We start from the raw sequence: 57671 nt of genomic DNA on the forward strand, positions 1-57671 counted from the left end.
GTCGTCCTCAGCGCAGTCGCCGCCGAATGCATGTACGTGGCGCTCCGCCGGTGCCGGGTCACTAACCTGACAGCTCAGGCGATTGCCATTCTTTACCCGTTTACTTATCAAATTATTATGTGGAATATCCGTCAGTCCTTCATGAGCTGGGGCGCGGCGTTGATGCCTTTAGGCGTGATCGTTGGGGTACGGATGATTGAAAATCGCGAGCACCCGGTCAACGTTTGGCAGATGGCGGTTGTGATGGCCTTGTTGACGCAGACCCATTTGATCTCAGCCGCGCAAATTGCGCTGATGCTGTTTGTTTACGCGATTATTGCCCTGTTTCGTCTGCCGAACCGGCGTGACTTTCTCTTGAAAATCGGGCAGGCCATCCTGCTGTACCTGGTTCTATGTGCCAACGTGATTGCCGGCATGGTAGAAGTCTTTATGGGCAACCGAATCTTGGGCGTCGGTCAGGTCAAAGACCCCAGTAGAAAGGCGTTTAACGTCCTGGTTCTGCATCGCTCACGCTATCTGATTCTGGTAGTGCTAGTCGCCAGCCTGATTATTCTCTTGATTGGTTGGCGCAAGTTAAGTTTCTCGACCAAGGTGACGGCGAGTCTCGGTGCTGGTTTCTATGTAATCTCGTCGGTGCTCTTGCCCTGGAATGCCATTTTCCACTTACTGCCAGCCATCAGTTTTATTCAGTTTCCCTCGCGGTTTATGGCGGTGGGGACGGTGCTATTGCTGGTCGCTGACGGTCAGTTGCTATCAACGACAATCTTGGGTCGTGGGTGGAATGGCCTGCTGCGACTGGGGATTGCCGGGTTGGGCGTTCTCCTAATTGCCGTCAATGGCTACTCAACCCTGCGGCATACGCAGCAACTCTTTGCGGTTCCGCGTGCCATTTATCCAGCACGGACGTACTCCGCTAAGGAACTGGAAAACCTGCGAACAGCCTTTAATAGCTCTAATCTCGCTAAGCCATTAACGCTCGCGACTAAATCAACGCCGGACTATTTGCCCCTTCAGCCGAACTACAAGCCGACTGATAATGTTTTCGCGGCGTATGAGGAACTGGACCACGTGCTTTACCACCGTACCGGTCCGCACCTGCACCAGACAATTGGGCGGCACACCACAACGCTTCGGTGGACGGGAACGAAAGCCCAATCACTGACGTTGCCGGTTGCCATGTACCGCAACACGCAAGCGACGCTGAATGGTCACGCCTTTCAGTACCGCAACAATCCCAAGCAGACGTTGCGGTTGGCAACGGTTCAGAGTCGTGCTGGTCAGAATACGTTTACCTTTCAGTATCAACCGCGATTGCTTTCACGGTTGCTGTTGTGGGTTGCGACAGTCGGCTGGCTAGGGACTCTGGTTTGGTGGTGGCGGTCGCGATTGACCAACAGCAAAAAGTTCTGACCTTTTAACCAACTATTTGACCTTTAATCAAATTAATTGACCTTTCTGCTGATGAGAACTATTATATTTTCAATATAAAAGCCGGTATTAAAGCGATAAGACGAACAAATTAGCACTCTAGCATCTAGAGTGCTAATTACTTGCAATACTGACCAATCCTGACTATTATAGATAATGTAATCAAGCAAAGCAGAAAGGGGTTATTGATTATGACTAACGATGTTATGAACCGGAACTTTGATTTCTTTGATCCAATGAATTTCTTTAACGAAGTGGGGAACCTGGGTCGCGACATGTTTAGCGGCGATGGCTCTATGAAGACGGATGTTGTGGAACATGACAAGGACTACGTGGTTACGGCCGAGATGCCTGGCTTCAAGAAGGAAGACATTCACGTCGATTACCGTGACGACACCCTGAGAATTTCTGGAAAGTCCGAGGTCAACCAGTCAGCTAAGGATGACGATGGCCGGATTCTCCGTCAAGAACGTAGCAGTCAAAATGTTGCGCGTTCCTTCTACCTGCCAAGCATTGACTTGGATAACGTTCAAGCCAAGTATGTTGAAGGCGTTCTGACCTTGACGTTGCCAAAGCAAACCAAGGTTGAAGATAATCATAAGATCAGCATCGACTGATTAAATCGATATTAACGAAGCCCACTGGCCACGATTGACGTGGTTGGTGGGCTTTTTGCTGGGTAGCCAATTTCTATGAGAAAAAGCCAACTTATCACACGAAAAATTTAGCCTCCTGTTAGGAAATTACCACGGGAATGTATTGTCTCTCATCTAAAATAAATAAAGCGCCTACAAGTGGGCAGTCTATAATAATTGGGGAGACAATAATGGCTGATAATAATAACACTAAAATCACCTTAATGGCCTTAGTCATGATGATCTTTACGACCGTCTTCGGCTTTGCCAACAGTACGGTGGCCTATTTCTTAATGGGTTACTCGTCGATTCTATTCTACTTAGCAGCAGCAATCCTATTCTTTATTCCATTTGCCTTAATGATGGCAGAATATGGGGCCGCTATCAAATCCGACGAAGGGAGTGGGATGTACCAGTGGTTGGACCGCAGTGTGAACTCAGAGTTCGCCTTCATTGGGACCTTCATGTGGTTCGCATCCTACATCATCTGGCTGGTTTCCACCTCTGCGAAGGTTTGGATTCCCTTTACCACGACCTTCTTCGGGCGTGATCAAACGCAGAACTTCGCCTTCGCTGGCTTAAATGCCACGCAGGTCATCGGGATTCTGTCCTGTCTGTGGATGGTGCTGGTAACCTGGGTCTCCATCAAAGGGGTCAAGGGAATCGTGCGGATCACCAGCCTCGGTGGATTGGCCGTCATGAGCTTAAACGCCATCCTGCTGGTCGTTTCTGGTATTGTTTTGGCGTTGCAGCACGGTAAATTTGCACAACCGCTGAGCACCTTCTTACACTCGCCACATCCCAGCTACCAACAACCAATGGGAATCATGAGTTTCGCCGTATTTGCTATCTTCGCTTATGGGGGCCTGGAAGTCTTGGGGGGCATGGTTGATAAGACCAAGAACCCAGAAAAGACGTTCCCGAAGGCCATTGTTATCTCGGCCGTCGTGATTACGTTGGGCTATGCGATTGGGATTCTTTGCTGGGGAATTAGCACGAACTGGCAAAAGGTGCTGTCCGACCCAACCACGAACATGGGAAACATCAGTTACGTCATGATGCGGAATCTGGGGGATACCTTGGGTGAAGCCATGGGGTTGAGCGCCGCCACGAGTACCACGATTGGGTTATGGTTCGCCCGTTACACCGGTTTGGGCATGTTCTTAGCCTACTCTGGGGCCTTCTTCACGTTGACCTACTCACCACTGAAGACGCTGATCATGGGGACGCCAAAGTCCATGTGGCCAAAGAAGTTTACCAAATTAAACGACAACGATATGCCAAGCTACGCCATGATGTTGCAATGTGCCGTCGTCATCGTTATCATTCTGGTGGCTTCATTTGCCTCGAGCGATGCCTCAGCCTTCTATAACATTTTGACGCTGATGGCGAACGTTTCTATGACGTTGCCATACCTGTTCCTGGTCTACGCCTTTCCAAAATTCAAGCACAACCGCGACATCGTCAAACCGTTCGAAGTCTACAAATCACCGGCCTGGACGACTGTCATCAGTTGGGTCGTCTTCCTCGTGGTCTTGGGGGCCAACGTCTTCACGCTGCTCCAACCAATCTTGGAAAATGGCGACGTTCAAAGTACGATTTGGATGTTGGTTGGGCCAATCCTGTTCGGCCTAATGGGTGTCATCTGGTACCAAGTCCGCAAGCACAAACAAGCGGAGAACTAGTTCTTTGATTGCGCCTTACCGGGCGATACAGAACTAATTCTGCCAGTTTGTGGTTAATGGTTTTTACCTGAAAATTGGGTGCAATTAATCAATTTAGATAAATATGCGTAAAAGAAAATGCAATCAACGTCCTCATCAATTGAGAACGCTGATTGCATTTTTAGCATACATGATTAAGTCGCCACCGAAGCGGTACTGGGGTTAAACAAGTGTGAGCCGCAGGGCTGGTGAAAATAGGCTCAGCCGTAGGAATTCCCTTAGTAGCGGTCTTGGCTACTTAGGGAATTGGTATCTTTGAAACGCGTATCTCAGCGGTTCAAAGTAAGCACGGAGACCGCTCTTTGGCTCCGGGCGTCCGCCTACAGCGCCACGGCCTATTTTCGCCAGCCCGGAGGCGCAATCTCCACGCAGTTTAAATCCTAGTACTGCTTGCCGGTTTCGTAGACGATTTCGGGCTCGTTCCCTGTCCGCTCATTCTTATTCAAAATGTCGATCATGGTCATCTCGTCAACGTCTAAACTAAAGTCAAAGATATCGGCGTTTTCCTTGATGCGGTCGGAATGGGTGGACTTAGGAATCGTCACCAATTCGTGTTGGAGTTCCCAACGCAAAACGATTTGAGCGACGGACTTGTTGTGATGCTTGGCCATCTTGGTCAGCATCGGGTTGTCTAAAACCACGCGCCGGCCTAATGGACTCCAGGCTTCCGTGACGATTTTCTTTTCTTGATCGTAGTTGAACAGCGCCTGTTGGTTCAGGTAGGGATGGTATTCCACCTGGTTAACGACGGGCATTTCCTTGGCCTGGGTGGCGAGCAGCTCCAGGTGGGCAATGGTGTAGTTGGAGACCCCGATGGATTTGACCTTGCCGTCAGCCTTCAGTTGTTCCATGGCCTTCCAGGTGTCAAAGAAGTGTTCACGAACGGGCCAGTGAACCAGTAAGAGGTCCAAGTAATCAGTCTGTAAACGTTTGAGTGAGCCTTCCACGGCCTTCATCGTCCGGTCGTAACCCTGAACGACTTCGGCGACCTTGCTGGTCAGGAAGAAGCCTTCTCGAGGCAATCCGAGTTGGTGCAGGGTGGGACCAAGGATATCCTCGTTGCGGTAGAGCATGGCCGTGTCAAACATGCGGTAGCCGGCGTTCCAGGCTGCGTCAATCGACTGGTTCATGGTTTCTTGATCGCCGATTTTGTAGGTCCCAAACCCCATGACCGGCATGCGGTTGCCATCGGCCAGTTTGAGTGTATCCGTAATCTTGGTGGGTGGTGTCATAAAATAGTTCCTCCTTGACGGCAGATACCGTCAGTCATTGTTGGTGCGAGGCGCTGGGCCAGACACGCGTATACCTTCCATTTTAGGCTATCTAGTGCTAAATGACAACGCTTACTTCTGGCGGTGAAAGACGTCGTACAGATTGATGCTGGCTTCCAACAACATCCCAAAAGTCATGAGCCACATGGCCAGCATATCTTGGTGGGCTAACATACAGCCAAGCAGGATAATGTAGAGAATAAATAGAATAACCGCTGATGATTTGTGATTCAAAATATTACTCCCTTTGAAGAATTTAAGTAAAAATGCGTTAATCAATGCTACCAATTCCATTGTAGTCTTCGCCGGCACAAAAGGTTACTATCGTTCCCATTAGAAATGCTTGCGTTTCTCTAAAAGATTGCGTAGAACTGAACGAATTAGGCGCCTGAACTCCCTAATTTCTAGTACAATGAAGGTGTGTTCTCACAGACGTTGGTTGGTCGTCCCGGCAATAGGCACAGCTGTCCTGCTATGGGACCGATTGACCTCGACTTAGAGTCCGAAATGCAGTCTCAGAGGCCATTGACACTAGCGCAATAGACACAAATATAATGATAAAAAACATCGTGGGTTAAACGTCTGTGAGTCGGAAGGTCGGTGAAAATAGACTCAGCCGTGGGAGTTTCCTTAGTGGCTTTGCCACTTAGAAAACTGATATTTTTGAGACGTGAACTTCGGCTCAAAATAAGTCTGGAGACCGTTCTGTGGCTCCGGACGTGCGCCCACAGCGTTCCGGTCTATTTTCACCGACCTGGAGACGCAAGCAAACGAGTAATCTAACGAGTAACCCAAAGAAAGGGAGGTTGCGGGGAAATGACCACAACAGAACGTTATGAAACGCCGTTAAATCAAGGATTAACGGCGGATGAAGTTGCGCAGCGGGTGGCTGCTGGCCAGCAGAATGACCCCTTACCCCCGCTGACCCGAAGTGTGAAACAAATCTTTCGGGATAATCTATTAACCCTCTTTAATTTAATCAACGTGTTGCTGGGAGCCTTAGTTTTGGTCACCGGCAGCTATAAAAATCTCCTCTTCTTGGGCGTTGTCGTGGTCAACACCGGGATCGGTATTTTCCAAGAAATCCGGTCCAAACGGCAGGTCGACAAGCTGGCACTCCTGTCTGAAGGCACGATTGACGTGCTACGGGACGGACAGCTGACGGCGCGACACCAGGATGATATCGTGAGTGACGACCTGCTCGAACTCCACCGCGGGGACCAGATTCCCGTCGATGGCCTGATCCGAGAGACCGCCGGACTAGAGGTCGATGAATCCCAAATCACTGGGGAGTCCACGCCAATTTTAAAGGCGACGGGTGACTCGCTAATTTCCGGCAGTGTCCTTCTCGGGGGCCGCGCCCTGGTGCAGGCCACCACGGTCGGTCACGGCAGCTTTGTGAAACAGTTGGCGCATTCAGCCAAGCAAAAGCGGCGGAGTGCCAGTCAGTTGCTCATCATTATTAATCGTATTATTAAAGTGTTGACGTTTGCTATTATCCCTTTGGGTGCGGCCTTATTCGTGTCCGCCATGTTGCGGGGACAGAGCCAGGACCGCGCCATCCTGGGAACCGTCGCCTCAATGGTCGGTATGATTCCGGAGGGTTTGGTCTTACTGACCTCGGTAGCACTCGCGGCCGGCGCCTTCACCCTGGGGCGCCACAACGTGTTGGTACGGGAGTTACCTGCCATCGAAGCGTTGGCCCGAGTCGACGTCCTGTGTTTGGACAAGACCGGGACCATCACCAATGGCCAACTACAGCTTGACCGGGTGGAACCGCTGGCCAATGTGCCAGAAACAGACCTCCAAACGCGGTTGGCTCAGCTAGTGGCGGCAACGGGCGACGATAACGAAACGGCGCAGGCGGTCCAGCAGGCGTACGGTTCACCAGAAGTCGCGGCGCAGGATGTCTTACCGTTCTCCTCCGGGCGTAAATGGAGTGGGGCGGTCATTGACGGCCACGCAACGCTCATGGGCGCGCCGGAATTCATTTTCGACACGGTGCCTAGCGACGTCCAGCAACGTATTCAAACCCTAGCGGCCGCGGGCTACCGGGTTCTGTTACTGGCGGAAGCGGAAGAGCTCACGACGCCCAAGCCAACAAAACCGCGGGCCATCGGGCTGATTTTGATTACCGATGAACTGCGGCCACGTGCCAAGGATACGTTCGGTTTCTTTGCCAATCAGGACGTGGCCTTGAAGGTCATTTCCGGGGACAATCCCGTGACGGTGGCCAGTATTGCCGGCCGGGCGGGCATCGCGGGGGCCCAACAATTGGTCGATATGAGCCAGGTGGGCGCCAACCCAGACTATGCCCAACTTGTGGCCGACTATAATGTGTTTGGTCGGGTCACGCCGCAACAAAAGGAACAGCTGATCAAGGCCTACCAGGAAGCCGGGCACACGGTCGCCATGACCGGTGACGGGGTCAACGACCTGTTGGCGCTACGTCAGGCCGACTGCAGCATTGCCATGGCCTCCGGGAGTGAAGCCACCAAGAGTCTGGCCGACTTTGTTCTGGTCAACTCGAACTTTGACGCCATGGTCAACGTCTTAAATGAAGGTCGCCGGGTCATCAACAACATCGAACGGGTGGCCTCACTGTTCCTGATCAAGACCATGTACTCGGTCGCGCTCACGCTGATTTTCATCTTCATGAGTCGCAGCTACCCGTTTGAACCGATTCAGTTGACGCCCATTTCCTCCCTAATGGTGGGGATTCCCACGTTCTTCCTGGCCCTGCAGCCCAACTATGCGCGGATTGCCGGACGTTTTATGAAGCAAGTTATGGAAATTGCGGCACCGGCAGCCATCTGCGTGGTCGGCTACATCCTGGTCATCATGGCGATTGGCACGCAATTCCACCTGACTTTTGCGACGACCTCCACGTTGAGCGTGTTGATTACGGGACTGATCAGTCTCAATGCCCTGGTCATGGTCGCGCGCCCGCTGAACCGGTTCAAGGTCGGCCTAGTCGCGTTGATGGCGGGGTTGTTTGCGGTCATTTTCATCTTCTTTGGCCCGATTTTCTCGCTGGTCAGCCTGTTGAATTGGCAATTAGCGCTGATTTACCTACCCCTGATGATTAGTGTGATTCCGGTGTTCATCCTAGTTCAAGACGGACTGGGACACCGGATTCTCAGTAAGATTCGTTGGCGCTAGATGAATTGTCGTTTTTAGCCTTTAGCTAGTCACTAAGACTAGATTATATGTTATAATCGGAACTAGAAACGGAAGGGTAGGGAAAAGACATGGCTGATTTTAATCAATATACGCGGTGGGAACACCAGATGCACGGGGTTAAATTACCCCGGTGGGACGATTTACCCAAGTTTGACCTCTATATGGACCAGGTAACGGCGCTGATCAATGACGTTTTGGGCCCCTTGGGCGTCGACACGATTACCCCGGCGATGATCAATAATTATGTGAAGCATAACGTGATTTTGGCCCCCGTCAAGAAGAAGTATCAGACCATGCAGCTGACCGATATTTTAATGATCAGCCTCCTAAAGCCCATGTTCCAAACGGATACGGTCCGTTCGGGGATCGACCAGATTACGGCGGGCGATTACCCCAAGCAGGCTTACGACAACTTCATTGACAGCCTGGAAGACCGGCTCCACCATTTGGGTGAGGACCAGGTTCAACCGGCAGCCAAGGACTTGAATGAAAAACTCATGCAGGTCGCCGTCGACGCGGTTGTGGCGCGCTTACAATCAGAAAAGCTGCTACATCTCATCAAACGACCCTTACGAAAAATTGAAAAGAAATAATTAAAAAATGCCATCCCGACTATCAATGGGATGGCATTTTTTTGCTGCTGAACATAAAAATTGTCTTTCTTGGTCATGACAGATATGATGATTGAAATGGAGGTGGTGGGCATGATTGTAGAGGCTCAAAAGCAGGGGGATTCACTTATGGTGCCGATTCCGGCCGGTGTTGATGTCCAGGAAGGAACCGAATTTGATGTTGTCCAGGAAAAGAGTGGCGTCATTTCTTTAGTTCCGGTACATGAGAACATCTTTGCGCAAAGTCCCGAGTATGATTTACGTGCGGGAATTGTGGAATTGGAGCTTGGTGATAATGGCCAGTCAGTGGGAAAAGAAAATACTTGGTAATTTTTTAAGACAGATGATTTAGTCCGGTGTGATCCAGAATTGCATTCAAGGAATTGAAGTTAGTGATGAGTAAAACACCTAATAGCCAGGAGAATTCCCAGCTATTAGGTGTTTTTAGCGTTCAGTCTATTGGGTCTGCGTCTCCAACGACAAATCATTCATAAACGTCAAAAGTAAGTTGGCGTAGCTTGGATGATCTGTGTTGTCCTTGATTTCCTGTTGAATCAGCGACAGGTTGTTGGTGATGACGCCGTTGACGCCCATGAACATCATCTGGTCCAAATTGGTGATGGTGTCAATATCCCAAGCGTAAACCTTCTTGTGTTCACGAGCGGCCTGGTCGATAAAGGTATCGTTCAGGGTCGTCGATTCCATGGTGTAGGCGTTGGCCCGAGTCTGTGGGAACGTCAGGTTGTAGGGCATGATGTAGCTGACAAACAGCTGCGGATGCTCTTTTTTCAGCCGGTTCATAATTTTGTAACTCAGTGTGTGCACCTGCTCATGGTTTGCCATGATACGTGACCCAAATTGCCGGTAGAAGCGTTCGGGCAGGTCCTTGGTGTCGGCCCCGCCCGTCTTGATTTCAATCAGTAGTTTCTGGTGATGGGCAATAGCCGTGTTCAGGTAATGATTGAAGCTCGGAATCTTCGCCTGGTAGCCATTTTCCGTGACCGTGATCTGAGTCAATTGCTTCAGCGTCAGTTTGGAGACGGATTTTTTAATATTAGCGAGCGCCTTCAAGTTGGCGTCGTGCATGACCACAAACTGATGGTCCTTAGTCATGCGGATGTCCATTTCCACGTAGTCGGGCCGCTCCTTACTGGTCTTGACCATGGCGGGAATCGTGTTTTGCACGCCGTTGCCGTTATCGACACCCCGGTGGGCAATCGTCAGCGGCTTGCTCATGGCGAGACCATTTAGATAAATCAGGTTGAACCCGACCAGAGCAGCACTGATGACGACCAAACCGCTCGTAATCAACAGGCGCGTCCGGAACTTAGTCTTCGCCGGTTCGCGGAAGCTAAACAGGGACAGCGGCGTGCGGCGATGGGCCTCGTGGCTGCTGAGGATGACCATCATGAACAGCACAGTGGCGTAGCAGACGATAAATTCCGTAATGACTTCCATCAAAAAGAGGTTCACAGTGGCCGCAACCAAGCCGAAGCTGGTCTTGTCGAAGAGCACTTGCCCGATGTAGAGAGCGGCATAGATGACAAAGACGGCTGCACTGATCAGGGCCAGCGTCACAATAATTTTGCTAAAATAGTTCCAAAAGTTGCGGCGCGTCTGTTGCCAGCTGAGGCGAATGGCCTCGCGGCTGTGGTAGTGGTCGATCATCATCAGGGGCAACACGGCAATCAACCGAATCCCCAGGTAGGCCGCGCCAACGTAGAAGATGCCTAGCAGAACCGTCCACACGGGATTTTCCATTAAATAACTAATGATAAATGCCGGAATTTTAGCCTTGTTGAGCAGTGGCGTGGTAAACAGCTCGCTGCCGAACGGGATGATGACGATGAAGTACCCAATAAAGAAGAGAAATGTGCTGGGGGAGGCGCCGGCAATGCTGCGGACGGTGTCGCTCAGTAGTGCGCGCGTGGAGTCCGGTCGCCCGGTCCGAATATTGGTGATTCCCAACAATAGATAGGCGAATTGCCAGTAGATCAGGGTGACCACCGCTAACAGGATCAGCAGGAGACCAATGATGGCCAGGGGATGCTTCAACATGATGGCGGCGATATTGGTGTAAGACACGTAGGGAACGTGCTGCCATTTCAACAGCGCCGCGGTTAGCCAGGTAAAGGCCGGCACCGCTAAGTAACTAATGACCAGGTTGGTGATAAAGACTAGGGTGACGTAGCTGCCCCAGTGTTGGAAAAAATGGCGGGTTGATTCTCGCCAGAACTGCCATGCCTGCACAGTCCTCAACTCCTCTCAGTAACAAATATTATGTATTGTTTTGAACCTGTGAAATTTGCGTTGCCGTCGCCTCCGGGGCGGGGAAAATAGGTCGTGACGCTGTGGGGAGGACGCCTGAAGCCTGAGAAGCGGTCTTCAGGCTTGCTTTGAGCCGCCAAGGGCGCATCTCAAAGTCACCATTTCCTGAGGTTCCCTCAGGAAATGCCACGGCTGAACCTATTTTCCCCGCCCCTGCGGCTGACATGATGACTCTGATTGTACGGTGGTGATATTTGTTTCTGGTCGTTTTCTGGTTTTGTTTCTCCAGTATGGTGTTGATTTGAAACGCTGTGGGGAGGACGCCCCGAGCCAAAGGGCGGTCTCGGGACTTGCTTTGAGCCGCCAAGGGCGCGTCTCAAAGTCACCATTTCCTGAGGTTCCCTCAGAAAATCCCACGGCTGAACCTATTTTCCCCGCCCCTGCGGCTGACATGATGACTCTGATTGTACCGTGATGGCATTTGTTTCTGGTCGATTTCTGGTTTTGTTTTCACCAATAGGTTGTTGGCTTGAGACATTACGACGTGTGCGTAAAGTGTTGTTGCAAATTCCCCATATAGTCAGTCTTCAAACAATTATTCCCTTAAACGGCTTCCATATCTACTACTTTAGCATAATCTTTATAGAACAACCGGAGAAAATTGTTGGTTACTTCAGGGGATTTCGGCTAGTGGGGGATGCGAGGAGGGAGAGTGAGCTAATTTAGGTTGTTTTCATAGAAATCATGAAAGCAAAACAGTTGGGTAGTGATTTAATTCACAGACTTATTTAACCAGAATTTTCTTTTATAAGTGTGTATGCGCTTTCATTACTGATGAGCCTAATCCTTGCCACTAATGGGTTAACTAGCTAAACAAATTAATTGTGATATTTTTAACAAAAAGGGCTTGCGTAATTCCAAAATCATGATATGATATATCTCGTGAAGAAGTTAACAAGGATGTTTTCAAAAATGGAGGCATAAGAATGTTAAAAGACGTGAAAGAGAAAACTACTACTAAAAACCAAGAAAGCACTGAAACCGTTGATCAAATGATCGACCGGCTCACTGCTAAAGCCCACGATGCTTTATGTGCTATGGACAGTTTCGACCAAGAAAAGGTTGACCACATCGTCCACCAAATGGCCATCGCTGGCCTGGACCACCACATGGAGTTGGCTAAGGCTGCCTTCGACGAAACTGGTCGGGGTGTTATGGAAGACAAAGCCATCAAGAACATGTTCGCTACTGAAGAAATTTGGCACTCGATTAAAAAAGACAAGACGGTCGGCATCATTAAAGATGACCACGAACGTCAACTGATTACTGTTGCTGAACCACTGGGTATCTTGGCCGGGGTTACCCCCGTTACCAACCCAACGTCCACGACGCTGTTCAAGTCATTGATCGCTGTGAAGACGCGGAACCCAATCATCTTCGCCTTTCACCCACAAGCCCAAAAGTCATCCGTGATGGCCGCTAAAGTCGTTCGCGACGCTGCGATTGCTGCTGGTGCCCCAGAGGGTGTGATTTCCTGGATTGAAACGCCAAGTATCGAAGCGACGACTGCTTTGATGAACCACCCAATGGTTGCCAGTGTTCTGGCTACCGGTGGTCCTGGCATGGTCAAAGCCGCTTACTCAACCGGTAAGCCAGCCTTAGGGGTTGGTCCTGGTAACGGCCCAGCCTACATCGAAAAGACTGCCAACATCAAGCGGGCCGTCTACGACATCGTCTTATCCAAGACGTTTGATAACGGGATGGTTTGTGCTTCTGAAAACAGTGCCGTCATCGATCACGAAATCTACGCGGAAACGAAGAAGGAAATGCAAGACCGCGGCGTCTTCTTCATTAAGAAGAGCGACGAAAAGGCCTTGGCCGACGCAATGTTCAAGCCTGAAGGCGGCGTTAAGGGACCTATTCCTGGGATGTCTGCTCAAAAGATCGCTGACATTGCCGGTATCAAAGTTCCTGCTGGCACCAAGGTTTTAGCTGCTGAAATCACGGGCGTGGGACCTAAATTCCCATTATCACAAGAAAAATTGAGTCCAATGATTTCCGTTTACAAGGCTACCAGCAAGGAAAATGCGTTTGATCTCTGTGACCAATTGCTCCACTTCGGTGGGCTGGGCCATACGGCTGCCATTCACACCATGGATGACGATTTAGCAACCGAATTTGGGATTAAGATGAAGGCTAGCCGGGTTCTGGTTAACACGCCATCCGCCATTGGTGGGATTGGGAACCTCTACAACGAAATGGTCCCTTCATTAACGTTAGGTACTGGTTCATGGGGTAAGAACTCCGTGTCCCATAACGTTTCCTCATTTGACCTGTTGAACATCAAAACGATTGCAAAGCGGCGAAATAATATGCAGTGGATTAAATTACCTCGAGTTTACTTTGAAAAGACGTCCGTTCGTTACCTCGACGACATGCCTGGCATCAAGCGTGTCTTCCTCGTGACCGACCCAGCCATGGTTGAATTGGGTTACGTTGACACGGTGCTGAACGAATTGAAGCGCCAACCAAACGGGATCGAATACTCCCTGTTCTCCGATGTTGAACCTGATCCAACGACTGACACCGTCAACCGTGGGGTTACGCAGATGCGGATGTTCAAGCCAGATACCATCGTGGCTTTAGGTGGGGGCTCCGCAATGGATGCCGCCAAGAACATGTGGTTATTCTACGAAGACCCATCCGCAAGCTTCTTCGGCGCCAAGCAGAAATTCTTGGACATCCGGAAGCGGGCTTACAAGTTTAACAAGCCACACAAGGCGCAATTCGTTGCGATTCCAACGACTTCAGGGACTGGTTCTGAAGTGACACCATTCTCTGTCATCACCGATTCCAAGACCCACGTGAAGTACCCATTGGCCGACTACGCTTTGACGCCAGACGTTGCCATTGTGGACTCACAATTTATCGAAACGGTGCCTAAGAAGACGGTTGCTTACTCTGGACTGGATGTTCTGACCCACGCCATCGAATCCTACGTGTCAAACATGGCGTCCGATTACACCCGTCCATGGTCATTGCAAGCAATCAAGTTAGTCATGGATAACCTGACCAACTCTTACAACGGCGATATTACCGCCCGCGAAGAAATGCATAACGCCTCAACGTTAGCCGGGATGGCCTTTGCCAACGCCTTCCTCGGGGTCGACCACTCTATCGCCCACAAACTGGGTGGGGAATTCGGTCTGCCTCATGGGTTAGCCATTGCCATCACCTTGCCACACGTTATCCGGTACAACTTCCAAGAACCAACGAAGCTGACCATGTGGCCTAAGTACGAATACTTCCGGGCCGACGAAGACTACGCACAAATTGCGCGCTACCTTGGCTTGCCAGGAACAACTAAGGAAGAACTGAAGGAAGCCTTAGTCAAGAAGATCATCGACTTGGCGCACTCAGTTGACGTTACCTTGAGCTTGAAGGCTAACGGCGTGGACAAGGCCCACTTCGATAAGGCAGTCGACAAATTAGCCGAACTGGCCTTCGAAGACCAATGCACGACCGCTAACCCACGGGAACCACTGGTTTCTGAACTGAAGCAAATTATGATTGATGAGTACGACGGGAAGAACGTTGAAAAATAACGGTTGAAATTCTTGTCGGTAATTTGAAAAATCCGCTTGGCCTGAGGGCTGAGCGGATTTTTTGTGTTTGGCAAAAGGTGTGATCAATCGGCAGAACTTTCCGCTTAATTGATCGGTTTCTACTATAATATAACAAAATTTATTTAACCGGTTAGTGGCGGGATTTTACGATTGGTGATCGGTTTATTTTGATTGGTTGGGCAAAATATTGGGAGATTTAGGGCGGCTGGGATAGTTCAAAACGACGGATTTTGCTTAACTGTTAATAAGCAGAACTATGAAAATGGCCGCAAATGGACCGAAATTTCATCAAATTTTCATGAAAACAGGCAAAAAAAACGCGATTTTAGGTGCAAAAAGCACTCAAATACCGACCTCGTTTCGCCTCATCTGGGCAAAAACAGGGGTAAAAAAGCGGTTTATATGACAGTGGAGTTACAAATATTACGGAATGTCATACTGTAATATTTTTCTTAATGCTGGCGTAACGTAACGCCAATCTAACTGACACAACCATCAGTTATTCTAATAGCCGTTAAGCAAACAAAGGAGGACGTTCATTTATTATGAATATCAAAAAAGCTTTAGTTAATACTTTGGGTACGGTTGCCATTGTCGGTGCCGGCATCTTCGCCACTAACGTAACGGCCAACGCCGATACGAATGTTACGGTCAAGCAGGGGGATTCTGTTTGGTCATTAGCCAACAAGTACGACTCATCCGTTAACGCTATCGAAAGTGCTAACAGCTTGAGCAACAGCAACTTGATCTACGTCGGCCAAACGCTGAGCGTCCCTTCAAGTCAACAAGCTACCACGACTTCTACTAATAACGTTGCTAGCCAAAACACGACTACGACTGCTAACCAAACTAGCCAATCCACGACTAGCCAAAGCAGCCAAGCAACCACGAACACCCAAACTAGCAGCAACAAGACTGCTTCAACCGGTGTGTCTGGTTCAGAAGCCAGTGCTAAGGCTTGGATCGCCAACAAGGAATCTGGCGGTTCATACTCAGCAACTAACGGCCAATACGTTGGTAAGTACCAACTGAGCTCTTCCTACTTGAACGGTGACTACTCAGCCGCCAACCAAGAAAAGGTTGCCAACTCATACGTATCTTCTCGTTACGGCTCATGGTCAGCTGCGCAAGCCTTCTGGCAAGCAAACGGCTGGTACTAAACTAGAAATAGCTTAGATAAGCCAATAAATTAACGTTTAAATTCAAGTGGCGCCCACAGATGCAGGTCTGTGGGCGCTTTTTTTAGAGTGCGGAGCGGGGCGGTTAGGCTCTGAGCATTAGGGAGTAAAAGGGTTTCTGTTCGGCAGTCGCCGGACAGGAGCCCTTTTACTTTCTAAGCGCAGGGGCCTGCCCCGCGTAGCACGTTTCAGAGGCCGCCAGTCTCGGGATAGCCCCGTGGAGAACCAGTCAAGTGGTCTAAATCAAGCCAGATTGAACGAAAATCTAAGGTTTGGGTCGTTGCTGAACCGGGGTTAAGCGCAGGGACCTGGCTGTCGTAGCACGTTTCAGAGGCTGCCAGTCTCGGGATAGCCCCGTGGAGAACCAGTCAAACGGTCTAAATCAAGCCAGGTTGAACGAAAAGTCCAGGCCTGAATTTCCGCCTAACACTATGTGGTGTCGGCAATCATCAATGCCACAATGAAAACAATTTCTGTTTACTATAGTAGAAACGATGATTAGCCATATGACAATAATCAGAGTTTTTAACGCGGATCAAAGGCAGTTCACGACGAATATGGCGGCGTCACTAACGGTAATTTCAGACAAAACACCAAGTTTAACGTCAAATTTCCTGAACGTAAGGCAATCTCAACCGCTAATTTCAAGCAAATCAGTCCCGCTCCCCAGCCCGTAACCGTCACATGACCGCAACTTAAGGACCGTAAACCCGGTTAATGTTGCAACGGGATTAACCACGTTACGGTTTGTCATTTAAGCCGGTTTTTCTTAATGTGGGCGTAACTTAGGAACAATGGGGGTGTAACCTCCGCGGGTTATGATAGGTCTCGTTAAGTAATTGATAGACAGATTCACTAATCAAAAGGAGGACATTCATTTTTATGAATATCAAAAAAGTTTTAGTATCTACTTTAGGAACTGCAGCCGTATTAGGTGCCGGGTTATTTGCCGGTACCACTTCCGCTAACGCCGACGTCCGGGTAACGGTGAAGTCGGGAGACACGGTTGCCAAGATTGCTAACCAGTACAAATCTAGCGTCTCCTCAATCGAAAAAGCCAACAACTTAAAGAACGTTAACTTGATTTACGTGGGTGAATCCTTAGAAATTCCTGACGCCACTAGCACCACGACGTCAACGACTAGCGCCGCTACCACCACGCCTAGCCAATCCACGACTACGACCAGCAACACGACTAACAATACCGCTTCAACCAGCAACTACAGTAGCCAAGCGACCACTGGGACGACCAGCAGCGCTTCTACGGCCACTTCAACGACGTCCACCTCTGGCTCTTCAGCCAAGGCTTGGATCGCTAACAAGGAGTCTGGTGGCTCTTACACGGCATCTAACGGTAACTACTACGGGAAGTACCAATTGAGCAAATCTTACCTGAACGGGGACTACTCAGCCGCCAACCAGGAAAAGGTTGCCAACTCTTACGTTAGCTCCCGTTACGGTTCATGGGCCGCTGCCAAGTCCTTCTGGCAAGCAAATGGTTGGTACTAAACCCAACTTGGTTCGGTCAACTAAATAAATAATGCAGAAAACGACGGTGCAGTGCCTTTGACTGACCGTCGTTTTTTCGTGGTCCCACCGGGCTTAAACGACAATCTATTACACCAGACGGGCTAAAGTGGGGTGGGTCGTTACAGGTTTGTAACATTTAGACAACGGGGCTGTAACTTAATAACGTTATGATATTCTTAACAAATTCGTTAAGGAGGGTGTTCAGTTGAAACTTAAAACTCTATTCATGGTTATCGTGATGGTCGTTTCACTGGCCCTTCCTAGCGTTTCATCCGTTGTAAATTCAACGACGACTGCCGAAGCCAGCGTGACTTATGTTTCCAACTTATCCAAGAAGGAACAACGCGCCAAGGCTTGGATCGCCGTTAAGGAATCCGGCGGCAACTACCGCGCCCGCAACGGCCGGTACTACGGCAAATACCAACTCACCATTTCCATGCTGAAGGGTGACTACAGCAAGGCCAACCAGGAAAAGACCGCTGACCGCTATGCCCACACCCGTTATGGCTCATGGACGCAGGCCAAGCATCACTGGTTAGGCTACGGCTGGTTCTAAAACTTAAACTTAAACGAATCTCACTGACAATTGTCGGTGGGATTTTTTGTTGGTTGGGCTTTCAAGAAGAGAGTTTTGCAAATCATGTCTAAAAATTCTCACAGAAAGTCATTCTTTTCTTGAAAGCGGTTACAGAATCATTTAAACTGGGAAGTAACCGAGAAAAGATTGGGAGGATCGACTCATGGCAAAAACATTGGCAATTAACGCAGGTAGCTCAACTTTGAAGTGGAAGCTCTTTTCCATGCCGGAAGAGACTGTTATCGCATCAGGAATGGTAGACCGGTTGAATTTACCGGGCTCCATTTTCAAGGTCAAGCTGCCCGATGGTACTAAGAAAACAGAAACACAAGATAACATTACGAACAAGCTGGCGGCAGCGATGGTGCTGACGCGGTTGAAGTCTTACGGGATTGTGAAGCACCTGAGTGAAATCACCGGTGTGGGTCATCGTATCGTGGCCGGCGGGGAAGTCTTCAAGGACTCCGCTGTGATCACGCCCGTCGTCTTGAAGCAGATCAAGGAGCTGAAGGATTATGCACCACTGCATAACCCGGTTCAGGCTTACTACATCGAGGTCTTCCAACAATTGTTGCCGGAAGCCAAGCAGGTCGCCGTTTTTGACACGTCCCTGTACACGGATATGCCAGCGGTTAACTATATGTACAGCATTCCTTATGAATATTATGAAAAATTCGGGGCCCGGAAGTACGGGGCTCACGGGACCAGTCACCGTTACGTGGCGCACCGAACGGCTGAAATCTTAGGTAAGCCGTTAGCCGACCTGAAAATGATTACCTTGCACTTGGGATCAGGGTCCTCCATTACCGCCTTTAAGGACGGCCATGCGCTGGATACCTCCATGGGATTCACGCCATTAGCTGGGGTCATGATGGGGACACGGTCCGGGGACATCGACCCATCGTTGGTGGCCTTCTTAGCCGAAAAGCTTCACAAGACCATGCCAGAAATGATCGACATTTTGAACCATAAATCTGGTTTGCTGGGGATTTCTGAGCTGTCACCCGACCAACGGGATCTGGAACAGACCCAGGATGAACGACCAAAGTCTAAGCTGGCCTTGGATATGTTCGTGGACCGGGTCGTCAGCTACGTCGGCAGTTACATTGCTGAATTGGGTGGCGTAGATGCCATCGTCTTCACGGCCGGTTCCGGTGAGAACGGCGTGGACATGCGGCAAGCCGTTGCTGATAAATTAAACTACTTTGGCATTGCTATCGACCCTGCCAAGAATGATTTCCGTGGGGAAGAACACATTGTTAGTCCAGACGGCGCCAAGGTTAAGACGCTGGTCGTGCCAACGAACGAAGAATTAATGATCGTCCGTGACGTGGAGCGATTAACAAAATAAATTAGATTGCGAGGAGGTCCGGGAATTTTTCCTGGGCCTCTTTTAGTTGTTGATACTTGGAGAATTGGCAATCAGCAGTGCAGACCAAGCTAACTATATCGTATCCAAATGATGTTAAGTACACCTTAAGCGGGGACTTAACGTTTTCTTGACCACTATGACAATCAGGTAAAGACCGTGTCATTTTGTCATCTGGCGGGCGATTCCTTAACCGAGCGGTAACGATTTGCTAATGCCGTTGAGATGTCTCGGCGGTAAGCTGGGGTCGTTAAATAAGGGAGGAACCATTTGATGATTAAGAAAGTTATCTTGACGACCATTAGCTTCGCCGCTGTGTTAGCAGCCGGTATCGGTTTTTCCAGCGTCACGGCTAGTGCCAACACCTATCGTGGCACTGCGGCCAGTTATCAGTATCAACCGCAGACCAGTACGTACAGTCAGACTACACCAGTCAAGAATACCAGTGTTGCCAAAGCTGTTAATACGAGTAGTACGGCTGGTGCCACCATCAGCGTGGCCCAATTTGAAAGTCAGGGTGTCGTTTATTTGAACGGCAATAAATGGACCTACTATTCGGGTAGTTTAACGGCCGATGGCACCAGCATTAGCGCGAACGGGTTAGATCCGAACGGTTATCGGGTTGTCGCAGCACCTGCCAACGTGGCGTTTGGTACGAAAATCATGACGCCACTCGGTATGGGCGTCGTGCATGACCGCGGGACGGCCATCACGGGCAACCATTACGATGTGGTGATTCAGTAATTTAATTATAGCTAAACTTAACCGCACCACTTCTGTTAGGAGAAGGGTGCGGTTTTGTTTACGTCTAAATGGCTGGGGGAGCCAACGTATTCTTAGCATACCTGATGTTTTGCCGAATTGCGAGAAATATCTGATGAAAATGGTTGGTTCGTTATGGGTTAACTGCTCAAACTAAAATCCATGGGAGCCGAACATCACTTAACATTGCAAAATTAATGTTGAAATATAGATAACATTATTGATGGTTAATACTTGCTATTTGATTGAGAGACGGGTAAGCTGGTGAAACCAAGTTGGTTATCCCTCTTATCAAATAAAAACCACCAGCCGTTATGGACTAGTGGTTAGAAAAATTTAACTCATGTGTAGATCCCGTCGCCGGTAACCTTGCCAGCCGATAATTACCAGGGCAATGGCTAAAACGACCATCCAACTAAACGTGGTCCAGTTGACGTCGTGCATGGGTACCCGGGGCATCCAACCGGTCGGGGTCACGTTTTGAACCCAATCGGGTAGCTTCAAGAGACTTCCCATGTAGACGCTGATAAAGCCCAGAGTCAGGTAGGCCCAACTGATGGCTTTTAAACGTGGCCAGCAGCCAACTAAGAGAACGGCTAGGCCGAGGAAAACCCAAATTTCAGGTAATTGTGCCGCGACGCCTTGCCAGAACTCGCTGGCACTGATGCCATCTTTCGCGTGTGTCAGGCTAGCGTCCCCCATGACCACAATGCCGCCCAGGCCACCAATAAAGGCGAGGGTGCTGGTCACAAATGCCGTGCCCACGTAGCTGAAGAGTAAGTGGGTACGGCTGAGTGGCCGCGCGTACAATGCCTCCAGCCAGCCACGAGTCTCATCACTGTGGACCTTGAGAATCAGTTGCATCCCGGGGATGGTGGCCACGGCAGCCATGACAATTGATAGGAGCGATGTGAAGCTCAACAGTATCTTGTGGTTGGCCTCGTGGACCATGGCCGCGCCGAAGACCTGTTGCATGGTTGGGTTAGTCTTAAGAATATCGCCAATCGTGTTGAAGACGGTCCCGTAGGCAACGCCAAAGATGATAACCGCAACGATCCAAGCGATGATGACGTTACGTTGTCGCCGCCAAACCAGCGTTGCGGGTCCCCGGAGAAATGCGGAGGCCTCGCGTCGGCCAGGACGGGTCGTTAGGGCACCGGCGCCCAGGTCCCGGCGATTATTTGCCATGAATGCGAAGACAAGTAGAATTACCGCGAGGCCTAGACTCAACCAGATGGGTGACCAGTGCGGATCGTTGTAGGGTGCGAGTTTTTCGACCCACCCCAGTGGCGACCACCAGGTTAACTTAGGCTGCTGAACATCCGTGATCATCCGCGCCAAGTAACTGATACCAAATAGGGTGTAGGCCAGTCCAGTCGCACTAGCCGAGTGGTCGGCCAATTGCGCCATTAGGAGGCCCAGTATCCCAAACAGGAGCCCCGTAGCAGCCAGTCCCATGCCAATCAACCAGTTACCCTCGGTAGTGGCGCCAGGCATGTTAGCGGCGCTGAGACCGATACTGTAGAGAACACCTAGGACGCCGTTGATGATAACGAGCTCGCTAGCCGCTGCAGCCAACGGTGAGAGCGTTCCAACCGCGTGAGCACGCACCAATTCGGTGATACCCAAGTCTTCTTCGGCCCGGGTGGCGTGGACGCTGAGAGCAAGGTTCATGACAACCTGGATCAAGGCCATAAATAAGAGCATTTCGTTTGCAAAGATTTCAGCGGTTGTGACCTTACCCGTAAAGGAAAAGGCCCCAAACATGGCAACGATTCCTGGACTGGCGAGGGTGCCTTTGATGGCATCAATCTCGCTAGGTGTCCCGTAGATATCTTCAAATTTCCAGGCAACGCTGGCCATTAAGGCCGCCAAGAGAATGAGCCACATGAGAATTCGGAACCGATCCCGCCGGAAATTCAGGCGAATCAGTTGACCGGTACGTCCAAAACGCGTCATGAGGGGTCACTCCTTTCCCGTGTAGTAGTGCATGAAGAGGTCTTCCAACGTTGGTGGCGTACTCTGTAGTGCCACGACTTGGTGTTGGGCCAGTGTGCTCATGACTGAACTGAGGTGTTCGTCCTCAACAGAGAATTGCCATTCGTGCGGGGTATGACCAGCAGTAACGCCGTGAACACCGGCGAGGGTAGTGACATCAAAGTCATCACCTAACGTGACGGTGACCATGGTTCGAGTCAGGTGGCGCATTTCTGCGAGACTACCAGACTCAATGATTTGGCCTTCACGGATAATCCCAATCCGGTCACACATACGTTCAACCTCGGAAAGAATATGGCTGGAAAGTAAGACGGCTTTGCCCTGCGCCTTGAGATTCATGACGGCATCTTGGAAGATGCGCTCATTCAAGGGGTCCAGTCCGGAGGTTGGTTCATCAAAGATGTAGAAATCAGCGTCTTGGGAGAAGGCCGCAATCAAGGCGACTTTCTGCCGGTTACCCTTGGAGTAGGTGCGCGCCTTCTTGGTTGGGTCCAAACCAAACTGTTTAATGAGGTCATCGGTCTTGGCGGAATGCGCGGTACCGTTCATTTTAAGAAGGAGATCAATGATTTCGCCACCCGTTAAATTGGGCCAGAGATACACGTCGCCGGGGACGTAGGCCAGTCGTTGATGAATCGCGACGCTATCAGTCCAGACATTTTGGCCGAAGATTGTGGCCGTCCCGCCGGAAGCGCGAATGATGCCGAGCAGGACCCGAATGGTCGTGGATTTGCCCGCGCCATTTGGCCCAATAAAACCGAAGACTTCGCCGGGACGCACCTCAAAGGTGATGTCCTTTAAGGCTTGGAAGTGGCCGAATTTCTTTTGTAGATGGTTAATTTGAAGTACAGGATTTGTCATAAGTAATCCCCTCCTCACAGTTTTAAATCGTTTACATCGTAAGCCCTTGGTTACCCAAAGTCAACGGAAAAGTGAACTTTTATGCTAAAATAGTTCACTAAAATTAAATTCTTTCCTAAAATGCGTTATGATAAAATGAATAACGAGAGCGTTGTCGCTGATTCGTGCTGTAACATTAACAATGAATGCGACAAGCGGACGAGGGTGGTGACAGGCATGGCAACGAATCAAGAACGGAAAACTCGCCAACGGCAAGGCATTTTGGACGCTGGTATCAAATTGTTTACGCATGACGGGTTTAAGGCAACGCACGTGACGACGGTCGCTGAAGCGGCTGGGGTCTCCCAGGTCACGCTGTATAAGTATTTTCCGAGCAAATTAGCGTTGGGGCACCAGGTTGTCATCGAGATGATCAATCAGGGTTACGCGAGTTTTCAAAAATTAATTGATGACGCGCAGGTCCCGTTTCCTGAGATTATCAAGGTCATGATCACGAATAAGGTTCGGCTGAGTGATGGCATCCATCCCGATTTCTATCAGTTTGTTATGGCTGAGATGCAAGGGAAAAACGGCAGCGATGTGGTGCGGCAAGCCTACGAAGATGGTGAGCAAAAGTTTTGGGGTGCTGTGATAGCGCGGGGCCGAGCCGGTGGCATCATTAGCCCCGATATCTCCGATGAAGCGCTGTTGATCTACCTCCACATGTACGTGTCCTACTTCAGTACAGCTGATATTCCACCGGCCACGTATCAACGGTTGGTTAATCAATTAATGCATTTATTTTTCTACGGATTTGCGGGGACACCAGCAGTGACGTCACCGGATTCGCAAGCGAACAAGGAGGACGATTAATTTGACAGAGACCACAGTTTTAGTGGCGGTTCGACAGTTTTCGCAATCTAAAATGGGGGACGACGAGACTGGTCACGGCTTCGATCACATTCAACGGGTCGTCGGCCTGGCCGACCGCATCAGTCAATCCTATCCGGCTGCCGATCACCTCGAAACGTTGACCGCGGCCTATTTACACGATGTCATCGATGAAAAGCTGGTCGACGACACCGCAGCGGCCAGCGAGGAAGTTCGGCAGTTTTTAAGCAATCAAGGTTTCACGTCGGTCCAAATTGCCGACATCTTCTTAATCATGGATAACATGTCTTACCATAAAACCCTGGATGGCACGGCGAAACCGTTGCCGCTAGAAGGTCAAATCGTGCAGGATGCGGATCGGTTAGACGCTATTGGGGCTATCGGCATTTCCCGAGCAGTTTATTTTGGCGGACACTTTGGTGAAAAGATTTATGATCCGGCCGTGAAACCACGGACTGAAATGACCCACGCCGAGTATCGTAACTTAGACAATGAAACCATCATCAATCACTTTTACGAGAAGTTATTAACCTTAAAGGACCTGATGAATACGACGGCCGCCAAGCAGTTGGCCGAGCACCGGCAACAGGTCATGCTCGATTTTCTAGCCGAGTATAAAGCCGAATGGAACGCGGAAGCTTAGGGCACCGCGTTTTTATTTTGCCGTGAAACCGGTTTAATCTAAATTTAGCGGTGCATTTTAACCGAAAAATGCGTATGATTGAAAGTAATGCTAAATTTAGAGAGAAGAGATTGATTTGCAAATGACAGCTCAGTCCGAGAAGGTACCACGGGGCAACCTGATTGCGATTTTTGCGATTGCCCTGATGGCCTTCCTGGGAATCTTGGTGGAAACGTCGATGAACGTGGCCTTTCCCACCCTGATGAAACAAATGCACGTGTCCCTGAATACCGTGCAATGGATTACGACCGGCTACCTGTTAACGGTGGCGTTACTGATGATTACATCGGCCTTTTTAAAGCAACGATTTAAAAATAAACAGTTATTCGTGGCCGCCTGTACTAGTCCCTGTCAAGTTGACGGATGAAATACTATAATTTTTGTAGATGTGTTTAAGCGGCTTCACCGCGGTACTCAACCGCGGTGGAGCCGTTTCTTTGTGCTGTACGGTCAATATAGTTGAAGTAGTGAATACCTTCCTCAATAAGCTTAATTAGCTCCTCCTTGGTTTTAGGCATTGGGTGGCTGTCTAGCCAGTTTAACTTGAATTCATTCCACCAACGTTCCATTGGGGCATTGTCATAAGGCGTTCCCGGTCGGGACATGCTCCGAACGACTTTGTGTTCGGTCATTAGATTATTAAAATCTTTGGAAGTGTAAGCCGAACCACGATCGGTATGAACCATTGGATGAACTTCTCCAGCTTTGCTAAAGGCTCGCTCAAAGACTTCAACCATTGCGTCACTGGTCTCAGTAACACTCAGATTGTAGGATAAAAGATATCTGCCATATAGATCTAGTACACCACACAAACGAGCCTTGTACTCGCCATTGATACCGTAACGAACTTCGGTGGCGTCCGACAACCACACTTCATTTGGATTATCTGCCATATTAAACCGTTGATTTAATACGTTGTCTCGTATTTCTTGTTCGGCTTGTTTTACTCGATGGTGTTTCTTCAGTCTGCTTTGACACTTGAGATGCAGGAGAGTCATAATCCGCTTAACGCGCTTAAGCGAGACGTAAAAATCAAGATCTGAATCATGATCTAGATAAATCTTCAATTTTCCTGCGCCGATTCTCTGACGATGTGCATTGAAGTACATGAGTATCTTTTGCTTAAGCTGCGCTTCTTGTTGCTCCCAAGGGGTTTCTTCACGATGAAGCCATTGATTAAATGCTTGGCGAGATAGACCCACTTTGCGAAGAATAATGGTTTGGGCGCCATGAATCTGTGGACTGAGTTCCTGGATTGTCTGGAATATTAATTTATGTTGGGCGTTCACTCCTTGTTCTGTAGTTCCCGGATTTTTTTTGCGAAGAGCTCCATTACCTCCTGTTCTTTGAGCTGGGCCTTTAGTTGACGATTCTCTAGTTTTAAACGTTCAACTTCAGTCATTTCTTCAACTGGTTTAGTACGTCCACGGCCATCCTTTAATGCTGTGTACCCACCATCTTTGGACTTGAGAACCCAGGCTCTTACCTGTTGGTAAGAGACGTTGAAGTGTTCGGATGCCTGGGAGTACGAATGCTTTCCAGCTGTGACATACTCCACAATTTTAATTCGTTCTTCGAATGTTGTTTTACGACTCATAATGCGGACCTGCCTTCTTGACGGGGTAGCCATCAATGATTTATTGGTCCCATTATACTGGAATTTCTTAATCCAGTCGCGAAGTTGCTTGTCGCTTCTCAATCCAAAACGATTGCTGATTTCAACTAAACTACCTTTACCATTTAGATAGGCTTCCACGGCTTGCTGCTTGGTCTTTGCACTATAACGTGTCCAGATATGGCGTTCTTCTAGGCCGTCGAGGCCATCACGCTTGTAAAGTTCTCGCCACAAACGAATAGTAGAGCCATAAATACCATATTGCTCAAGGTATTTGCTTCTGTTCAACTTGGTCTGTGATAGACCAGTCAAAATATCCAGTTTCTCCATAGCTGTAAATCTTGTCCTAGGCATAGAAAAATCCCCTTAAAGTTAACAGATGAATTATAGTTTTTCATCTGTCAACCTTAAGGGGACTATAGCAGCCGCTTTGGCGTTTATTTTAGGCGATTTAATCTGTGCGCTCGCAACTAACTTTCCAATTTTGTTGATTGGCCGCTTGATTCAAGCGGGTTGCGCCGGGCTGGCAATTCCGCTGATGTTTAACATCGTGGTTGAAAGTGTGCCTCGGTCACGGTTGGGATTTTACATGGGGATGGCCGGTTTGATTCTGATGATTGCGCCCGCCAGTGGTCCCACGTTTGGGGGCATCATGGTTTACCTGGCCAACTGGCGGATGATTTTTTGGTCCACGATGCCCGTGGAACTGATCATCCTGTTGTTGGGGGTTGGCGCCATCAAGCAGTACGCGCCAGTCAAGCCGGTTAAATTCAACTGGGGACAATTCTTCTTGCTTGCGATTGCCTTCATTAGTTTTACCTTAGGACTGAACAGCGTGTCGACCGCGGGGGCGCTCAGCTGGGAGTTCCTGGGTGGCGTTGGCTTGGCAATTGTGGCCATCTGGGGCTACATCGTGCTGGCTAAGCACAGTAGTCGCCAACTGTTAAAACTGGAAATTTTCAAGAATCCGGTCTTTACCTACAGTTTCTTCGCCTACTTTACCCTGCAATTCTGTAATATTGGCATCAACTTTGCGCTACCAAACTATGCCCAAATTGTGGTGGGCGCGACCTCTTTGATTGGGGGGCTGATGCTGTTGCCGGGGAGCTTAGTTACAGCAATCCTCCAGCCGTGGTTCGGTCATCTGTTGGACGAACACGGTGCCCGCTTACCGATTTTGATGGGGAGTACGCTGTTTACGATTGCGGCCCTGGTCTTCATGGCGTTTGGCCAACATCTGAGCGTGGTACTGATTGCCATCATGTACGTCGTCTTCAGTGTCGGGCGGTCGATGGCGTTTAGTAACACGCTGACGAACGGACTGAAGGAAGTCGACATGAGTCAACGGGCCGATGCCAATGCGATTTATAACACGGGACAACAGTTTGCTGGGTCAATCGGGACCACAATTTTGGCGGCGCTGATGTCGTCGGTCAAGGTTAGTGGCATGTCGTACGCTCACGAAACGGCGATTGGGAGCCAGTTGGCCTTTGGGCTGATCTTCGTGTTGAGTATCGTTAATTTTGGCTTTTACTTCATTGTTTTCCGCTATCAAAAAAATGATAAATAACCACGAACAGGGCCATGACGGTTGTCATGACCCTGTTTTCTCATAGATTTATTGTTGTTTTTTCAAGCGAAGCCAGTAGGTGAGACCCATAATAATGCCGAAGAAAATGCCACTGACGATGGCACCCGTAATGTTAGCGAACGAAACGAGTTCCTGAGTAAACAGGTGGCCATCGAAAAAGGTGCCGAGAAAGGCTTGTTCGAGGTACATGAAGACAGCGAAATAAATGGCTAAACCTAGTGAAACCCACAAGATATGTTTCCGTGCGGCAGGCAGGTCCTGGACACTGACTTCGTGGTCCGTCAAGTGAGCCCGGCGGCTAGCAGCCATCAGGTAGGGACAGATGACAATTGTGATGAACGCGACATCAAAACCGGCGAGGCCAATCAGGGCCATGTAAGCCGATTGGGTTTGCCACAGCAACGCGACGACCGGCCCCAACAGTAGGATGGGCAAGCACATGAAAAAGGCGTTGGTCCCAATCCGGTTGACCTCCTGTCGTTTGTATTCATCAAAATCCCCGGTAATATTGAAAAAGTGTTTAACAACCTTATCACGTAAATTTTCCCCGTTTACCATGATTATGCCTCCCAGAATAAGTGATTGAGATCCGTGTGGAGGGCCTTGGCGAGCCGTAAGCACAGATCGAGTGATGGATTATACTTATCATTTTCGACTAGATTAATGGTTTGGCGGGCAACCGCAACTTTTTGGGCCAATTCAAATTGCGTTAAGCCAGCTTGCTTACGATAGTCTTTGACCCGATTCACGCGGGCACCTCCTTTGAAATGTCAGATATATATGACACCTTTAGGATACAAAGACGGTGATGAAATGTCAAATATAAATGACTTTTTAAGGTGCAATCACTACACGGGTAAAGTTCGTATTGACTGAAAGAAATAAAAGCGCTAACTACCGTAATTGCTGGTAGTTAGCGCTTTTAGACTATTAACACAGATTTGATAATTAGAGAATTGACATCATTCTATAATTATAGTTTAATAATTAAAAACGATTAAATCAGAAAGAAGTTTTTAAATGCCCGATTACATTCAAGCCATTCGTCATCAGGTGGGTCACAAGCCAATTATTTTGACCTTTGCAGGCGGTATCTTAGTCGACCGTCACGACCACGTTCTGTTACAAAAGCGTACAGACTTTAACCGTTGGGGATTACCAGGCGGCGCCTTGGAGTTTGGCGAGTCGGCCAGCGCCGCCTGTGTCCGTGAATTTCGTGAGGAAACCGGCCTGACCGTGGCAGTGACGGGGCTGCTGGGGGTGTCGAGCAATCAAATTCAACGCTATCCCAATGGTGACGTGGCTCAGGCTGTGATCATCGTCTTTCGGGTGTCGCTGGTAGCTGGGCAATTAAAGACCGACAGTAGGGAAACCCAGAAGCTAGGCTATTTTGCCCAGGATAATTTGCCGCCGTTGTTAAACGCGCAACATGAGCAGGGATTGCGGAACTACTTTTCTGGGAATATTCCTTGGATGGATTAGTCGAAAATCAACGAAGTGTGAAGGTACTAAAGTTAATTTTACAGATTGAATAAGCGGACTTCCTCTTTGATGAGGGACTTAGTCATCGGACGGAATGACGTATTCATATAGAAAGGATGACGTTTTAACAGTACCTGTTTCCGATACTTACCACGGTATAATGTAATTTTTCGTGTGTGGTGACTGACCTTAAACTTAAATGTCCAGGCACCCTTGATCTTTTTATAGCGTTTGAGGGTGAAGGTCTGATTGTTTTTGATTTTGGTTGCCAATTTGAGTTGGCGGTTGTTGGTCCCCATGTTCGTAGAATATTGCCAGGTCGCTAAGTTGGTGTGGGGTTCATTCTTGACTGAAGCCCATCTAAAGGTCTTAGCGGTTAGCGTTATCTGTTCGGCAAACTGCCCTTCATTGCCATCCATATACCATTTGCCACGGAGTGCGTTTGGCACAGACCGAGTCTTAGCCGCTGCCGTTGTCGTACTGACGCCGGCACAGGTCACTAGAGCCAGTAAGGCCACGACGAAGGGAATTATTTTCTTAATTTTCATACTCAATGTAAGCCTCTTTTCAAATTACACTAACCGGACACCCAATTAGTTATCATCACCATAGACTGTTTGAGAAAACGATACAAATGCAGAATACCCCTGGGAATTCCCAAGAAACACGAAAAAACCGTGGTCAAGACGACCACGGTTTCCTAATGATCTTTAATTTGTAAGGCCAAACGAACCAGCAAGTTGGTCAGCAATGAAATCAACAGCGCGTAGCCCAACACCAGGGCCAACAAGATGATGGCACCGGTCAAAAACGTGAGAAAGCCACTGGCCACGTTTAGCAGAGTGAGGCCCACCGTTAGAATCACGATGATGGTCACGAAGCCAATCAAGCCAATCCGGGAGTTCGCGAAGTCGGCGGCACTTAAATCAAAGCCACCGATGCTCAGGTTGAGTGATAACAACACCATGATGGTCCACCGAATCCAGGGATGATTGTCGCCACCTAGGGCGCCCAGAAAGCCCGACCAGTCCAGGTTGAACGGGTCGGCAATCAAGGTTAACATGCCCTGAAACCAGCTGGGAATCAGAAGAGCCGTCAAGCCCAACAAGACTGCCGCGCAGCCGAAGATGGGGGCAATCCCAATAAATAAATTACCGGTGACCTGGTACCAATTACGCTGATTCCAAGTGTGATTGACGTAGCCCAACGCCAGGTCGGGTTGGCCGTCTGCGCCTCGGCGATTGGGATGCGGCCGTTTGAGCAGCCGGACCTTATCGATTCGATGTCCGAACACCACGGCCGTTACCAAATGGCTGAGTTCATGAAAGAAAATACCGATGAACCCCAAATACAGTTCACTGTTTACGCCAAACCCATTGGCCAAAAAGGCCTTGGTATTACGGTTTAGAAACGTTAACAGCGTGACAAAGATAAAGGGAATCACCAGTAGATCCAGGCCGACGATCCCCAAGTTCTTGAAAATGAGGACCAGGTCCGTATTCATCGCTTACTCCAGCAAGTCGGTGAACGTGCCGTGAACCAGCGTGGCGAGCGCCGTGGCATCAACTTCAACCGACCGACCAATCTGACCGGAAGAAACGAGAATTTGCCCTTGTTCCTGGGCGGTGTTGTCGAAATAAATTGGGAAGTGGTTCTTTTCCCAAATCCCAACCGGGGTGTTGGCCCCGTGTTCGTACCCGGTCGTCTTGACCAAGTCCTTCAGCGGCACCATGTCGACCTTCTTGTTGCCAGAAGCCTTAGCTAACTTTTTTTCATCTAGGTGTTCATCGATGGGAAGCACACCGACCACTGGACCAGTCGTGGGGCCGCTCAACACCAGCGTTTTGTAGATGTGATGCTCGTCAACGTCCTCGTGATCGACGTCTAATTGGGCGACGTCGCCCTGGGTGTGGGTCGCAAACTCGAATTGTTTGTAGGCGACTTTGTTCTTATCTAGAATCTGTTCAACTAACGTCTTATGCAGGCGTTTACCTTTTTTCTTTTTGGACATGGGACTCACCTTTCAAAATTTTATTAATAAATTGGACCGCACTTTAAAAATAAATGGACCGGTTGTTTTTCTATAAAAGAAGACACCGCCACCAAAACCTGTTATACTCTATCAAAGAGAATACCTGTTGAGCGGTTGCGCTCAGCGTACAGTGACGTCTAGTTGAAGAGTTATGAGGAGATATCATGGCAGATTTAGTCTATCGACAAGTGATGCGGGACTTAAAACATCGTATCCATCAAAATGAATTTCCCAATAAACGGTTGCCGGACGAGCGGAGCCTCAGCGAAGCTTACGGTGTGAGCCGTAGCTCGGTGAAGCGAGCACTCAGTATTCTGGCGAACCAGGGATTGATTTTTAAAAAGCGCGGTTCGGGAACCTTCATTAACCCATTATATATGAAAAACCAAACAATTTTTCAATATGAGGGGTCAAATTTAGGAATTACTGACAGTATGAAATCAGCGGGGAACACACCGGGCATTCGGTTGCTCAATTTTAACGTGGTTCCGGCCAGTAAGGAAATCCAACAGGACCTGTTCCTCGAGGAGGGTGACTTCGTTTACGAAATCAAGCGGCTACGGCTGTTTGACGACAAACCGTTCATGATTGAAACGGGCTACATTCCAATTAAAATTGCGCCGAACCTGACGCAGGCAACGGTGTCAGACTCCATCTTTAATTACCTGGAAAGCCAGGACAAGGTTGTGACCAAGTCCTTCATGTCAATCCAGGCGCAGCCATCAACGGCGGAAGATCAAGAGTTATTGCAGCTGAAGCCGGTGGAACCCGTGGGTATCATGGAAGGCATCTTCTTCCTGGATGACGGGACACCGTTTGAAGTGTCCAACATGCGGTTACACTATCAGTATTTGAACTATAACACCTTTGTTTCCCTAGATGAAGAATAACGTTCGCTATGGGTTAAACTAGGGTTATGGTTTCGCCTCCGGGCTGGTGAAAAATGGCCGGGACACGGTGGGCGGACGCCTAAAGCCAAAGGGCGGTCTTTAGGCTTACTTTGCGCCTCTGAGAAACGAGTCTCAAAGATACCAATTACCTAAATGGCTAGCGCCATCAAGGTAATTCCCACGGCTGAGCCATTTTCACCAGCCCTGCGGCTAACACTAGTTTAGACCGTAGGCGACGGTGTGCTTGGTGGGTACTAGCAGTAAAGTTAATATATTTTTGCCATAAGTCTGAGACAAGATGTCTTGGACTTTTTATTTTGTCATGAGTGATTTACCGTTCAAATAACCCCAAAGGTGTCGATACTATCTGATTAATCAGACAGTGTCGGCACCTTTTTAGTTCACGTAGCCATTCACCTGGTAATAGTGCTGACTTAATGCTGTAATTGTTTGGTGAATGGTGGATTCTCCCGGCAGCAAGAAGTATAGGTGGTGGAGGAAAATTAACCAATTGTGCAACCGTGCGGCAGGACCGCGGTCAAATGAAAAATTGATCCACAAACGCTGGTCGGTAGTGATTAGCCAGTCGTTGAGTTGGGCCGTAGTCAGATGGGCGACTCGCCATGCCTGAATCAATGGCATCGCCAGGCGAGGCTCCTCGTCGAACTGAAATGGCGTCGTTTGGCGCGCAAATACCGTTGCAATGACTGCCAGTGCCGTTGATGCTTGGTCCAAAGGAAACTGGGGATGTTGCCAGGCATATCGCAGCAGGTCGGCGCCGTGAGCGACACCGTGGGCCCAGCCCTTCTTAGGTACCCAGCCACGTTGGTCGTGTTCGCGAACGAGGTAGGTCAAGGCATCGTTGAAAAATTGTGTCTTTTCGGCAGCTGTTAGCCAGGTATGCTGGGCGTCGCTGTCTAAGACCACTGCAGTCAACAGGGCTGTGAACGTGCGTTGAAAGACAGCATCGTTGGCTGGCTGGTCGATGGCGGTGAAGAGCCCCCGCTTGGTCAGCAGGTAATTAGCGATAGCTTGACGTTGGTTGTGGGTGAAGGTATCTTCATCAAAACCACGGGCAAAGAGGGTAAAGACCGTGTCATCACGAATCGTGGGATCCAAATCACCGACGTGTGCCAACAGCAGTTGTACCTGGTCGTCCGTAAAGCTCAATTTGGGTGCGTCGACCAGTTGTCGTAAGTTAATTGAGAAATCTGCCATACCAATTGCCTCCTGTTTTTCCAGAGTATACGCTGATTATGGAGACAGTGGGTATTAAAAGATACATAGCTTAGAGCAGAAAATTTGAGGTTCACCGCAGGGATTGAAAGAAATGGGTGTGCCGTTTCCATAACTTTGGTTCACGTTTTGCCTAAATTGATACGGTCCAATTGTCAAAAAGGTTGACTTTTATAAAAATCAGCCTATGATAGAGGCTGTAAAAAGCATCCCGGTAGTCATTACGAGATAAATTTTACGCGTTTTCTAACCATTAGATAACGATGTCGTTACGAATTCACAGAAGGAGTGTTAATTACATGGCAAATGCAGACTTCGATTCCAAGTCCTACTTGGAAGGCGTTGACAAGTATTGGCGTGCAGCAAATTACCTGTCAGTTGGTCAGTTATTTTTGCGTGACAACCCATTATTGAAGCGTGATTTAACCTCTGACGATGTAAAGATTAAACCAATTGGTCACTGGGGGACGATTGTTTCTCAAAACTTTATCTATGCTCACTTAAACCGGGCTATTTTAAAGTATGACTTGAACATGTTCTATATTGAAGGTTCAGGTCACGGTGGCCAAGTGATGGTTTCTAACTCATATCTTGATGGTAGTTACAGTGAAATTTATCCAAACATTTCTCAAGACGAAGCTGGATTGAAGCGTTTATTCAAGCAATTCTCCTTCCCAGGTGGTGTGGCTTCTCACGCTGCTCCTGAGACACCAGGTTCTATCCATGAAGGTGGGGAACTCGGTTACAGCCTTTCTCATGGGACCGGGGCTATCCTCGACAACCCAGACGTCATTGCCGCCGTTGAAATCGGTGATGGTGAAGCTGAAACTGGTCCATTGGCCACTTCATGGTTCTCAGACAAGTTTATTAACCCAATCAAAGATGGTGCAGTATTACCAATCATCAACATGAACGGGTTCAAGATTTCTAACCCAACTATCCTGTCACGGATGTCCGACGAAGACTTAACCAAGTACTTCGAAGGTATGGGCTGGGATCCACACTTTGTTGAAATTGACGAAAATGAAAAAGACTTCACGCGGGTTCACGAAGACATGGCTAAGACTATGGATACGGTCATTGGCAAGATCAAGGCTATCCAAAAGCATGCTCGTGAAAACAACGACGATTCATTGCCTAACTGGCCAATGATCATCTTCCGTTCCCCTAAGGGCTGGACTGGTCCTAAGGCCGACTTAGATGGTAACCCAATCGAAGGCTCCTTCCGTGCCCACCAAGTGCCAATTCCTGTTGCCGCTGGTGACATGGAACACGCCGACATGTTGGTCAACTGGTTGAAGTCTTACAAGCCAGAGGAACTCTTCAACGAAGACGGTTCCGTTAAGCAAGAAATCCGTGACATGGCGCCTAAGGGCGAACAACGGATGGCCATGAACCCAATCACCAATGGTGGGATCAAGCCAGAACCTTTGAAGCTCCCTGACTACAAGAAGTACGCCGTTGACACCACTAAACGCGGTAAGACGATTGCGCAAGACATGTTAGTTTGGTCAGATTATCTGGCTGACGTCATGAAGTTGAACCCGAATAACTTCCGGGGCTTTGGTCCTGATGAAACGAAGTCCAACCGGTTGTACGCTGCCCTGGATTACGGGAAGCGTCAATGGATGGAAGACATTCATGAACCAAACGATGAAAACATGGCCCACGAAGGCCGGATCATTGATTCACAACTTTCCGAACACCAAGCTGAAGGTTGGTTGGAAGGTTACGTTTTGACTGGTCGTCATGGTTTCTTCGCGACCTACGAATCCTTCGGTCGGGTCGTTGACTCTATGTTGACGCAACACATGAAGTGGTTACGCAAGGCCGTTGAACAAGACTGGCGCAATGATTACCCATCATTGAACTTCGTTGACACCTCGACTGTCTTCCAGCAAGACCACAACGGGTACACCCACCAAGATCCAGGTATGCTGACCCACTTGGCTGAAAAGAAGCCTGAATTTATCCGTGAATACCTGCCAGCCGATGCCAACACCTTGTTGGCTGTTGGTAACGTGGCCTTCCAGAGTCGCAACAAGATTAACCTTATTGTGACGTCTAAGCACCCACGTCCACAATGGTTCTCCATTGATGAAGCCACGAACTTGGTTAACAATGGTTTAGGCTACGTTGACTGGGCTTCAACTGATCAAGGTCAAGAACCTGACATTGTCTTCGCTGCTGCTGGGACTGAACCAACTTGGGAATCATTAGCCGCAATTTCATTGTTGCACGACGAATTCCCTGAAATGAAGATCCGCTTCATTAACGTGGTTGATCTTTTGAAGTTGCGTTCACCTAAGCTGGACCCACGGGGGATTTCTGACGAAGAATTCGACCGTCTGTTCACGACTGACAAGCCCGTTATCTTTGCCTTCCATGGCTTTGAAGGCTTGATCAAGGATCTCTTCTTCGACCGTCACAACCACAACGTTCACGTTCATGGTTACCGTGAAAATGGTGACATTACGACACCATTTGACATGCGGGTCTTGAATCAATTGGACCGTTATGACTTGGCCAAGGAAGCCGTCAGCGACATTGAAGCATACGCTGTTAAGGGCGCCTACTTTATCCAACGCATGGACGACATGGTTGCTAAGCACACGGCTTACATCCGTGAGGTCGGGACTGACTTGCCAGAAGTTAACAACTGGCAATGGAAGCCACTGAAGTAATTTAAAATTGTTTGATGAGGCACCTACCTGGTCCATTTGGACTGGGTGGGTGCCTTTTTTGTTGAGACGCTATGATTCCAGAAAGTAGTGTGGTATAACTGGTTAATGGCATAACTGGTCACGGTAGGGAATCATGGTCCGTGGCCAAAATGGAAGCGGATAGGGGACGACGGTATGCGTCGAGGTCGGGTTTTAGTATTAGGTATATTAGTGGGGTTATTGTTAATCGGGTTTGGGTATCGGAGTGGGCGGTTACCACAATTAACCGCCGCCATCGATCAGATTCGGGGTGGCAGCGCCTTTGGATCACCACAGGACCCAACGATTACGCACGCGGCATCCGTGAAGGTGCCTAAGGACGCCACGCCTATCGTGGATATCGTGCAGGGCGTAGGGCTGTCGAAAACGTATTATTACCGGTTTAGTGACCAGCTACCGGCGGACGGCAAACAAGTTTTTGCTGATGCCGTCCAGGTCTATAATCAGACGGGGATCGTGCATTTAGTTGAAAATTCAGGCTGGTCGGGCGCTGGTCATAACCAGATTACCTTTTCTGTGTATCACAAAAAGATGGCCAAACAGGCCGCAACGGTGGAGCTGGGTCACGGGGGTCCCGAGATTATTCAGACGAATGATGGCTGGGGTACCGACAGCGAAAATCATGCGGAAGCTAGCCTAAACGGCGATTACGCAGCGGCCTATACGGATGCCGTGGCCGTTCATGAACTGGGGCACGCGTTGGGCTTAGACCACAGTAAGTCGCGCAAGTCGGTGATGTATCCCATTGCCCACGGTCAAACCCGGTTATCACGCGGGGACTTGAAGAGCTTGAAGCTGATTTATCAGTAAAAAAAGGCGGGGTATTTGTTGGTAAACCTTGGGTGAATAGGGTAGACTATAGCCATCAGAAAAGGCCCATGTCTGTTAAACACGGACCTAGTCTGTGAAAGCTAGCCGTTGAGACAACGGTAACTGATCAAGAGTGACTCATGGAGCGAGTCTTCCCTAACCTGTCAAAGTTAGAGGGAAGGCTTATTTTTTATGGTTATCGGTCGAGTAACTGGGGGTATTAGTCGTTTACAAGACAAAAAAGCACACCGACCAGTAGCAAGCAGCTACCGAATCGGTGCGTTTAACATGGTATACTACTAATGGGATGAGGGACGCTCAAGGTCGACGGCAACGATTTGCACGTCGTAACTGGCGTTGGGGGCCTGAATCGTGACCGTTTCGCCGGGATGATGTCCCAGCAGGGCCTTGCCCAGCGGCGATACCCGGGTGATTTTTCCCGCCTCGAGGTCAGCTTCCTGGGTGCCAACCAGTTGGTAAACGGCCTGGTCATCGTCGTCCATAAAAGTCACGGTGACCCACTTGCCGAGCTCGACCCGGTCATTAGCGGCGGGGTTGACGACCTTGGCATACTGGAGCTGCTTGTTGAAGAACCGTAACTGACTTTCTAGGTGGCGTAGGTCTCGTTTAGCGGCGGAGTATTCCGCGTTTTCTGAAAGGTCTCCGTGCGCCCGGGCCTCGGCTAGAATCGCAATTTTTTCGGGACGGTCGGCTTCGAGGGCCGCGATTTTTGTTTGCAGCTCCTGGTAGCCGGCTGCTGTGATGGGGTTAAAGTCTCCTGCCATCGTATCACCTCAATTTACATATTTATTTATTGTGCGCCGCCGGTCTGGTGAAAACTTGGTCTGGCCGCGGTGGTTTTCGTTTCCGACGGCAGATTCAAAGTGCCCGGCTATGGGGTCGGTTCCAGACTGAAAGGCGGTCTTCCACCTCGATTTTGAGCCAAAGAGCGGTCTCAAAAGTCGCCCCGTGGGCTAGGCTGGGGAAACGCGTCCCAGCCAAGACCACCGACACAGCCGGTCACTTTGATCTGCCTCTGGTCACTAACAACGACCTAGTTGGGCCCAGTTTTCCCAGGCTGGTATCTGAGACTGGTTTAGCTTGTCAATGAATCGTGTTCGACGGGGCTTGTCTGCTTAATTAGTGCAATTTCCTGTGAAGCGAATCAATGAGTACGATCAGTTAGTCGAGAACACAAATAGTAAAATGGAACATGGTTAAGTCAGTTGGCAATAGTTGGCCAATCTTAGCGACCAGAGGCGGGCCAGGGTGCCCAGCTGTGTCGGTGGACTTAGCTGAGTGATTTTCTCAGGTTAGCCCACGGGACAACCTTTGAGACCGGTTTTCAGGCTCAAAGTTGAGGTGGAAGACCGTTCCTCAGTCTGGAACCGGCCCCATAGCAGGGCACCCTGAGCCCGCCGTCGGGAGCGACGTGGTCTAATCATTGCCAACCAGCCAACCGCAGTTCCATTTTAACGAACGATGTGGAAAAAGAAAAGGAGTCACCTCATGAAATTATCCGTACAGTATTGGGTCAAACAAACCGGAATCGGTCTGATTTTTACCCTGATCTTTATGCTACTCGGTCACCTCAACTATGCGCAGTGGCGCCTGATACCGGGGCTATCGATTGCCGACTGGTACTTCCTGGTCTGCCTATTGTGCTTTGCCTTCGCCAAGTGGGTCATCCTCGAAGACAACCGGGATGTGAAGGCCCCCACGATTCGTCGGCGGCGGAAGCGGGGATTGAAAAAGGCCAGTGATGACACGGCCTCCGTCTATGAGAAAATGGCCAAGCCAGCGCGCGCCCCACGGCTTCAGGCGGCCCCGAAGACAACGCTGAAATGGTACTGGCTAGTCCTGCTGGACATCGTGCTCGCCTTCACGAGCCCACTGATTTTAGGGGGATTTATCACTTATTCACTACGGCACAATTAAATTGTGTGATTTTTTCAAGCTTTAACGTGCGTTAAATGACGTTTTTGCGACTTCACCCTTTATTGATGGGTTTCATGTTAAAGTAGTAACAGTTGGAAGAGGTCAGTTTTACGGCAACTGATTTTGCCAGTCAATCGGTTAAAGTATACGTGAATAACGGGTTAACATGATTGAGGGGCATCCACTGGTTATCTAATCAGATATTGTCGGCCTGACAGTGCGTCAGAATGAGTTGTCACTTAGGTTAATGGCGTTTTGAAGATTTGACCAATGTGCTGAAGAGTAAGTAGTGGTTATCGGAGGCCTAAGGGACACGAGTAGTTAGAGCTTGGGGGAGTGCTAATTTGCCGACTGGAATTAAATAATCCACTTAGAAGAGGGCTACCAGGACTGGTGGTTCTTTTTTATGCCTGGAAGGTGTCGCAAAACGATTGCAAACAAGTCAATTTCAAGGTACATTAATGAGTAATAAGTATTGTATCAAATTAGTTGAAAGGGTGTGATAATTGTGTTGGCCGTTTATCTTTGTGAAGATAATCCGGAGCAGTTGAAACATTATACGGATGTGGTTCAGCGTTACATCATGATCAATGATTACGATATGCAGGTCGTCTGTGCAACAGCGAGCCCGGCAGAGTTATTGCATCAGTTGACGATTGACCCACCAGAGTACGCGCTGTTCTTCTTGGATATTGAGTTTCCCGCTGAACAAATGTCGGGGTTAGAGACCGCCATCGCCATTCGAAAGCAGCTGGGATTTGCTGAAATCGTCTTCGTGACGACCCACTCGGAAATGGCTTTGTTAACGTTTGAACGGAAGGTGGAGCCGATGGACTTCATCGTGAAGGACCTCGGACGCGAGCAAATTGACCAGAAGTTGCGGGAAAATATCGATTACGGATATGAGCGCTATACCAATTATTTAAGCAATACGGAAAATCTGTTTAGCTACACGATTGGTGGCCGGAATTTTAGCCTACCGATGGGGGACGTCTACTTCGTGGCGACCGCGGAGACGCCGCATAAGGTCACGGTTCACGCCGCCAGCCAACTGGTTGAGTTTCCAGGCTTTTTGAAGGATATTGCGGATCAGTACCCGGAGCTTTATCGGACGGACAAGAGCTTTCTGGTGAACCTGGCTAACGTAAGCGGCATCGATGAGGTTAATCGGCAATTGCTTTTTCCTAATGGAGACCGAACGGACGTAGCGACCCGGCGCTTCCATGAGGTCAAAACGCTGGTGCAGAAACATCTGAAGGCTTGAAAGGGTGACGAGTGTGCACGTCTTTGACACACATTTTTGGATAAACTTAGTGTTGGCCGTGACCATGCAATGGTTCATCACGCTCTGGATTGGGGTCATTCGGCCGCAAAACTGGAAACTGCCCCTCAAGTGGTTGGGGTGGGGCCTGATTCCCGCGGTCATTGGCGAGTCCTGGGCCCTGATTCTGCCGCCATTAAGCGCGCTCCTCTACTTAATGCACCATCGGCCGCGAATGACGGTAATCTTTGTCAACGCGACCATCGTGATTTACTTAGTCGTTGTTCTGGTAAACGACGTGGTGCGGGCCGTCACAATTGAATTGTTTGGCTTTGCTACGAGCCAGACGATGCTGGTGATTGCCTGTCGCCTCATTTTTCAATTGGTTATCTACAGTTTGTTTTCGATTGCCGTGACGGGGATGCGCCTGCAACCGGGGAATCTAGAACGACTGGCCTTTAATCGTAAAGAACAGGTGACGGTCATGTCCTTGCTAATCAGCCTGGGCGTTCTGGCCCAATTGTCGTCAACCATCATTCACCGGCTGGCAATTACTCACGCGATGATGACGTTTGCGTTAAGCGTGGAACTGGTGATGATTCTGTTGATCAGTACCAGTCTGTTTTTCTTCCTGCAAAGCTTTTTCCACCGGCAACGGGTCCGAGCCTTATACCAGGAAACGTTGTTGCGTACGCGTTATGACCGCCGGATTTCCAATCAAGTCCGGGCCATCCGCGAGTTCAAACAGATTTATCAAAAGCAGATGTTGCGGTTGGGCGACTACCTCGACGCTGAGGATTACCAAGGGTTAACGGCCTATTATCAAACGTTGAATTCTCGCTGGCAGGCGACCAGCCATTTGGCAGGTATCGAAGAGGAGGGGTTGCAGCGACTCAACGACCCCGCCTTAAAGAGTCTGCTTTTTCAGAAAATATTGGCTGCACAGAATCAGGGGTTATCACTACGGCTGGAGGTGCCGACCGCCATTCGTAGCCTACCGATGGACAGTGTGATGCTGTTGCGGGTAATGGGTATCCTACTAGACAATGCCATTGAAGCCGGCTCAGTTGACGAGCAGTCGGCTATTTACTGTGCCGTGCTGGATTATCCCGATTCCGTTGAGCTAGCGGTGGCCAATCCCGTTTCGACCACGAAGCCGCCGAAGATTAATGAATTTATGACAGCGGGGTACACGACCAAGGGTGAAGGTCATGGTCAGGGCCTGAACACGGTTCGAGAAATCGTTGATGAGACGCCCAATGCGGCCCTACAGATTGCTTTGAAACGCGGCATGCTGTATCTGACGCTAATTTTAACGAAGCCGGGGAGGTGAGCATGTGATTACGGTGAGTCAATTGAGCCTGGGGTTGGCGGACTATTCGATGAGTTTCTGGTTCGTGCTCTTTCAATACTACTGGTTTCCGCAATTGTTGCCGATGAAGCATACGTCGTTGTACTGCGCGCTGATTGCGGCGGCTTACACGGCGGTTGACCTGCTAAATCCCTTCACGGCCCACAGCACACTCCTCGGTGCGTTACCCGTGATTTTGTTGTTAGGATTTGAATTTGCCGTGATGGGTTTCCGCCACCAATGGCAGTACCTGCCGGCGTTTATCGACGTGACCATGCTGGCCTACCTGTTGATTGAGTTCATTGACATGATGATCATTGCTGCCGCAATCGCGCTGGCGGGGACGACGGCTGCCGCCAGTTTCTGGGGAACCTTGACCGAACTGGTCATTAATAATATTATTTTTGCCGTGATTGGGTCCAGCCTGTGGCTGACGAGAGCGCCAATGGAAAATTTGATTCAGGATATCTTGGGACGCTCAATGGAGTATCTATTTCTAGCCTTCATGTCGGTGCTGGGCGTGGTTTACATTCTATTCGAGTATTCCTTACAATCGCTGCAGGACTCGGAACCCTACCTGGTCTTTCTGGGCGGCATCGCGGGGACCCTGGTGATTGGTTTATCATTGAGCACGTACATGTTGATGCAGACCCACCTACAAACGGAGCACACGCGGTTTCAAACCGATCAACGAAAATTTCGGGAGCAGTACACCACGGAATTGAACCGCCAAATGGGAGCCGTCCGTAAATTTAATCATGACTACCAAAACATGTTGCTGGGGCTGGGTGGCTACCTCGCGGATCAGGATTACGATGGTTTTCGGCAGCTGTACATTGATATTCGATCGGGCTGGGAAACCAGCAATGCCGCGGATCTGACGATTGAGGACCTGGCTAACGTGCCGAGTGCGGCGCTTCGGTATCAGCTTTATCATAATTATTTATTAGCGCAGCAGCAGGGGGTCCAGCTCTTCGTCAAGGTGCCCGAACCACTCACGGCGACCGTGACGACGCTAAAAGATATGGGACGAATCGTGGATGCAGCCTTGCCACCGATTTTACCCGTTTTGGGGCAGCTTCAGCCAGCCATCGTGACGTTCGAGCTGAAGGAAACGGCAAAGGAACTTCGCTGGTCGTTGACCTTCCCAGTGCCAGGAGAGGCCCAACTGGATGGGCATACCCGAATTACTGCTGATAAAGGAGTATTAGATTTTTCTAATGCCCACAAGTTGTTGCCGGCGAAAGCAGTACTGACTTTGCAGATGAAACTTCATTGGGGCCAATTAAGTGTGGCCCTACCGAAGGACTAGGCGAAGTAACCGGGGCCTTGGAGTATTCACAAAGTCAGCATGCAAAATCGTTTACAGAATGGTTTCGTTCGAATAAACTAATTGCCTGAAAACGCTTGCATTTCTACACCCATCTGATATACTAGGTCTTGTAATACCAATCAATCTTTCAGGGAAGTCGGAAAATAAAGTGATTTTGCGGGTTCTCGACATTGTGAAATTACTCTCAATCTTTACGATTAGGAGAAACTTCACTGCACAATTAGTTTTAACTAACTAAAAGTGATTTGAATTGCTCAATACTACATATTGAGATTATGGCTGATTTGAGTGACAGCGTTATCCTGACTACAAACTGTGATTATGTTGAATGCTCTAATGATGCTAGTGGGAGTCGGAGAGTGGTTACTCCGGCTTTTTTTGTGTAAAAGAGTGCGGAACGAGCCGATTAGACTCTGAGCATTAACGTGGCTAAGGGAATATCCCCGGGCTTGGGATATTTTCTTAGCCGGGTTAAGCGCAGGAGTCTGGCTCGTGTAGCACGTTTCGGAGGCTGCCAGGACCGGGATTGATTGGCGAGAGCCAGTCAAATGATCCAAAGCAGTTTCAGCAGAAGGCTCAAGGACATTTTCGTTACGTTGTTAAGCGGAACCAGCTACCTTGCGGAACACGTTTCGGAAGCCGCCAGAATCGGGATAGACAAATGAACCCAACCAAAATACATACTATAAGTCTGGAGTTATTTCCTTAACCTTATTAACACTAATCGACTAAATATAAAATTAAGAACCCAGACAAAACGACTAAAAGTAAAGTACCCACACCAATAAAAGTGCAATCCAGTAAACACCCAAAGCACTGGTGACCATTTGGCAGCAATCGCAACTCCTAGTCGTCAAAGCGGGAAAGTAATTAAACTACCAATACAATCACACCTTTTACAGCACTATCCAATCAAAATTAAAGCGCTTTCTCTAGTGCACACGATCTCTTCGGTATAGACTGTGGCTGTTTCAATCAGTTCATTAATACAAGAGAAGAGGAAATGGTATGAGTCGTTTAGAAGGTAAAGTTGCGATTGTTACTGGTGGCGTCAAGGGAATTGGGCTAGCTTCTGCAAAAGCCTTTGCGCGTGAAGGAGCCAAGGTCGTGATCACGGACATCGACGATAAGGGCAGTGGGGAAGCCTTAAAAGAAATTGGCCAAGACCGGGCCATTTTTGTGAAGCAGAACGTTGCCAAGGAAGCGGGTTGGGAACCCGTTTTCGCCGCCGCGGAAGAAAAATTTGGTGCGGTCAACATCTTGATGAATAACGCCGGGATTTTACACTTTGATAGCGCTGAGGACATTGAAGAAGCCGATTGGCATCGCGTTCTCTCAGTCGATCTTGATGGTGTCATGTTTGGCGTCAAGCACGGCATTGCCCACATGAAAGCCAAGGGTGGGTCCATTATTAACTTGTCATCCATCGCTGGCTTGATTGGAATCTCGAATCTGTTCGCCTACAACGCAGCGAAGGGTGGCGTACGGATGTTAAATAAATCCGCGGCACTGTACTGCGCAGAAAAAGGGTACGCTATCCGGGTCAACTCGATTCACCCCGGCTACGTTCACACGCCAATGGTCGACGCCTACCCAGAAATGCGGAAATCGTTGGAAGACTTACACCCCATGAAGCGGTTAGCGCAAGCCGATGAAATTGCCAACATGGCGCTGTACCTAGCTTCAGACGAGTCCTCCTTCTCAACGGGAGCTGAATTCGTCGTCGACGGCGGGTACACGGCCCAATAAAATTGTTGTAAGGTGGGTCATCTTGTTACCCGGTGCGTTTAGTTGGGTTAGAACTAGCGTTAGCCGCAAGGATGGTGGAAATGGACTCAGCCGTGGGAATTGCCTTAGCGGCGGGCTTTGCCACTTAGGCAATTGATATCTTTGAGACGCTTGAGCGGCTCAAAGTAAGCGCGGAGACCGTACTTTGGCTCCGGGCGTTCGCCCACAGCGTTCCGGTCCATTTCCACCAGCCTGGAGGCGCTGTCGTACAGGAATTCAACCCAAATTAAAAGTGTTACTGGACTCCGCATAGTCCGGTAACACTTTTTTGATGCTAAAGTAGGTTAAGAATTCCCCAGATCAATAAGATGGCTAACAAGAGCAATAAAATAATCAGAGAAACGCGTGGTAGCCAACGCATCGAATCCCCCCTAAGCCGCTCAACTGACACCAGTATAACAATAAAAATGGTTAACGGTTGCAATCGTCTAAATCGTCCAAATTTTGACGATAACGCTAATCTTGGTGAAATTGGTCAAAATCAACGGGTATGGGGGCCGTTACGGTCGTTTTCGCCTGATTGAGGGTAAACGGTTGGGGAAATCCTAAACGCCAACAGTGGAGTCGTAAGCGGTCTTCACTAGGTGGACCGTAAAGGGGGTCGCCAATCAGAGGGTGTCCCGCCGCGGTAAGGTGCACGCGTAGCTGGTGGGTTCGCCCAGTTTCTAACCAGAGCTTGACGAGCGTGGCGTTGGCCCGGTGTTCGAGGGCCTCATAATGGGTGACCGCGGACTGAGCATGAACGCCGTTAACTAGGCGTTTGCGTTTGTCTTCAGGGTCGCGACCAATGGGGTCCGTGAAAGTGCCGCTGCCAGCCAGCTGACCATGTACCCAAGCCAGATAGGTCCGGTGAACGCGTTTTTCAGCAATGTTGCGCACCATGATCGGGACAACGGCGGGTGTTTTCGTCATTAGGAGGGCCCCAGTGGTTTCCTGATCCAATCGGCTTAGGATGTAGGGCCCGGGGGCGTCTGGTCCTAAATAAGCGGCGACGTGGTTCAAGGTCGTGCCGCGTTCCCAGGGTAAGTTGGGATGGGTCTTACTGCCACGGGTCTTATTGACGACAAGGAGGTCGGCCGTTTCGTAGAGCACACTGACGGTCGCGGCGCTGTCGGGCCACACGTCGGGGAAGGGTTCCTTAAAGTCCGTGGGCACAAACGTTAGTGCGACGGTCTCGCCAGCGCTTACCAGCTGGTTCATTGAGCGGTACAAACCGTTGACCAGGACACGTTGGTGAATGCGCAGGTCGTGGACCAGGTGGCTAGGCAGAAGCCAGGCCGTCAGTAGTTTTCGTAGCGGTTGTGCGGGTTGCGTGGCGGGAAGGGTAATTTCGTAGGACCAGTGCATGGCAAACTCCTTTCGACAAAAATAAGGCCGGGAACCAGTCCCGACCTTACGTTGATGGTCAAATTTACTTGATATTTTCAGGTTTGACGATCAGCACGTCGCAGATTGCGGAACGGCTGACGTAGTTGGTCACGGAACCGACCATTAAGCGTTCAACGGCCGTCAGACCAGTCGAACCGATCACAATCAATTCTGACTTGTGGTCAGCAGGAAATTCCCGCGCAATAACGGGTTTGGGATTCCCAAACCGCACGTGAATGCTGACGTCGGGAACACCGGCATCAATCGCCTGTTGCTTCAAGGCGTCGAGCCGATCCTGAACGTCTTGGGAAAGCTTGTAGATGACGTCGCCACTAACGGCACCGCCATAGGTATCGCTAAATTGGTTCACTTCGAGCACGTTTAAAATGTCTAAGTGGGTCTTGTTGCGCTTAGCGACTTCGATTGCTTTTTCTAAGACTGGTTGGGTTGCCTTGGAACCGTCAACGGGAACCAGAATGTTCTTGTATTGTTGTAACATATGGAATGCCACCCCTTCACGAGTCATGTTAAAACTTTACCTTAACTATATCATTTATTGCCGAGAGTGTAAGCATTTTATTCTTGAAAGTTCTCTTGAAAAGTGATGAAAAGGCCGTGAAGTGGGCGCGTTTGCAGAAAGTAAAAAATTCTGACGTCACCAGTTATTAGAGCCGATTATCAGGAATGACCATCAATGCTGTCGCGGCAACGTTAAACTGCTGTTTCATTAAAATGTTAATTTCGCGGGTCAAGTCGTAAATGGTCGCGGCCGTCATTTGGGGATTCACAGCGATAGTGACGCTGACCATGATCAAATTGCCATCGTAGTAAGCCTTGAGGAAGACAACGGACTGGACGTCGGGCAGCTGTGAGATCTGAGTACGATAGGTTTTTTCCAAGGTGGGGTCAAAGTAATCGACCAGATTCAGCGCGCTGTTACGAAAAATTTTCACACCGGTCCAAAGAATGTAGAGGCCCAAAATCAGACTGGCAACGCCGTCAATCCAGGTAGCATGGAGCCAAGCGATGCCGATAATCGTCAGGACCGTTACGAGACTGGTCAGGGCATCGGTCCAGGAATCACGGGCGGCGGCTGCGAGGGCGGAATTGCTGAGCACGTGTGCCCAATGGTGATTGGTCGCCCAGAGCCCCAGCAGAATCAGACTGGAGATCCCCGCACCAACAGCGGTAAGGCCAGCTTCCAGATGATAGGTCGGCCGTTGAATCAGGATCATGGCGGCCTGGTAGACGACGTCCGCAGCAATCACGACCATCACGAGTCCCGCAATCAGCGTATAGATGGTTTCGAAGCGAAAGCGCGACTGCTGAATGCGTGGGCCAATCGCGTGTTGTTCTTCGGGAGAAATGGGGGCGCCCCACATGTCATCGTCATCCGTTTTGGCCGCGATGTACAGGCCGGTCATTAACAAACCGGTAGAGAAAATTCCAGACAAGTTGTTGAACGCATCGGCACGCAAGACTTGTGAGTGGCCAATCTGGGCGCAAAAGTATTCCACCAAGAAGAGTCCCAGGTAGGCGGCAACGTTCGTCCAGAGGTGATGGTGGGCCCGCCGAAGGTTAGTGACGGCTGCTTGTTGAACCTGTTCCCAGTCGTGGGAGTGAACGGCATTCATGACAATCACCTTCTCTTTGAAATTGGCGCTTAGTATCACCCAAAGCAGGTGCTGAGGCAAGTTAAATTAGGTTGTTAGGGAACCCGATAAACCAAGCATAATGAAATAAATATGGGGACAAGTAAAGTCGCCTGATTTTAAGTGACCAAAGATAAGGTTAGCGGGCTTTATTAAGTACAACAATCGTTATAAACGCCGATATATCAAGCTTTGAGTCCTTGGCAAACGAGCGTGAATCACGTATAGTCGCCCCTAGTAAGAGAGACGAGATTGAGGGGGGAATGACCGATGACGGGAGGATCAGAGTTAGCATGGACCGATCCCATTTGGACCTTTGTGAAGGTCGGCCTGGTGTTGATTTTTCTGAGTGGTATGGTCTGGCAGTTTCGCCACCGACGCAAGTAAAAAGGGGATGTAGGCATGCTGAGAAGAGAAATATGGCAATACACGGGACAGCACTATCTACGGCTGTGGGTTCTGGTGACGGCTTTACTACTGACATTGGTAGCAGCGGGCTTTCAGCTTAAGTATCATGTGGCAGCCTTGGGTGGCTTAGATACGCTGGCGGTGATGTTGCCTGGCCTAATTTTGAGTACGACGCTCAGTAACCGGGAAGCATCATTGTTACCAGTGACGCGCTTAAGTTTGGTCGCGTTGATCAGTGCTGGGTATTTGGTCTTGTTGGGTGGTGGGCTATTTCTATTGCTGCAATTACCCTGGACCAATCCTCTGACGGTAGACACGGCAACGATGACGTCTCTGGCATATGGCGGGGCCACGGCGTTACGGGGATTGGGGGTCATCTGGTTACTCCTAGTGAGTGTCGGGACCCTACAATTGATTGTGGGGCTGTATTTTCGCCGGCTACCTAGCATTGTCCCATGTATCGTTCCAATTTTGGGGCTGATCACTCACGGTATTCTCTCCCTGACGGCAGTGCCGTGGAGTTATTCTGGCGTCTTTGCCATGGAATTTATGGTCATGCTGCCGTTTCTGACGATTGCGGGAACGGGCAGCCTGGTGGCGGTCTACCTGTATCTGGTGGCACACAAAAACCGCCGAATCCCGAAAGATTCGACGGTTCATCTGAGCGAATAGCCCAACTGATTCTAGAAGATTACTTTAAGCTTGAAGAAGTCAAACTCAAACTGCTCCAGAACTCGTTGTTCTTAGGACTCATGTCAAAGCCCTTAACCCGCTTGTTCACTGGACCCCAGTTGTAGGAGAAGGAACCAGGAGCAACGGCAGCTTGTTCGTTCATGTATTCTTGCCAGTTCTTGAAGGCCTTGGTCCGGTAAGCATCGTTCCAAGCCTGGTTGTTGTTCATCTTGTTCATGAGTTCAGTGTTCTTCTTAGAAACGAAGTGACCCATGTTGTAGGTTGCGTCTTCGCCGTACAGTTGTGTAGGGGTTGGTTCTGATGATAAGCCCCAAGCAGCGGCGTAAACGTCAATCTTGCTTTGCTTTGGTGATTGTAACGTGGAGTAGAAGCTGTTCATTTCCATCGTCTTACCACCAGTGAATTGCACGTCCAAGCCAACCTTGTGCCATTGTTGCAGGTAGTCTTGGTATTCAGCAGCTTGAGCTGAGGTCCCAGTCATGGCACCGAAGTAGATGGTTAACTTCTTGCCATTAGGATCTGAACGCCACTTGCTACCGTTACGCTTCTTGTAACCGGCGTCAGTCAGCAACTTGTTAGCTTTCTTGATGTTCAGTGGGTAACCCTTGGCACTGGCGTCGTAGTACTTGTCAAAGATTGGTGGAATCAAGGTGTTGGCACGCCAAGTAACCCCGTAACCAAACTTCTTCGTAACGGCATCCAAGTTCAAGGCGTACATCATCGCTTGACGTAAGCTCTTGTTAGCCATCTTGCTGTTCTTGTCCATGACGTTCTTTTGGGACTTCGTGTCGTAGTGACCAACGTTGAAACCAAAGTAATCGTAGGAAAGGGCAGGTTGACCAACTAACTTGTAGTTCTTCGTGTTCTTCAATTGCTTGTAGTCGGTCCCATGCATAACGGAACCAGGAACCGTGAAGTCATACTTGCCAGATTGGATGGCCTTGTCGATGTTGTTAGAAGAAACCACGTTAATGCTGATGTGCTTGATTTGTGGCGTCTTGCCGTAGTAGTACTTGTTTGGTGACCAAGTGGTTGATTCACCTTCAACGACCTTATCCAGCTTGTAAGCACCCGTAAAGAGTGGAGCTTTCCGGACTTGGCTGGAGGAAGCTAACTTAGCAATTGAGACGTTCTTGATGTATTCGTAAGGTTCAACAGTGCTCCAGATGAAGGAGTTCCCAGAGTACTTCATGGCTGGGGTCACGCTGTCTAAGTGAATGACAGCAGTCCGGCCCTTTTGACCATCGGGATAGGTGATCCCAGAAATGGTCTTGGACTTACCAGTATGGTAGGCAGCCATCCCTTTGATGTGGTTGAAGTCAGCAGAGTATTGTTGAGAAGTTGTCTTTGGATTAGCGATAACTTCGTAGGCGTACTCGATATCCTTAGCGGTAACCTTGGAACCGTTAGACCACTTAGCATCGCTCCGTAACGTAATCGTGACAGTCTTAGCTTTTCGGTTGATCTTTTGGTTAGCCAGCCCACCATCAACGATCTTGTAGTTCTTGTCGACTTTCCAAAGACTGTTGGAGCCACCAGGTGCGAAGACGTCGGCATCTTCAGAGTTGGTAGCTAAGACGGGATCAGAGATTCCTTGGAATGGTGAGTCGTTTGGTTCTGCGACCTTCAATGTACTGTTCTTCGTGGCGGTCTTGTCGGTTGCTTTCGTGTTGTTATAAGCTGGTGAGAGCTTAACAGAAGCAGTCGTCCCGCTCTTGCTGGATGAACTCTTGTTGCTGGAACATGCAGCGAGGCTAACAGTCGCTAAGACTGCCATCGCTGACAATGCGAGTTTTTTCTTATCCATGCTATGTTTCCCCCTTGTTTTTAAAATCCTCATTTTAACGCCAATTGGTTCCCCTCAGAATCAATCGGTAAAGCGGTAACGCAACAGACGAACGTGTGACATTGAGTGGCACCATCTCCTCAAATGGGTTTAAATTTCATCTAGTCGGCGGCACCTTGTCGTTGCGAAGCATCCGCAGCACGACGAAGAACTTGACCGACGTAGCTAATTGATAAACAAAGAATGATAATTTCTAACGCAGCGGGTAACCAAGTCCACCAGTATTGGGTGATGTTGTTAGGGTCGTTAGCGTTAGCAATCATGGTCCCTAGGGAAGGCGTCTGGCTTGGTAGCCCGAAGCCCAGGTAGGAAAGACCCGTTTCAACCCCGATGTTTTCGGCGAAGGATAACGTACAGTCAACGATAATCAATGACGAGATGTTCGGCATGATTTCGCGGAAGATAATCTTCCAGTGATTGGTCCCAGAAGTTCTAGAAGCAGAGACGTAATCCTTTTCCGATTCGGCTAAGGTCCGTGAACGAATCAGCCGTGACGTGCCTTCCCAGTAGAAGATGGAGAAAATCAACGTCAAAGTGACGGAGTTGTAGTGGGGGATGATGGTAACCAAGACAATGATCATCATGGTCATGGGTAACATCATCATGAAGTCGTAGACCCGTTGCATGCCCCAGTCGATGTAGCCGTTGAAGTAACCGGAAATCAAGCCCCAGCAAATCCCAAAGGTGGAGGAGATGACGGTCAACCCAATGGCAATTCCGATAGAGTTACGGGAGCCCACAATCAACTGCTTGGCAACGGAACGACCACCAGAGTCAGCGCCCAACCAGTATTCCGGTGTAAACGGCTGGTTGAAGTAACCCATGATGTTTGTCTCCATCATTTTAGGGGTGTTGATAAATAAGGCCCCAATCATAACGAAGAGAATGAAACCAACAATAATGAAGAGTGCAGCCATAGCCGGTTTGTCGGCCTTGAATTCGCTCCAAATAATTTTAGCCGTGGAAGGCGTGGCTTCAGCCTGCGCTTCCTGTGTTAAACGGGCCAAATCAGCTGCGGAAACGTCTGAGTGTTGTTCAAAATTTTCTGCCATTCTGTTTAGCCTCCTTATTCAATCCGAATTCGTGGATCGACAATACTTAAGATAATGTCTGACAGCAACGTTCCAATTAAGTTTAGAATCCCGTAAATGAGGACCAACGCGGTGATAACCGTGTAGTCCCGGTAACTGATCGAGTTCACGAACAACAGGCCCATCCCGGGGTAAGAGAAGACGGTTTCGGTAAAGATGGAACCGTTTAGTAACCCAGTAATGGAGTAGCCAGCGAACGCGGCGATAGGTAACAGAGAATTTCTGAAAATGTGGTGACGGTAGATATCCTTGCTAGGAACCCCTTTGGAACGTGCAGTCCGCACGTAGTCAGAGCCCTTAGCGTCAATCACTTCGGAACGCAAGTACTGGACGATGTTAACGGTCCCGAACAAGGCCCCTAAGATACCTGGCAAGAGGATGTGGTAGAATCGACTCCCAATTGTCTGTAGCCAGCCACTCCCACTCGCTTCGGCCGAAATCGACCCGGTCGTTGGGAACCAACCAAAGACGTAACCGAAGATCCAAATCCCAATAACTAAGATAACGAAGAAGGGGATGCAGTAGGTCACGTAGGTGTAGACCCGGATGATGGTATCAGGTAATTTACCTTCATGCCGACCGGCGAAGACACCCATTGGTAAGGCAAATGCGTAAGTTAAGATCATGGTGAAGAGGGCCAACCACAAGGTGTTACCGGCCCGACCAGCAATTAAACGGGTTACGGGTTCTTGGTATTGATAACTGTTCCCTAAATTACCGTGGAACAAGTGGACAACCCATTGCCAATATTGTTGGTACCAAGGGTCATACAACCCATTGATCTTCATCAAATGGTGAATCTGTTGGGGGTCAGCCTTAGGGTTGATCGACCCGGTAAATGGGTCACCAGGCATCGCCTTGGCGAGGAGGAAGACCAGGATACTTAGGATAATGACTTCTGGAATCATAATTAAGAAACGACGGAGAATTGTTTTCCACATTAGGCCTGCACCTCCCCTTCCTGGCTGGCAAGTTGTTTAGCGATGTTTTCAGGTAAGGCCACCGCATGGGTGGGGCTGACCTGAATCAACGGGAAGGCTTCACCGTTTTCGTCATAGTATTTGTTTTGCTGTTCTTGGTAGATTTTTTCAACGGCCAAACGGGAAGCACGGTGAGCCGCCCGTTGGTTAACGTTTGTTTCGGGGATGGCAGCCAGTAGCCGTTTCGTGTAGATATGTAACGGGTGGTTGTAGATATCCTCTCGCGTGCCAATTTCAACTAAGCGACCGCGGTTCATGATGGCAATGTTATTGCACATGTGCCGAACAACCCCCAAGTCATGGGAGATAAACAGGTAGGAAATCCCAAATTCACGTTGAATCTTTTTCATAAAGTTTAAAACCTGTGCTTGAACGGAAAGGTCCAAGGCTGAAACAGGTTCGTCAGCGATGATTAACTTTGGGTTTGTGGCGACAGCCCGAGCAACCCCAATCCGTTGCCGTTGCCCACCAGAGAACTGGTGAGGGTATTTGTACAGTGCATCGGCATCCAGCCCAACAATATCAAGCAATTGAAGAACACGTAATTTTTCATCGTCCTTGCTGAGGTGTTCGAAGTTACGGAGCGGTTCAGCAATGATGTCTTCAATTCGTTTCCGGGGATTCAAACTGGAAAGGGAATCTTGGAAAATCATTTGGACGTCTTGGTTGTAGTCCAACTTAGTACGGTTGGCTTTCTTGGTGATGTCAACACCCTTGTACATAATGGAACCACTCGTGACTTTTTCCAGGCCAACGACTGATTTACCAGTCGTTGATTTACCGGAACCAGATTCACCAACCAAACCGTAAGTTTCCCCGGCTTCAATGTTGAAGGTGATGCCATCAACGGCCCGAACGGAATCGGTGATGCGGTTCCAGAAGCCGGTCCGAATCGGGTAGTGGACTTTCAGATCTTTGATTTCAACTAAGCTCATACGGTCACGCTCCCCTTCTCATCTGGAAATGAAAATTCTTTGTAGCAGGTGCAACGAACTTCGTGGCCCGGTGCAACTTCATGCATGCTAGGATTTTCTTCGTGGGCACTGGCTGGCACCCAAGGAATCCGTGGGGCAAACCGGTCACCGGTGCTAGGCATCTTCTGAAGGGAAGGGACATTGCCCTTGATGACGTAGAGGTCATCGTTTTCGTTGTCTCGCTGAGGCATTGACCGCAGGAGAGAACGCGTGTAGGGATGCTCTGGTGTGTTGAAGACTTGTTCCGCGGTACCTTCTTCAACGATTTGGCCCGCGTACATGACAGCGACTCTGTCGGCCGTTTCAGCCACGACACCCAAGTCATGAGTGATGAGGATAATGCCCGCGTGGTTTTCCTTTTGAATATCGCGGAGAACGTCCAGAATCTGTGCTTGGATGGTCACGTCTAAGGCGGTCGTTGGTTCATCGGCAATGATTAAGTCGGGCTTGCAGGCAATGGCAATCGCGATGATGACCCGTTGCCGCATCCCACCGGAAAGTTCATGAGGAAATTGATGAGCAGTTCGCTTGGGGTTTACAATCCCAACTTCATCGAGCAGTTGTAAAACACGTTCGTGCTTTTCTTCCTTAGATAAGGAGGTATGGTAATCCATAACTTCACTAATCTGATCTTCAACGCGCTTCAGTGGGTTCAAAGCGGATAATGGGTCTTGGAAGATCATCCCAATCTTAGCGCCTCGGAAGTCGTTGTACCCATCATCATCAAGATTAAGAAGGTTGGTACCTTCAAAATCAATTTCGCCAGAAATTTTTGTTTCGGCTGGGTCATGCAGACCCATGATTGTGGTGGCTAACGTACTTTTGCCACAGCCTGATTCACCAACGATGGCGAGAATCTCGTCATGGTGGACTTGGAGGTTAATGTGGGAGATGGCGTCGTAGAATTGGCCATTAATCTTGAAAGCCGTGCTGACGTCTTTGATGTTCAAAAAGTTTGATGCGGTTTCCACGGAAATCCCTCCCCAATGTAGTGATTCTAATATATCTCTCATTTTTGAATAAAGCCCGGTGAATAAACGTCTTTTCGTATTCAATTCGGTCCTTAACAATAATTGTGTTTGATTATAGTTAATCAAATTCTCATTTACAACCCCAAATTTAAATAATGCGGCCATTAAATCTTCATAGAATCCTCACAAACTTTGTTATATCAATCATCGCAGACTATTCATAAAATGATAAAAAATTTAACCTAAAACCAAATAGTTGGATAATCTTCCTACCAAACCATTAATTAACAGGATTAACCTATGCACTCTTCTGAAAAATTATGCATGTATATTCTGAATGAGAAAGTTCTTAGCATTTTGGTTTATACCTTCATACCACTTCACAAGGTGTGGTATGATACCAGTAATAACTACAGAATTTTTGAAAGCGATGGCTGAACGATGAGATTAGACTTTTCTGTTGCAGTCCACAGCTTGCTTTACCTGGACGAAAATCGTCCCCGAAAAATTGCGAGCCGGGAGTTGGCAACATCCTTACAACTGAATGCGGTCATGATTCGAAATATCCTGTCCGTTTTGCACAAGCAGGGCTATATTGAGGGCTCTGTTGGTAAGAACGGGGGATATCAACTGATTCGTGATCTTGCCGAAATCAACGTGGGTGAGCTGTACGATCTGACGATTCCGCCGACCATCAGCTATGCGCGGTTTATTACGGGCGACTCCAAGGGGACAAAGGCCACTGACAACACGGATATCTCTGCGAACATTTCGCAGACATTGACGGACCTGTTTACCTTGGCTGACGAAGATTATCGCAAATTCTATCATCAATTTACGATGACCGATCTGAAGGAAGACCTACACCAGCACGGTTTCTTCCGCAAGCTGATTAACCACGACTAGGGCTTTAATTAGTAAGCAGATTGCTGCCTTTTGGTAAGCAAAGCAGGTATAATATAGATGTAGATAAGAAATGGCGGTCACGGCCACCATTAATGTCGTCGAAAATCGCCCGGGGTGAACCTGGACGATTTTTTAGTATAAGAGTGTGGAGCAGGGCGGTTAGCTGGCGAGCATTAACGGCGTAACGGGAATGACCCCGAACCTGGGTCGTTTTCGTTACGGTGTTAAGCGGAACCAGCTGCCCTGCGGAACACGTTTCAGAGGCCGCCAAGTTAGGAATATAGTGGCGAGAACGAATCAAACGAACTAAGCAAATGCAGTCAGTAACCGCAAAGCCGGGCAGGAGTTCCGGGCCTTTCTAAGCGCAGGGACCTGCCTCACGGAACACGTTTCGGAGGCCGCCAGCTCAGGGATACAGCAGCGAGAGAAAATCAAACGCACCAAACAAACACAGTCAAAAATCCCACCCAACCATCTTTCACCAACGCAATGTCACCGAAAAAAGTTCGTGAAATTCCCGTCCAATCAGGGATTATCAGCGCAACTAGTGACAAATTTTCAAAAATCCTTTCCACTTTGTAAGCTAAATTGTAATCGGTTACAACTCGTGCTATGATTTAAAGTAACCGGGAAAGTTACCGTATGGGGCTGGTCCGGGTTGGTTAATTTGAAAGGGGTTTTTAGGTTATGTATTGGTATGCCATGAAATCACACGATATTCGTCAGAATTTAGCAACGGAACAATACTTGATGAACAACAAAAAGTTCGATGAACCTTTAGTTTTGTTCTACTATGAAGGACCTTGCATCATCGTTGGTCGTAACCAAAACACACTGGAAGAGATCAACCAAAAGTACGTTGAAGAAAACAACATCACGGTTACCCGTCGGTTATCGGGTGGCGGTGCTGTTTACCAAGACCTCGGGAACCTTTGCTTTAGCTTCGTGGTTGATAGCGATAGCGAAGAATTCGGGGACTTCAAGTCCTTCGTTCAACCCGTCGTCGATGCTTTACATGAAATGGGCGCTACGACTGCCGAAGTTTCTGGCCGGAATGACATTTTAGTCGACGGCAAGAAGTTCTCCGGTAACGCGATGTACTCGCACAGTGGCAAGACCTTCTCCCACGGCACCTTGATGTTGGACGTGGACCAAGACGTGATTGCGCATGCCTTGAACGTCCCAGCCGACAAGATGAAGTCTAAGGGCATCAAGTCCGTTCGTTCACGGGTCACGAACTTAAAGCCTTACTTAGCCCCTGAATATCAAAACTTAACGGTCCCAGAATTCCGCGACACCTTATTAAAGGAACTGTTCCACGTGGATAACCTGGATGCCATCAAAGACAAAGAAGTCGTTATCGAAGACAGCGAAAAGGCTGCCATCGAGAAGATTTACAAAGACTACTACAGCAACTGGGATTGGGTTTACGGCAATTCTCCAGAATTTACGGTTAAGAAGCGTCAACACTTTACGGCCGGCACGATTGATGCCCGGTTGTTAGTTGAAAACGGGAAGATCAAGAACATCAAGTTCTACGGTGACTTCTTCGGTCCTTCTGACGCAACGGAATTGGCTGACAAATTAGCCGGTGTCCGTTACGACCGTGAAAACGTCGGACAGGTTTTGAACAGCGTCAACACGCAACTCTACTTCAATGGCATTGATACCAAAGATGTTTTGGACTTGCTGGTTGATTAGATTCCCGTTAGTTTTCGGCGATTAGCTGATTTTCCGCCGGGAATAAGTTAGAATAGAATGGAATTGACTAAGACGTGGTCGGTTTGACTGCGTCTTTTATTTTAGGAATTTATTGAGGAGTTTATTTTAAAATGAAAGATCGTAACGTGATTGCCTGGGCCATCATTTCCATGGTCGGCTTTATTGCTTTGAATTTTCTAATGTCCCGGCCCTTCGTTGACTCGCCCAACGTGCAAATGACCATGGCAGAGTTCTGGCACACAACGCTGATTGCGTTCGTGCTCTACGCTGTGCCAATCGTGTTGGCGGCGCTGAACTGGAAGCCATCCTTTTACTTCATGGGACTGGTCATCGCGCTGTACACGTTGTCACCGGTTAGCGTGATCATTAACATGTGGATGGACAGCGGCGCCAGCATCATGATCAAGATGTTGATGTCAGCGTTTGGCTTGGCATTA

50 protein-coding genes and 1 pseudogene (2 of these 51 only partly in view) are annotated in these 57671 nt (G+C 49.1%); 29 read left to right on the forward strand and 22 right to left on the reverse strand.

Translation table 11 applies throughout. The features are described 5' to 3' along the window. The 3 genes from ACEPST_RS06330 to yjeM all read left to right on the forward strand — a co-directional run. Positions 1-1410: the 3' portion of a hypothetical protein gene (locus tag ACEPST_RS06330; protein ID WP_204121947.1), read on the forward strand. The gene continues 333 nt to the left of window position 1, outside the view; 1410 of the gene's 1743 nt are visible here — the last part of the coding sequence; its start codon lies off the left edge, out of view; it ends in the stop codon at positions 1408-1410. Positions 1411-1619: 209 nt separating this feature from the next. After that, positions 1620-2045 (forward strand): Hsp20/alpha crystallin family protein, encoded by a 426-nt coding sequence (locus ACEPST_RS06335; RefSeq protein ID WP_203643768.1) that lies wholly within the window; start codon positions 1620-1622, stop codon positions 2043-2045. Between the two features lie 209 nt (positions 2046-2254). Continuing rightward, positions 2255-3748, forward strand: coding sequence for a glutamate/gamma-aminobutyrate family transporter YjeM (gene yjeM / locus ACEPST_RS06340; RefSeq protein WP_204121946.1), 1494 nt, complete (start codon positions 2255-2257; stop codon positions 3746-3748). A 419-nt stretch (positions 3749-4167) separates the two neighbouring features. Here the strand turns inward: yjeM and ACEPST_RS06345 are convergent, their stop codons facing one another. After that, positions 4168-5019: an aldo/keto reductase gene (locus tag ACEPST_RS06345; RefSeq protein ID WP_204121945.1), complete on the reverse strand. Its 852-nt coding sequence runs from the start codon at positions 5017-5019 to the stop codon at positions 4168-4170. A gap of 111 nt (positions 5020-5130) precedes the next feature. Next, positions 5131-5337, reverse strand: a complete 207-nt coding sequence (locus ACEPST_RS06350) for a hypothetical protein (RefSeq protein WP_204121980.1) — start codon at positions 5335-5337, stop codon at positions 5131-5133. A 537-nt stretch (positions 5338-5874) separates the two neighbouring features. Here ACEPST_RS06350 and ACEPST_RS06355 point away from each other — a divergent pair. The 3 genes from ACEPST_RS06355 to mazE all read left to right on the forward strand — a co-directional run bounded on the left by ACEPST_RS06355 (position 5875) and on the right by mazE (position 9182). Further along, a complete protein-coding gene (locus ACEPST_RS06355; RefSeq protein WP_204121944.1) occupies positions 5875-8220 on the forward strand; it encodes a cation-translocating P-type ATPase in 2346 nt (781 codons plus the stop codon). Positions 8221-8309: 89 nt separating this feature from the next. Further along, entirely contained in the window at positions 8310-8834 is a 525-nt protein-coding gene (locus tag ACEPST_RS06360) for a DUF1836 domain-containing protein (protein WP_125765267.1), read from the forward strand. A 75-nt stretch (positions 8835-8909) separates the two neighbouring features. Continuing rightward, positions 8910-9182 (forward strand): type II toxin-antitoxin system PemI/MazE family antitoxin, encoded by a 273-nt coding sequence (mazE, locus tag ACEPST_RS06365; RefSeq protein WP_395390580.1) that lies wholly within the window; start codon positions 8910-8912, stop codon positions 9180-9182. 126 nt (positions 9183-9308) lie between these two features. On the opposite strand, the gene ACEPST_RS06370 is transcribed toward mazE, so the two are convergent. Then, the gene (locus ACEPST_RS06370; protein ID WP_204121942.1) at positions 9309-11102 is read right to left on the reverse strand and encodes a glycerophosphoryl diester phosphodiesterase membrane domain-containing protein; all 1794 of its coding nucleotides are present in this window, start codon (positions 11100-11102) and stop codon (positions 9309-9311) included. Between the two features lie 1004 nt (positions 11103-12106). Here ACEPST_RS06370 and adhE point away from each other — a divergent pair. The 6 genes from adhE (at position 12107) to ACEPST_RS06400 (ending at position 20144) form a co-directional block, all read left to right on the forward strand. After that, the gene (gene adhE, locus ACEPST_RS06375; protein ID WP_203643786.1) at positions 12107-14725 is read left to right on the forward strand and encodes a bifunctional acetaldehyde-CoA/alcohol dehydrogenase; all 2619 of its coding nucleotides are present in this window, start codon (positions 12107-12109) and stop codon (positions 14723-14725) included. A gap of 566 nt (positions 14726-15291) precedes the next feature. Beyond that, entirely contained in the window at positions 15292-15906 is a 615-nt protein-coding gene (locus ACEPST_RS06380) for a LysM peptidoglycan-binding domain-containing protein (protein ID WP_204121941.1), read from the forward strand. A 900-nt stretch (positions 15907-16806) separates the two neighbouring features. After that, positions 16807-17433, forward strand: a complete 627-nt coding sequence (locus tag ACEPST_RS06385; RefSeq protein WP_204121940.1) for a LysM peptidoglycan-binding domain-containing protein — start codon at positions 16807-16809, stop codon at positions 17431-17433. A gap of 226 nt (positions 17434-17659) precedes the next feature. After that, complete coding sequence (locus ACEPST_RS06390) at positions 17660-18010, forward strand: aggregation promoting factor surface protein (protein ID WP_204121939.1); 351 nt, start codon at positions 17660-17662, stop codon at positions 18008-18010. Positions 18011-18194: 184 nt separating this feature from the next. Then, complete coding sequence (locus tag ACEPST_RS06395) at positions 18195-19382, forward strand: acetate/propionate family kinase (protein WP_203643794.1); 1188 nt, start codon at positions 18195-18197, stop codon at positions 19380-19382. A 291-nt stretch (positions 19383-19673) separates the two neighbouring features. Further along, a complete protein-coding gene (locus tag ACEPST_RS06400; RefSeq protein WP_204121938.1) occupies positions 19674-20144 on the forward strand; it encodes a hypothetical protein in 471 nt (156 codons plus the stop codon). Positions 20145-20498: 354 nt separating this feature from the next. Here the strand turns inward: ACEPST_RS06400 and ACEPST_RS06405 are convergent, their stop codons facing one another. Both ACEPST_RS06405 and ACEPST_RS06410 read right to left on the reverse strand, forming a co-directional pair. Further along, on the reverse strand, positions 20499-22121 hold the full coding sequence (locus ACEPST_RS06405) for an ABC transporter permease (RefSeq protein WP_204121937.1): 1623 nt from the start codon (positions 22119-22121) through the stop codon (positions 20499-20501). 6 nt (positions 22122-22127) lie between these two features. After that, on the reverse strand, positions 22128-23021 hold the full coding sequence (locus ACEPST_RS06410; RefSeq protein WP_204121936.1) for an ABC transporter ATP-binding protein: 894 nt from the start codon (positions 23019-23021) through the stop codon (positions 22128-22130). 216 nt (positions 23022-23237) lie between these two features. Between ACEPST_RS06410 and ACEPST_RS06415 the strand changes: the two genes are divergently transcribed. From ACEPST_RS06415 to ACEPST_RS06425, 3 genes and pseudogenes are all read left to right on the forward strand, one after another. Beyond that, entirely contained in the window at positions 23238-23873 is a 636-nt protein-coding gene (locus ACEPST_RS06415) for a TetR/AcrR family transcriptional regulator (protein WP_204121935.1), read from the forward strand. Between the two features lies 1 nt (position 23874). Next, on the forward strand, positions 23875-24534 hold the full coding sequence (locus tag ACEPST_RS06420; RefSeq protein WP_374706468.1) for an HD domain-containing protein: 660 nt from the start codon (positions 23875-23877) through the stop codon (positions 24532-24534). Between the two features lie 121 nt (positions 24535-24655). Then, a pseudogene (locus tag ACEPST_RS06425) lies at positions 24656-24910 on the forward strand (MFS transporter); the annotation flags it as partial. Between the two features lie 55 nt (positions 24911-24965). Here the strand turns inward: ACEPST_RS06425 and ACEPST_RS06430 are convergent. After that, a complete protein-coding gene (locus ACEPST_RS06430; RefSeq protein WP_395390462.1) occupies positions 24966-25862 on the reverse strand; it encodes an IS3 family transposase in 897 nt (298 codons plus the stop codon). Beyond that, the gene (locus tag ACEPST_RS06435; RefSeq protein ID WP_395390461.1) at positions 25859-26518 is read right to left on the reverse strand and encodes a helix-turn-helix domain-containing protein; all 660 of its coding nucleotides are present in this window, start codon (positions 26516-26518) and stop codon (positions 25859-25861) included. The genes ACEPST_RS06430 and ACEPST_RS06435 overlap by 4 nt, the downstream gene beginning before the upstream one ends. A gap of 49 nt (positions 26519-26567) precedes the next feature. Between ACEPST_RS06435 and ACEPST_RS06440 the strand changes: the two genes are divergently transcribed. After that, positions 26568-27758 carry an MFS transporter gene (locus ACEPST_RS06440; RefSeq protein WP_204121651.1) on the forward strand — a complete coding sequence of 397 codons (1191 nt, stop codon included), beginning with the start codon at positions 26568-26570 and terminating at the stop codon, positions 27756-27758. Between the two features lie 48 nt (positions 27759-27806). Here the strand turns inward: ACEPST_RS06440 and ACEPST_RS06445 are convergent, their stop codons facing one another. Both ACEPST_RS06445 and ACEPST_RS06450 read right to left on the reverse strand, forming a co-directional pair. Further along, positions 27807-28337: a DUF3278 domain-containing protein gene (locus ACEPST_RS06445; RefSeq protein ID WP_204121652.1), complete on the reverse strand. Its 531-nt coding sequence runs from the start codon at positions 28335-28337 to the stop codon at positions 27807-27809. 2 nt (positions 28338-28339) lie between these two features. Next, positions 28340-28528, reverse strand: coding sequence for a helix-turn-helix transcriptional regulator (locus tag ACEPST_RS06450; protein WP_203639935.1), 189 nt, complete (start codon positions 28526-28528; stop codon positions 28340-28342). A gap of 271 nt (positions 28529-28799) precedes the next feature. On the opposite strand from ACEPST_RS06450, the gene ACEPST_RS06455 reads away from it, so the two are divergent. Continuing rightward, positions 28800-29261 (forward strand): NUDIX hydrolase, encoded by a 462-nt coding sequence (locus ACEPST_RS06455; RefSeq protein ID WP_204121653.1) that lies wholly within the window; start codon positions 28800-28802, stop codon positions 29259-29261. Positions 29262-29299: 38 nt separating this feature from the next. Here the strand turns inward: ACEPST_RS06455 and ACEPST_RS06460 are convergent, their stop codons facing one another. The 3 genes from ACEPST_RS06460 to ACEPST_RS06470 all read right to left on the reverse strand — a co-directional run bounded on the left by ACEPST_RS06460 (position 29300) and on the right by ACEPST_RS06470 (position 31272). Continuing rightward, the gene (locus ACEPST_RS06460) at positions 29300-29815 is read right to left on the reverse strand and encodes a hypothetical protein (RefSeq protein WP_204121654.1); all 516 of its coding nucleotides are present in this window, start codon (positions 29813-29815) and stop codon (positions 29300-29302) included. A 146-nt stretch (positions 29816-29961) separates the two neighbouring features. After that, positions 29962-30765, reverse strand: coding sequence for a hypothetical protein (locus ACEPST_RS06465; protein ID WP_204121655.1), 804 nt, complete (start codon positions 30763-30765; stop codon positions 29962-29964). 3 nt (positions 30766-30768) lie between these two features. Beyond that, complete coding sequence (locus tag ACEPST_RS06470) at positions 30769-31272, reverse strand: aminoacyl-tRNA deacylase (protein WP_203639945.1); 504 nt, start codon at positions 31270-31272, stop codon at positions 30769-30771. Between the two features lie 185 nt (positions 31273-31457). Between ACEPST_RS06470 and ACEPST_RS06475 the strand changes: the two genes are divergently transcribed. Continuing rightward, positions 31458-32183 carry a GntR family transcriptional regulator gene (locus tag ACEPST_RS06475; protein ID WP_125765250.1) on the forward strand — a complete coding sequence of 242 codons (726 nt, stop codon included), beginning with the start codon at positions 31458-31460 and terminating at the stop codon, positions 32181-32183. A gap of 396 nt (positions 32184-32579) precedes the next feature. Here ACEPST_RS06475 and ACEPST_RS06480 read toward each other — a convergent pair whose 3' ends face one another. Next, positions 32580-33401 (reverse strand): DUF2785 domain-containing protein, encoded by an 822-nt coding sequence (locus ACEPST_RS06480; protein WP_204121656.1) that lies wholly within the window; start codon positions 33399-33401, stop codon positions 32580-32582. A gap of 317 nt (positions 33402-33718) precedes the next feature. Between ACEPST_RS06480 and ACEPST_RS06485 the strand changes: the two genes are divergently transcribed. Beyond that, complete coding sequence (locus tag ACEPST_RS06485) at positions 33719-36103, forward strand: phosphoketolase (RefSeq protein ID WP_204121657.1); 2385 nt, start codon at positions 33719-33721, stop codon at positions 36101-36103. 174 nt (positions 36104-36277) lie between these two features. Continuing rightward, positions 36278-36952: a matrixin family metalloprotease gene (locus ACEPST_RS06490; RefSeq protein ID WP_204121658.1), complete on the forward strand. Its 675-nt coding sequence runs from the start codon at positions 36278-36280 to the stop codon at positions 36950-36952. A gap of 299 nt (positions 36953-37251) precedes the next feature. Here ACEPST_RS06490 and greA read toward each other — a convergent pair whose 3' ends face one another. Then, on the reverse strand, positions 37252-37737 hold the full coding sequence (gene greA, locus ACEPST_RS06495; protein WP_204121659.1) for a transcription elongation factor GreA: 486 nt from the start codon (positions 37735-37737) through the stop codon (positions 37252-37254). 724 nt (positions 37738-38461) lie between these two features. Here greA and ACEPST_RS06500 point away from each other — a divergent pair. The 5 genes from ACEPST_RS06500 (at position 38462) to ACEPST_RS06520 (ending at position 44584) form a co-directional block, all read left to right on the forward strand. Continuing rightward, positions 38462-38890 (forward strand): hypothetical protein, encoded by a 429-nt coding sequence (locus ACEPST_RS06500; protein ID WP_204121660.1) that lies wholly within the window; start codon positions 38462-38464, stop codon positions 38888-38890. Positions 38891-39389: 499 nt separating this feature from the next. Further along, a complete protein-coding gene (locus ACEPST_RS06505) occupies positions 39390-40154 on the forward strand; it encodes a response regulator transcription factor (RefSeq protein ID WP_395390581.1) in 765 nt (254 codons plus the stop codon). A gap of 64 nt (positions 40155-40218) precedes the next feature. Then, positions 40219-41484 carry a GHKL domain-containing protein gene (locus ACEPST_RS06510; RefSeq protein WP_204121715.1) on the forward strand — a complete coding sequence of 422 codons (1266 nt, stop codon included), beginning with the start codon at positions 40219-40221 and terminating at the stop codon, positions 41482-41484. A gap of 4 nt (positions 41485-41488) precedes the next feature. Further along, complete coding sequence (locus tag ACEPST_RS06515) at positions 41489-42814, forward strand: signal transduction protein (protein ID WP_204121662.1); 1326 nt, start codon at positions 41489-41491, stop codon at positions 42812-42814. A gap of 1029 nt (positions 42815-43843) precedes the next feature. Next, positions 43844-44584 carry a glucose 1-dehydrogenase gene (locus tag ACEPST_RS06520; protein ID WP_204121663.1) on the forward strand — a complete coding sequence of 247 codons (741 nt, stop codon included), beginning with the start codon at positions 43844-43846 and terminating at the stop codon, positions 44582-44584. 495 nt (positions 44585-45079) lie between these two features. Here the strand turns inward: ACEPST_RS06520 and ACEPST_RS06525 are convergent, their stop codons facing one another. The 3 genes from ACEPST_RS06525 to ACEPST_RS06535 form a co-directional block, all read right to left on the reverse strand. After that, positions 45080-45970: an RluA family pseudouridine synthase gene (locus tag ACEPST_RS06525; protein WP_395425082.1), complete on the reverse strand. Its 891-nt coding sequence runs from the start codon at positions 45968-45970 to the stop codon at positions 45080-45082. A gap of 64 nt (positions 45971-46034) precedes the next feature. After that, on the reverse strand, positions 46035-46490 hold the full coding sequence (locus ACEPST_RS06530) for a universal stress protein (RefSeq protein WP_125765236.1): 456 nt from the start codon (positions 46488-46490) through the stop codon (positions 46035-46037). 166 nt (positions 46491-46656) lie between these two features. Then, entirely contained in the window at positions 46657-47625 is a 969-nt protein-coding gene (locus tag ACEPST_RS06535) for a cation diffusion facilitator family transporter (RefSeq protein ID WP_204121665.1), read from the reverse strand. A 420-nt stretch (positions 47626-48045) separates the two neighbouring features. On the opposite strand from ACEPST_RS06535, the gene ACEPST_RS06540 reads away from it, so the two are divergent. After that, positions 48046-48723 (forward strand): hypothetical protein, encoded by a 678-nt coding sequence (locus ACEPST_RS06540; protein WP_204121666.1) that lies wholly within the window; start codon positions 48046-48048, stop codon positions 48721-48723. A gap of 19 nt (positions 48724-48742) precedes the next feature. Here ACEPST_RS06540 and ACEPST_RS06545 read toward each other — a convergent pair whose 3' ends face one another. From ACEPST_RS06545 to ACEPST_RS06565, 5 genes are all read right to left on the reverse strand, one after another. Continuing rightward, positions 48743-50551: an oligopeptide ABC transporter substrate-binding protein gene (locus ACEPST_RS06545; protein ID WP_204121667.1), complete on the reverse strand. Its 1809-nt coding sequence runs from the start codon at positions 50549-50551 to the stop codon at positions 48743-48745. Between the two features lie 140 nt (positions 50552-50691). Next, positions 50692-51642: an ABC transporter permease gene (locus tag ACEPST_RS06550; protein WP_203643850.1), complete on the reverse strand. Its 951-nt coding sequence runs from the start codon at positions 51640-51642 to the stop codon at positions 50692-50694. Positions 51643-51656: 14 nt separating this feature from the next. After that, positions 51657-52622, reverse strand: coding sequence for an ABC transporter permease (locus ACEPST_RS06555; RefSeq protein WP_125765231.1), 966 nt, complete (start codon positions 52620-52622; stop codon positions 51657-51659). Further along, positions 52622-53596, reverse strand: coding sequence for an ATP-binding cassette domain-containing protein (locus ACEPST_RS06560; RefSeq protein WP_204121668.1), 975 nt, complete (start codon positions 53594-53596; stop codon positions 52622-52624). Before ACEPST_RS06560 ends, ACEPST_RS06555 begins: the two co-directional genes overlap by 1 nt. Further along, the gene (locus ACEPST_RS06565) at positions 53593-54606 is read right to left on the reverse strand and encodes an ABC transporter ATP-binding protein (RefSeq protein ID WP_203643854.1); all 1014 of its coding nucleotides are present in this window, start codon (positions 54604-54606) and stop codon (positions 53593-53595) included. Before ACEPST_RS06565 ends, ACEPST_RS06560 begins: the two co-directional genes overlap by 4 nt. 441 nt (positions 54607-55047) lie before the next feature. Here ACEPST_RS06565 and ACEPST_RS06570 point away from each other — a divergent pair, with 441 nt between their 5' ends. From ACEPST_RS06570 to ACEPST_RS06580, 3 genes are all read left to right on the forward strand, one after another. Then, on the forward strand, positions 55048-55512 hold the full coding sequence (locus tag ACEPST_RS06570) for an RrF2 family transcriptional regulator (RefSeq protein ID WP_203643856.1): 465 nt from the start codon (positions 55048-55050) through the stop codon (positions 55510-55512). 687 nt (positions 55513-56199) lie between these two features. Continuing rightward, the gene (locus tag ACEPST_RS06575) at positions 56200-57213 is read left to right on the forward strand and encodes a lipoate--protein ligase (protein WP_203643863.1); all 1014 of its coding nucleotides are present in this window, start codon (positions 56200-56202) and stop codon (positions 57211-57213) included. 131 nt (positions 57214-57344) lie between these two features. Beyond that, a protein-coding gene (locus tag ACEPST_RS06580) for a hypothetical protein (protein ID WP_203643865.1) crosses the window boundary here: on the forward strand, positions 57345-57671 show its 5' portion. 96 nt of this gene lie beyond the right edge of the window; the window shows 327 of its 423 coding nt (coding positions 1-327); its start codon is at positions 57345-57347; its stop codon lies beyond the right edge, outside the window.

The organism is Levilactobacillus sp. FUA 3915, assembly GCF_044053135.1.
GTDB classification, from domain to species: Bacteria; Bacillota; Bacilli; order Lactobacillales; family Lactobacillaceae; genus Levilactobacillus; species Levilactobacillus lanxiensis.

Excerpts from the sequence above, each read along its gene's own strand:
- ACEPST_RS06335 (WP_203643768.1), top strand. The coding sequence starts at position 1,620 with ATGACTAACGATGTTATGAACCGGAACTTTGATTTCTTTGATCCAATG.
- yjeM (WP_204121946.1), top strand. The coding sequence starts at position 2,255 with ATGGCTGATAATAATAACACTAAAATCACCTTAATGGCCTTAGTCATG.
- ACEPST_RS06345 (WP_204121945.1), bottom strand. The coding sequence starts at position 5,019 with ATGACACCACCCACCAAGATTACGGATACACTCAAACTGGCCGATGGC.
- ACEPST_RS06355 (WP_204121944.1), top strand. The coding sequence starts at position 5,875 with ATGACCACAACAGAACGTTATGAAACGCCGTTAAATCAAGGATTAACG.
- ACEPST_RS06360 (WP_125765267.1), top strand. The coding sequence starts at position 8,310 with ATGGCTGATTTTAATCAATATACGCGGTGGGAACACCAGATGCACGGG.
- mazE (WP_395390580.1), top strand. The coding sequence starts at position 8,910 with ATGACAGATATGATGATTGAAATGGAGGTGGTGGGCATGATTGTAGAG.
- adhE (WP_203643786.1), top strand. The coding sequence starts at position 12,107 with ATGTTAAAAGACGTGAAAGAGAAAACTACTACTAAAAACCAAGAAAGC.
- ACEPST_RS06380 (WP_204121941.1), top strand. The coding sequence starts at position 15,292 with ATGAATATCAAAAAAGCTTTAGTTAATACTTTGGGTACGGTTGCCATT.
- ACEPST_RS06385 (WP_204121940.1), top strand. The coding sequence starts at position 16,807 with ATGAATATCAAAAAAGTTTTAGTATCTACTTTAGGAACTGCAGCCGTA.
- ACEPST_RS06395 (WP_203643794.1), top strand. The coding sequence starts at position 18,195 with ATGGCAAAAACATTGGCAATTAACGCAGGTAGCTCAACTTTGAAGTGG.
- ACEPST_RS06400 (WP_204121938.1), top strand. The coding sequence starts at position 19,674 with ATGATTAAGAAAGTTATCTTGACGACCATTAGCTTCGCCGCTGTGTTA.
- ACEPST_RS06405 (WP_204121937.1), bottom strand. The coding sequence starts at position 22,121 with ATGACGCGTTTTGGACGTACCGGTCAACTGATTCGCCTGAATTTCCGG.
- ACEPST_RS06410 (WP_204121936.1), bottom strand. The coding sequence starts at position 23,021 with ATGACAAATCCTGTACTTCAAATTAACCATCTACAAAAGAAATTCGGC.
- ACEPST_RS06415 (WP_204121935.1), top strand. The coding sequence starts at position 23,238 with ATGGCAACGAATCAAGAACGGAAAACTCGCCAACGGCAAGGCATTTTG.
- ACEPST_RS06435 (WP_395390461.1), bottom strand. The coding sequence starts at position 26,518 with ATGGAGAAACTGGATATTTTGACTGGTCTATCACAGACCAAGTTGAAC.
- ACEPST_RS06440 (WP_204121651.1), top strand. The coding sequence starts at position 26,568 with ATGAATTATAGTTTTTCATCTGTCAACCTTAAGGGGACTATAGCAGCC.
- ACEPST_RS06445 (WP_204121652.1), bottom strand. The coding sequence starts at position 28,337 with ATGGTAAACGGGGAAAATTTACGTGATAAGGTTGTTAAACACTTTTTC.
- ACEPST_RS06455 (WP_204121653.1), top strand. The coding sequence starts at position 28,800 with ATGCCCGATTACATTCAAGCCATTCGTCATCAGGTGGGTCACAAGCCA.
- ACEPST_RS06465 (WP_204121655.1), bottom strand. The coding sequence starts at position 30,765 with ATGAATACGGACCTGGTCCTCATTTTCAAGAACTTGGGGATCGTCGGC.
- ACEPST_RS06470 (WP_203639945.1), bottom strand. The coding sequence starts at position 31,272 with ATGTCCAAAAAGAAAAAAGGTAAACGCCTGCATAAGACGTTAGTTGAA.
- ACEPST_RS06475 (WP_125765250.1), top strand. The coding sequence starts at position 31,458 with ATGGCAGATTTAGTCTATCGACAAGTGATGCGGGACTTAAAACATCGT.
- ACEPST_RS06480 (WP_204121656.1), bottom strand. The coding sequence starts at position 33,401 with ATGGCAGATTTCTCAATTAACTTACGACAACTGGTCGACGCACCCAAA.
- ACEPST_RS06485 (WP_204121657.1), top strand. The coding sequence starts at position 33,719 with ATGGCAAATGCAGACTTCGATTCCAAGTCCTACTTGGAAGGCGTTGAC.
- ACEPST_RS06490 (WP_204121658.1), top strand. The coding sequence starts at position 36,278 with ATGCGTCGAGGTCGGGTTTTAGTATTAGGTATATTAGTGGGGTTATTG.
- greA (WP_204121659.1), bottom strand. The coding sequence starts at position 37,737 with ATGGCAGGAGACTTTAACCCCATCACAGCAGCCGGCTACCAGGAGCTG.
- ACEPST_RS06500 (WP_204121660.1), top strand. The coding sequence starts at position 38,462 with ATGAAATTATCCGTACAGTATTGGGTCAAACAAACCGGAATCGGTCTG.
- ACEPST_RS06510 (WP_204121715.1), top strand. The coding sequence starts at position 40,219 with ATGCAATGGTTCATCACGCTCTGGATTGGGGTCATTCGGCCGCAAAAC.
- ACEPST_RS06520 (WP_204121663.1), top strand. The coding sequence starts at position 43,844 with ATGAGTCGTTTAGAAGGTAAAGTTGCGATTGTTACTGGTGGCGTCAAG.
- ACEPST_RS06525 (WP_395425082.1), bottom strand. The coding sequence starts at position 45,970 with ATGCACTGGTCCTACGAAATTACCCTTCCCGCCACGCAACCCGCACAA.
- ACEPST_RS06530 (WP_125765236.1), bottom strand. The coding sequence starts at position 46,490 with ATGTTACAACAATACAAGAACATTCTGGTTCCCGTTGACGGTTCCAAG.
- ACEPST_RS06535 (WP_204121665.1), bottom strand. The coding sequence starts at position 47,625 with ATGAATGCCGTTCACTCCCACGACTGGGAACAGGTTCAACAAGCAGCC.
- ACEPST_RS06540 (WP_204121666.1), top strand. The coding sequence starts at position 48,046 with ATGCTGAGAAGAGAAATATGGCAATACACGGGACAGCACTATCTACGG.
- ACEPST_RS06545 (WP_204121667.1), bottom strand. The coding sequence starts at position 50,551 with ATGGATAAGAAAAAACTCGCATTGTCAGCGATGGCAGTCTTAGCGACT.
- ACEPST_RS06550 (WP_203643850.1), bottom strand. The coding sequence starts at position 51,642 with ATGGCAGAAAATTTTGAACAACACTCAGACGTTTCCGCAGCTGATTTG.
- ACEPST_RS06555 (WP_125765231.1), bottom strand. The coding sequence starts at position 52,622 with ATGTGGAAAACAATTCTCCGTCGTTTCTTAATTATGATTCCAGAAGTC.
- ACEPST_RS06560 (WP_204121668.1), bottom strand. The coding sequence starts at position 53,596 with ATGAGCTTAGTTGAAATCAAAGATCTGAAAGTCCACTACCCGATTCGG.
- ACEPST_RS06570 (WP_203643856.1), top strand. The coding sequence starts at position 55,048 with ATGAGATTAGACTTTTCTGTTGCAGTCCACAGCTTGCTTTACCTGGAC.
- ACEPST_RS06575 (WP_203643863.1), top strand. The coding sequence starts at position 56,200 with ATGTATTGGTATGCCATGAAATCACACGATATTCGTCAGAATTTAGCA.